We start from the raw sequence: 57,671 nt of genomic DNA on the forward strand, positions 1-57,671 counted from the left end.
TGCATAACATCGAGACGCCGGTGGGCACGGTGCAGGCCACTCTGCACGAAGATCGTTCGGTCAGCGTGCGCAACGTGCCGGCCTACCGTTATCGCCAGGCGTTGCGCCTGGAAGTGCCCGGCATCGGTCCGGTGGTGGGCGACGTGGCCTGGGGCGGCAATTGGTTTTTCCTGATCGCCGACCACGGCCAGCGGGTGGCTGGCGACAATCTCGATGCCTTGACCGCCTACACGTTCGCGGTCCAGCAGGCTCTTGAACAGCAGGGCTTTCGGGGCGAGGACGGCGGGCTGATCGATCATATCGAACTGTTCGCCGATGATCCCAATGCCGACAGTCGCAACTTCGTGCTCTGCCCCGGCAAGGCCTATGACCGCTCCCCTTGCGGCACCGGCACTAGCGCCAAACTGGCGTGCCTGGCCGCCGATGGCAAGTTGCAACCGGGACAGATCTGGCGTCAGGCCAGTGTCATCGGCAGTGAATTCGAAGGCTCGTACGAGCGTTCAGGCGAGCGCATCGTGCCGACCATTCGCGGCCGCGCCTACATCAGCGCGGAAACTACGTTGATCATCGATCCGGACGACCCGTTCGCCTGGGGCATTCGCCCGTGAGCGAGGGGCCTGTCGCCGATGTCATCGTCATTGGCGCCGGCATCATCGGCGCGGCCTGTGCCCGGAGCTTGGCCCTGCGTGGCTTGCGGGTGCTGGTGCTCGACGCCGGCTGGCACGGCGCCACGGCGGCCGGCATGGGGCATCTGCTGGTCCTCGACGACAACCCGGCGGAGCTGGCCCTGAGCCAATATTCCCTGCGGCGATGGCGCGAGTTGGCCCCCGCCTTGCCTGAGGGCTGCTCCTGGCGCAATAACGGCACGCTGTGGCTGGCCGCCAACGCCGAAGAGATGGCCGTGGCCCACGACAAGTACCTGAATCTGATGGCCCACGGCGAAGCCTGCGAACTGCTTGGCCAGGCCGCTTTGCAGCAACGCGAACCGGAACTGCGGACGGGACTGGAAGGCGGTCTGCTGATCAAGGGCGACGGCATTCTCTACGCGCCCGCCGCCGCCCGCTGGATGCTCGATCACGACAACATTCGCCAGCAGCGTGCCGAGGTCAGCGAAGTGGACGGCCACCGCGTGCGTCTCACCGGGGGTCACTGGCTGAGCGCCGAAGCGGTGGTGCTCGCCAACGGCATCCAGGCCACCGACTTGTGTCCGGAGCTGCCGATCGAACCCAAGAAAGGCCACCTGTTGATTACCGATCGCTACCCCGCCACTGTCACCCACACCCTGGTCGAACTGGGTTATGTCACCAGCGCCCACAACGCCAGCGGGCCATCGGTGGCCTGTAACATCCAGCCGCGCCCGACCGGACAACTGTTCATTGGCGCCTCTCGGCAATTTGGCAACATCGATCCGCAGGTCGAGGGCTGGATGCTGGCGAAAATGCTCAAGCGCGCCGTCGATTACATGCCTGGCCTGGCGCATCTCAACGGCATCCGCGCCTGGACCGGTTTTCGCGCGGCGAGCCCCGACGGCCTGCCGCTGGTGGGCCAGCATCCGCAACGCAAGGGCTTGTGGCTGGCGGTGGGTCACGAGGGCCTCGGCGTCACCACCGCGCCGGCGACGGCCGACCTGCTGGTCGCGCAACTGTTCAACGAAACCGCGCCGCTGGCCGCACAACCTTATCTGCCGCAACGTTTCCTGGGAGAACCTGCCCATGCCTGAAGCCCTGAACCTCTCTCCCGTGGCGAGGGAGCTTGCTCCCGCTGGACTGCGCAGCGGTCCCAATACGTTGCTAGCAGGTTACCCAGGCACACCGCGTGTACTGGTTTTGCGGCGGCTACGCCACCGAGCGGGAGCAAGCTCCCTCGCCACGGTGGGTTGCTCCAGGCTCTATCTGGCTGAAGGGTAAGAGACCATGCCTGAACTCTTCATTGATGGACGTAAACTCTCGATCGCTGAAGGCACCACCGTCGCCGCGGCTTTGGCCCTGGGCTCCGACGGCTGCAGCCGAACCTCGGTGACCGGCCAGCGACGCGCGCCCTTGTGCGGCATGGGCATCTGCCAGGAATGCCGGGTGCTGATCGACAGCCGTCGGCGCCTGGCCTGCCAGACGCTGTGCCGTGATGGTATGCAAGTGGACACCCGGGCATGAATGAATCCACTGACATTCTGATCATCGGTGCCGGCCCTGCAGGAATGGCGGCGGCGCTGGCGGCGTCCAGCAGCGGCGCGAGCATTGTGCTGCTCGACGACAACCCGGTCCCCGGCGGACAGATCTGGCGCGACGGGCCCCAGGCCAACCTGCCCAAGCAGGCACGGCGCTTGCGGGAACGCGTGCGCGCTTGCACCAATGTGTCCTGGCGCATGGGCGCCCGGGTGATCGCCAGCGCCGCCGATAAAACCCTGCTGGTAGAAGACGCCGAGCAGGGTTGGCTGATCGCTTATGACCGCTTGATCCTGTGCACCGGAGCCCGTGAACTGCTGCTGCCCTTCCCTGGCTGGACGCTGCCCGGTGTCACCGGCGCCGGCGGCCTGCAGGCGTTGATCAAGGGCGGCCTGCCGGTGCGTGGCGAACGTTTGGTGGTCGCCGGCAGCGGGCCGCTGCTACTTGCCAGTGCGGCCACGGCGAAACATCACGGGGCGCAACTGCTGCGAATCGCCGAGCAAGCCAACCGCGCCGCCGTGGCGGGTTTCGCCGCGAGCTTGCCGCGCTGGCCGGGCAAATTGTTGCAGGCGTTCAGCCTGTTCGATTCTCACTACCGCACCGGCACCCATGTGTTGGAGGCATTGGGGAAGGACAGACTCGAAGGCGTGCGGCTGCTGCAACACGGCAAAACCGTTGAACTGGCCTGCGACCGGTTGGCCTGTGGCTTCGGCCTTATTCCCAATACCCAGCTGGGCCAAGCTTTAGGCTGTGGCCTCGATGGACAAGCGCTTGCGGTCGATGCCCGGCAAGCCACCACTCGCGTTGATCATTACGCCGCAGGTGAATGCACCGGTTTCGGCGGCAGCGAACTGGCCCTGGTGGAAGGCGCCATCGCTGGCCACGCCGCTGTCGGCGATACCCCGGCCGCCGAGCGTCTGTGGCCTGGTCGTGCACGCTGGCAAGGTTTTGCCCGGGCCTTGAACACTGCCTTTGCCCTTGATGCCCATTTGAAGAACCTGCCCCAACGCGACACCTTGGTCTGCCGTTGTGAAGACGTGGCCTATGGTGAGCTGAGCGATTTTGAGAACTGGCGTGAGGCAAAACTGGCGAGTCGTTGCGGCATGGGGGCGTGTCAGGGCCGGGTCTGTGGCGCGGCGCTGGAGCATCTGCTTGGCTGGACGCCGCCTGCTCCTCGCCCGCCTTTCAGTCCGGCGCGGATTGAAACGTTGCTGAGGTTGGAGGATCTCCCGTTCAATTGAGAACGGCCCTGTGCTTGAAAAAAAGAATTCCACGCCCGTGCCAAGGTCTGTAGAGCATCAACGGCAAGAGGAAGAAATGCGTGGATTATCTGGGATGGGTCCAATGGCCCGCGATGGCGGTAACGGTATTGGCCGCGTGGCTGATCGGCTCACGCCAACCCCGCCGGCGGGTCGCTGGGTTCAGTTGTTTTATCGTCAGTAACATTCTCTGGGTCGTGTGGGGTCTGCACACCGATGCCTATGCGCTGATCGTCCTGCAGTTCTGCCTGTGTGCGATGAACCTGCGGGGCTTCAAGAAAAATACCCAGTAGCTGCGCAAGTCGCTTTGCTGGCGAGGGAGCTTGCTCGCGCTGGGTTGCGCAGCGACCCCAAGACGGTTTATTTCATCGTCTGCCCAATCACCTGCACCAGATCAATCTGCTTGAACGGCTTGGTCAGCCGTGGCAACTGCGTGGCGAAGCCTTCCAGGCGCTCGGCGTAGCCAGTCGCCAGGATGATCGGCAGCGTCGGCTGACGGTCGCGCAGCAGTTTCGCCAACTGCGCACCGTCCATCTGGGGCATGGCCATGTCGGTGATCACCAGGTCGATATCCGGGTTGCGCTCATACAACTCCAGCGCCTGGGGGCCCGACAAAGCGCAAAGCACCCGGTGGCCCAGGTCTTCGATCAGCAAGCGGGTGCTGGTCATCACCAGGCTGTCATCGTCGACCACCAATACCAGCAGCGCGTGGACAGGTGGCGTAGCTGTCTCTACTGCGGGCGGCTTGTCCGTGGTCGACTCATCAGCCACCGGCAACCACAGCTCGGCGGTGGTACCTACGCCTTTTTCGCTCTTGAGGATCAGTCGTCCGCCCAGTTGCTCGGCCAGACCATGCACCATGGACAATCCCAGGCCGGTGCCCTTGCCCACGCCCTTGGTAGTGAAAAAAGGATCCACGGCCGAGGCCAGCGTCATCTCGTCCATGCCATCGCCTTCGTCGTTGAGCGACAGGCAAATGTATCGCTCGTTGCCCAACGGCCTTCCTGGACCACCGGCCTGGCTACCCAGCCGCTCCTGCGCCTCGATCAAGATCCTGCCGCCCTGGGGCATGGCATCCCGGGCATTGGTCGCCAGGTTGAGGATCGCCAGTTCGAGCTGGTTGACGTCGGCCAGCACCGGCGACAACGCCTCGGCAAATCGGGTCTGGATATGAATCGACGGGCCCATCGAGCTTTGCAGCAGGCCGCTGATGCCTTGCACCAGCGTCGCCAGCTCCACTGGTTCGGAGCTGAGCTTCTGCCGACGGGCGAACGCCAGCATGCGCTGGGTCAGGGAAACACCGCGAAGCGCCCCCTGGACGGCGTTGTCCAGCAGTTGGGTGAGTTTTGGTTCGCTGGGCATGCGCTTGCGCATGATTTCCAGGTTGCCGAGGATCACTGTCAGCAGATTGTTGAAATCGTGGGCGATGCCGCCGGTGAGCTGGCCGATCGCTTGCAGTTTCTGCGCTTGAAACAGTGCCTCGCGAGCCTGTTCCAAGGCCTGTTGCGCCTGCGTGGCATCGGTAATGTCGCGGGTGATCTTGGCAAATCCGAGGAGTGTGCCGGTATCGCTGCGAATCGCATCGATAACCACATGAGCCATGAAGCGCGTGCCATCCCTGCGCACGCGCCAACCCTTCTTTTCAAAACGGCCGACGCTGGCGGCAATGCTCAGGGCCCGCTGCGGCTCACCGGCCTCCCGGTCTTCGGGGGTGTAAAACATCGAGAAGTGCTGGCCGATCGCTTGGGCCGGCAGGTAGCCCTTGATCCGCTGCGCACCCTGGTTCCAGTTGGTCACCTGCCCGTCCGGATCAAGCATGTAGATGGCGTAGTCGGTGACGCTTTGCACCAGCAGGCGGAACTGTTGCTCGCTCTGCTTGAGCGTTTCCTCGGCCATCTTGCGATCGGTCAGGTCCCGGGTGATCTTGGCGAAACCGAGCAGTTCGCCGCTCTGGCTGTCGATGATCGGGTCGATGACCACATGGGACCAGAACAGCGTGCCGTCCTTGCGCACTCGCCAGCCTTCGCCTTCGAAACGCCCCTCGCGCACGGCCGTATCGAGGGCCAGTTGCGGCAGCCCGGCGGCACGGTCCTGATCGGTGTAGAACCGGGAAAAGTGCTGGCCGAGGATCTCGGATTCCTCGTAGCCCTTGAAGCGTCGAGCGCCAGAGTTCCAGCTGGTGATGATGCCGGACGGGTCGGTCATGTAAATGGCGTAGTCGACCACGGCATCGATAAGCAGCCGAAAGCGCTGTTCTTCGTTGATGCGGGTAGTCTTTGGGTTGTTGTCAAGCATGTTGGCCGAGGGATCAGAGGGATTTGTGCGGAGTATGGAACAACTGCAGCCCGAGTAAAAACCTGATTTATGTGGGGCTATGCAGACCCTTGTGGGAGCGAGCCTGCTCGCGAAGCGGTTGAGCCAGCCTGCGAAGGTGCAAGATGGTCCGACGCCTTCGCGAGCAGGCTCGCTCCCACAGCTGGAGTATCCTGTTCCTGCCTGACGGTCCACCACTGCGGCAATAATCGCTGCACCTTGGCCTCGCCAAAGCGGTCGTCGATCAGCATCACCACGCCGCGATCCTGCTGGGTGCGGATGACCCGGCCAGCGGCCTGCACGACTTTTTGCAGGCCGGGATACAGGTAGGTGTAGTCATAGCCGTCGCCAAAGATCGTCGCCATGCGCTGCTTGATCTGTTCATTGACCGGGTTGAACTGCGCCAGCCCGAGGGTGGCGATGAAGGCTCCGATCAGCCGCGAGCCTGGCAGGTCGATGCCCTCGCCGAACGCGCCGCCCAGCACCGCGAAGCCAATGCCCTGGCTGTGCTCCATGAAGCGTTCGAGGAACGCCTGCCGCGGCGCCTCGCCCATGCCGCGCGATTGCGTCCAGGTCGCAATGTGCGGATGTCGCTCGGCCAACAATCCGGCCACCTGTTGCAAGTAATCGAAGCTGCTGAAGAACGCCAGGTAGTTGCCGGGACGCTCGGCGAACTGGCGAGCCATCAGCGCAACGATCGGTTCAAGGGAGCCCTGGCGATGGGCGAAGCGGGTGGAGATCCGGCTGACCACCTGGACATCGAGCTGTTCGGCCTGGAACGGCGACTCGACATCGATCCATACCGTGTCCGCGGGTGTCCCCAGCAAATCGGCGTAATAGCGCCGCGGGCTCAGCGTCGCGGAGAACAGTACGCTGCTGCGCGACGCCGTGAACCTGGGTCGCAGGAAACCGGCCGGCACCACGTTGCGCAGGCACAGCGTCGACAGGCTGCGCTGGCGGCCGGATTCGCGCTTGTGAATATCGAACAGGAAATGCTCATCAAATGCCTCCGCCACGCGACCGAACTGCAACGCATCGAAATAAAACGCTTGCAGCTGACTGTCCAGCCCTTGGGGATGGTCATTGAGGTAATCGCCGATGGCGCTGGTGCACGTTCCCAGTGCCTGAAGCAGTTTCTCCGGTGGTTTTTCATACGCCTGGTAGGCGGCAATTTGCGGCTCGTGCAAGGCGTTCCACTGACGGCTGACCTTGCGCAACGCTTTCTTCAAAGGCTCCGGCGCCGTTTTCAGCACCGTCGCCAGCGCAAGCTGGTCCAGGCTTGCGCTGTACATCTGGCGCCCTCGCTCCACCAGGTTGTGGGCTTCGTCCACCAGGGTCGCAACGGTCCAGCCATTGGCCTGGGCGAGGCCGAAGAGCAAGGCGCTGAAATCGAAGTAGTAGTTGTAGTCCGCCACCACCACGTCGGCCCAACGGGCCATTTCCTGACTCAGGTAGTACGGACAGACTTCATGGCTCAAGGCGATGTCGCGCAACGCCGCCTGGTCGAGCAGCGTGACCTGGCTCGCCGCTGCCCGGGCTGGCGGCAGGCGATCATAAAACCCCCGGGCCAGCGGGCATGATTCGCCGTGGCAGGCTTTGTCCGGATGTTCGCAGGCCTTGTCCCGCGCGATCATTTCCAATACCCGCAGCGGCATCGCCGGGGCGTTGTTGGTGATCAGCCGGGCCGCATCCAGGGCCAGCCTGCGTCCGGGGGTTTTTGCCGTGAGAAAGAACACCTTGTCCAGACGCTGCGGCGCCAAGGCCTTGAGCATGGGGAACAAGGTGCCGACGGTCTTGCCGATGCCGGTGGGCGCTTGGGCCATCAGGCAGCGCCCGGTGCTGACCGCCTTGAACACCGATTCAGCCAGGTGACGTTGCCCCGGCCGAAAGCCGGCGTGGGGAAACGTCAGCGCCTGGGCGCTCAGGTTACGCGCCTGGCGATGGCGCATTTCCTGTTCGGCCCACGCCAGGAACCGTGCGCACTGCTGCTCGAAGAACGCCTGGAGCTGCGAGGCTTCGCAGCTTTGGGTCAGGCAGGTCTCCTTTTCACTGACGATGTCGAAGTAGACCAAGGCAACGTCAATGCGCGGCAACTGCAACTTGTCGCACAGCAGCCAGCCATAGATTTTCGCCTGGGCCCAATGCAACTGGCGGTGGTTGTCCGGTTGCTTGCTCAGGTCGCCCCGATAGGTCTTCACTTCCTCCAGGCGATTGCGGGCCGGGTCGTAGCCGTCGGCCCGCCCCTTGACCTTCAAGGTCTGGTAGACGCCTTCCAGGCTGACTTCGGCCTGATAGCCCTCCTGGCGCCGCGATGCCACGGTACGGTGGCCGACGATACCTTCCAGGGCGGTGGGTGACGGCGTGAAACGCAAGTCGAGATCGCCGACCTTCGCGGTGAACTCGCATAACGCCCGCACGGCAATGCTGTAGCCCGGCATCTCGGTCACGCGCCCTGCTCCGCCCATTGCACATAACAGACGGCGACGGGCATCCGGTGTTCGTGGCAGAACTCCAGCCAGCGCAGTTGGTTATCCTGCAGGCGATCGCCGGGGCCTTTGACTTCGATCATGCGGTAGGTCTTGTGCTGCGGCCAGAACTGGATCAGGTCGGGCATGCCGGCGCGGTTGGCCTTGATGTCCAGCAGCAGACGGCCGAACCAGTGCTTGAGGTGTTCGGCCGGCAGACAGTCAAGCGCCTGGTCCAGCAGGTCTTCGGACAGTGCGCCCCAGAACACGAACGGTGACTGCACGCCCCATTTTTCCGCGTAACGTTGGCGGATGGTCTGCCGATAGCGCCCGTCGTCCAGCTCGGCGAAACAGGCCGCGAACAGTTCGGCGCGACGGTCATGGAAATCTTCGTTCAGCAGGTCCACCGGCCCGCGCTGGAACGGGTGGAAAAAAGCCCCCGGCAGCGGCGCGAAAATCGCCGGCCAGCACAACAGGCCGAACAGCGAATTGACCAGGCTGTTCTCGACGTAATGCACCGGGGCGGCTTCGTCATGCAGATGAGCCTGGACGTAATATTCCACCGACAACGTCGGGTCGACACGCGGCAGATGCAAGTCCAGTCGCTCCACCTCCCTGGCCACGGCGCGGGCCACCGGCGGCCCGCCGAGCTTGCGCCGCAGTCGGGGCACGATCCGGAGCAAGGCCTGGCGCTCGGCAGCGCTTTGTGGCGCCTGGGCCGCGGCTTCACCCAGTTCGAGGGCCAGGGCATGTTCGCCGATGCGCTCCAGCACACGGATCATTCGCAGTCGCGCGCCGGGGTAGGTACAACCGCGATAAAGACTCAGGGCCTGGGCAAAATCACCGATGCGTTCGCAATGCTGGCCGATCTGGAACAACAGCTTGCCCCGGCGCCGCTCAAGCCAGGGATTGTCCAGCTCCAGGGCATTGACCCGGGCGATGATCGGTTCGAGCGGTTCGCCGGCGTCGAAGCGTTGCTGGCATTCATGCAGGAAGACACAGGCATCGATGTCCTCACAGCTGCGCAGCCCCCGGGACTCGGCGCTGAACTCAACGGCTTCATAGACAAAGATACCCAGGTCCGCCAGCACGAACTCCGACCAGTCCTGATAGAGATTGCCGAAGAACATCAACCGCAAACGGTCGCACAGCCCCATCACCGTGAGGCTGTACAGCCGCTCTTCGAGCTGCGGGCACCAGGTGCGAAACGGCTGCGGCTGGCCGTCCTGATCACTCAGGGTCTGCAGCCATTCGGATTTGCGTGCCTTGGGTTGCTCGATCAGATGCCCCAGGCACAGAAGTATCTCCGGCTTGAGCAGCACCTCGAACAGTTCGACAAGGCTCAGGCACGCCTGCTCTTCGACCCAGCCCAGCGCCAACAACGGCGCCACGGCGTCGGCGATGTCGCCAATTTCCGCGTAGCGCAGTTTGGTGTAACGAAAGTGCAGGCCCTTGCGCATCACCATCCGCACCAGCAAGCCTTGGGCCGGACGCGGCAAAGCGATGAAATCATCAATAAACCGCTGCTCTTCGACACTCAATACGTCGGCATAGCGTTGCGTCAACCAGGCGAGGACCCGCTGGAAGTTGTTCAGGTAATAAAAGGGGTCGTCAAGGGGATTGGCTGTCACGAAAAAAAGCGCCACGCATGCTGAAACACTGGTTATGCGTACAGATATCAGCTACTCGCGGCCCAGGCAACTGCAAAAGATGAGCGGTCGCCTATATTTAAAGGAGAAATCCTTCTCGATGCGATGAACTTTCCTACAACAAGCGAGACCAATGGCGGTTGACTCAGTGATGGCCCGGTCGAATCAGCTGGGCTGCGTCCTTTCGAAAGAGGTTATGGATATGAACATCAGGTTTCTGGGCCTGCCCTTGGTCGTCACCGCGCTGCTGGCGCTGGCCGGCTGCGCCTCGCCGACCGTGGTGACCTTGCAGAACGGTACCCAGTATTTGACCGAGGACACGCCGAACACCCGCACCGCCGATGGCTTCTACGAATTCGAAGACATTTCTGGCCGCAAAGTCCGGGTCCGCGCCGATGAAGTGGCGACGATTCGCAAGGAAGACTGACCGTTTCCTCCAGGCTTATTGCCCCCCAGTTTTTTTGCGCGCGTATTGATCCGCGCAAACCTCTCTCATGCAACCTCTTAACCAGCGATGCACCGGATCGGCATCCATACGCGGGTGCCAGAGCATCGCGATAGTGAACCCAGGCAGCGCAAACGGCAGCGTGAAACTGTGCATGCCGGTGCGCAAGCGGGTGGTGTAGCGCTCCGGCACGCTGGCGATGAGGTCGCTGGACCGGGCGAGCCCCAGCGCAGCGGAAAACCCCGGGACGCTGGTGATGATTTCACGGGACAGACCCAATGCCCCCAACGCCTGATCCATCGGTCCATGATCGAGGTCGTGCAGGGACACGCCGATGTGCGCGCCCATCGCATAGTCGGCAGCGCTCACCTCGATCTGGCTCAGCGGATGCCCTGGGCGAACCACGCCGATGAGGCGGTCTCGAAACAACGCCTGCGTGCGCAACTCCGGACGGGTGCGCTCATCCACCACGGCGGTTTCCAGATCCACACTGCCCTCGCGCAGCGCGGCGCTGTCCTTATCGGCCTTGTCGAGGAAACACAGCCGAACCCCTGGCGCCTGTTCGCTGACTCGGGCAATCAGCTCCAGCGCGAAATTCTCCACGAAGCCTTGCCGGGTACGCAGCGTGAAGGTTCGGTTCACTCGACGCAGATCCGGCGCCTGCTCCGGGCGCAGCGCGGCCTGGGCGTCCTGGACCAGTTGACTGACCTGCCCGCGCAACGCCAGCGCGCGCGGAGTTGGCACCAGACCCCGCCCGGCCCGCACCAGCAACGGGTCGCCAGTGGCCTGGCGCAACCGCGCCAATGCCCGGCTCATGGCCGAAGGACTGAGGCGCAGCCGCCGCGCCGCACCAGCCACGCTGCCTTCGGACAGCAGCACATCCAGGGTGAGGAGCAAATTCAAATCGGGTGCGGACATTGACGGGACTCGATCACAGGTGGCGTTGTGTGCAGCTATAACATGCAACTGCTGCGTCTTCCGCCATGTTATGCCTCGGCGTACCGTTCTGACAGCTGCGCCGAAGGAGCCGCAGACAGAGAGGACACGATGAAACCCGTTACTGCAGATCACCTGTCAACAAATGCCGACAATCCACCGCAGCGCAGGGCACATGGGGCCCTGGCCAGCCTTGCACTGGCAACGCTGCTCGCATCCCTGGGCGCCAGCGTCGCCAGCGTCGGCTTGCCGGTGCTGGCCCAGGCATTCGATGCGTCTTTCCAACTGGTCCAGTGGGTGGTCCTCGCCTATCTGCTGGCGATCACCACGCTGATCGTCAGCCTCGGACGCTTGGGCGACCTGATCGGGCGCCGCAAGCTGCTGCTGGCGGGCATCGCGCTGTTCACGCTGGCTTCGGCCCTGTGTGGCCTGGCGCCGTCGTTGTGGCTGCTGATCGCTGCCAGGGCTCTGCAAGGCGTGGGCGCGGCCATCATGATGACGTTGACCCTGGCCCTCGTCGGCGAAACGGTCGACAAAGCCAGGACCGGCAGCGCCATGGGCCTGCTCGCCACGCTGTCAGCGGTCGGCACCGCCCTCGGGCCGTCCCTTGGCGGCGTATTGATCAGCGGATTCGGCTGGCAGGCGTTGTTTCTGGTCAACATTCCTCTCGGGTTACTGACGCTGTTGCTGGCCTGGCGTTTTTTGCCTGCCGGATATCCGGCGCAAAAGACCGGGCGCGTGGGTTTCGATGGGCTGGGCACGCTCCTGCTGGCTTTCACACTGGGCGCTTATGCCCTGGCCATGACACTCGGACGTGGGAGCTTTGGCGCACTGAATTTCGGCCTGTTGCTGGCGGCGGTCCTGAGCGGCGGATGGTTCGTCCGGACGCTGAAACGACTCGCGTCGCCACTGATCCCGCTGCCGATGTTTCGCGACCGCCTGCTCGTCTCGAGCCTGGCTGCAAGCGCGCTGGTCGCCGCGATCATGATGGCGACCCTGCTGGTCGGCCCGTTCTATCTCGCCATCGCCCTCGGGTTGCCTCCGACAACGGTGGGCCTGGTGTTGGCGGCAGGGCCGTGTGTCGCCGCCCTCGCCGGCATGCCCGCCGGGCGGCTGACGGACCGTTTCGGCGTGCGCCTCTTGCGTCTTGTCGGGCTGACGACCCTGATGTTCGGCTGTCTGCTGCTGTCGCTGGTTCCTCCCGCCTTGGGCATAGCCGGTTATGCCGCGGCCATTGTAGTCACGACACTTGGCTATGCGATGTTCCAGACGGCCAACAATACATCGGTCATGGCCGAGCTCCCCGCTCATCAGCGGGGGGCCATTGCCGGCTTGCTCAACTTGTCGCGCAACCTGGGATTCCTTACTGGCGCATCAGTGCTAGGTGCAGTCTTCGCCAGCGCTTTGCCGACGAACGGTATCGGCGCTACAACACCCGAAACTGCGGCCCACGGCTTGCACGTCACCTTCGCCATTGCCCTCGCAATAGCGGGCCTGGCACTGCTGATAGCGCTGAAATACCGCGATCCAGAGCCGTCGTCCCAACGGCAATAAACTTCACGCAACCGATGATGGCATTCTGAACATTCCCGGTTAAGTCATGATCCAGATCAAAAAAACTGAACCAATCGCCAAACGGACTGAAAAAATCCACATCAGCTTCATTTTCCGGTGCTATTTTAATTCTCACTGGTAGGGCCATGATGGCTCTTCCTTCCTGACATGAGCAAACGGAAGCGCTTGATGAAGAAGGCGGGCTACAGATGAATAAAGGATCTTTCAGCAAGGTTACGTTCCCCAACGCCTGCCAATTGATGCGCTGGCATTTCCATCCCATGGGCTTCGAGGCCAGCATGGATGCGCCGGGCAGCATGGTTGCGCGGTTGTTCGACCGTGCCAGCGGCGAAACCATGATCGCGATTGCAGGCATTCCCTGCGCCACCGTGATGAACGCGCCCGATGTGGAGCGGATCATCGAAGCGGTGGAAGCCGAGCTTGAAGCCTTCGTACCGCCGGTTGGCTTGCGACGATTCGCTTCCTGAACAAAAAGCCCACATTCACTGATGCGGTTCATTCAAGGCAATCGACAAACCCGTGGCGAGGGAGCTTGCTCCCGCTGGGCTGCAAAGCGGCCCCAAACCTGCCAATGCGGAGTATCAGGCACACCGCACGCGTAGGTTTACGACTGCTTCGCAGCCGAGCGGGAGCAAGCTCCCTCGCCACGGGCTTTTTTGTGATTATTGACTGTGACACGTATCAGCCGCGCGCACGGCGATGATCGACAAAGAATGGCTTGCCCGCCGCGACACGGTCCGAGGCTCTGGGCGCGTTGGCGGCTTGACTGTCCTGGCCGTCCACATACCAGTAGCAATGCTGCACCGCCCGCGTGATCCCCACGTATGCCAAGCGCAGAATCTCATCTTTTTGCGCCGTGTCGTACGGTTCGGTGTCGCCGTCCTGGCCCAGCCCGGCCATCCGGTAGACCTGGTTCTTGTACGGCGAACTGGTCAGATGCTGGCAGTCACCCAGCAGGAATACCGCATCCGCCTCAAGGCCTTTCGCGCTGTGATAAGTCATTTGCCTGAAGCGCCTCATTGGCACCGGCAAGCTAGAATCAACATTAACTATTGGCTGAATATGCTTTTCCAACAGTGACTTATCGCTACTTTTTCGATACAGCATCAAGATCGAATCACCCTTCCGGTAATGCTCGTCAAGCCGCCGCGCCAACCCTTCGTCATCTCGATCCAGCACATTGACCGGACTTGGCGTTCGTGACACGCCGCTGGCCTTGGCTTTTTTGCCAGGCATGGCCGCCGCCGCGCGCACGACATGCTCGGCGGCGTCGATGATGTATTGATGGCTGCGGTAGTTTTCGGTGAGCATCACCCGCGTGCTGGCCGGGGACGGGAATTGCTTGTTGAAGGCCATGAAGAAACTTGGCGAACTGCCGCGCCAGCCATAGATCGATTGCCAGTCATCACCCACGCACAACAGCGAAGAACGCTGGGCGGCGCGCCCCACATGCAGGGCGGCACCGCGCCTGCGCACTTCGCGCAGGCTCGCTCGGATCCAGGAGACGATCTGCGGCGACACATCCTGGAACTCGTCGATCATCAAGTGGGCCATCGGTCGCAACAGCGCGTCATCGAGCAGCTTGAGGTTTTCCTCTGAATGCTCGCTGAACAGCGCAAACATGCGGTTGTAGGTCATGACCGGCGGCGACTGGTCGAGCAGATGATCCTCGAAAGCGCGCCAGAAGCGGCTCAACGCTTCAAAGAAATACCGATCGGGATCGTCATGGGAGAAACTCATCTGGCCCACGGCATCAGGGACATCCAGGCCGAGATTCTCGATGAACCCTGCCGCTGCGACAAAACAGTCCAGCAAAGGGGCGGAGCCCAGCTCTCCCTTGACCTTGTAATCGAACCCCGGACCGGCACTGGCATCCCCGGCCAACGAGGCCAATACGCGCCTGGATTCCTCATAACTATCTAGCCATATCAAAGGTTTACGGCAGAAAGCTTGAAACAGGGTCCGCTTTACAGCCCATTCCGCGCGCAGGCTCAGCTTGGCGCCGGGCCGGCTGAGCTGAGAATCTTCACGTGGATCGAAACCCAGCATTACCCAAGCGTCCAGCGACGGAACGTAACCGTGGCAATGAAACCTGGAACCATTGACTTCGAAGGCCTGGCGTTTCGGCTCGATCCCCTTGATTGGCCAGGCGCCCGCCTTGAACCAGAGATCCTCGATCGCGTCGCACAGTGCTTCGTCGCGCTGGGCCGCCAGTTCAGTCACGGCTATCCGCTTCTGCACATCCGGGTGATCGCGCTCCAGCGTCTTGAGCTGCAAGGCGTGCCGGGAAAGCGGCTTGATCAGCTCGCGGAAACGCTCGTCACGCTTGTAGAGGCTGTGATAACAGGCGTTGAGGTGCTGGCGCTGGACCTCGTTGATGCGCAAGTCGAATGGGCTGGCCAAGGCGCCATCGTCACTTGGCCCGGCGCGAAGGCTCAGCGCCTCGAAGGCCTGGAGCCGTTCGAATCCAGGCAGGCTGCGCACCATGGGCAGGATTCGTGAGTGGAACGTGCGCACCAGCTCGCGTGCCTGCGCCAGGCTGATCGCATGCCCCCAAAGCGCAAACATGTCGATGAGCTTCTGCATGAAATCCTTGCGCGATTCGCGAGTAAACGTGACCACGGTCATCGAATCCAGCTCGAACCCCAAGTAATGACAGAGCAGCACGATGCGCAGTACCAGCGTTGTGGACTTGCCTGCGCCTGCTCCCGCGACGACCGACGTCGCCGGGGTATCGCTGAAAATCATCTTCCACTGCGCACTGCTGGGTTGCGCATGCGCCGGTAGCAGGCGCGCGACATCGGCCTTGATGCGCTTCTTCAGTTCGGCGGTAAGCGGCAGGCGCCAGTCATCGAACAACAGATCGTCGACTTTAGGCCCCGGATGCTCGGTGCTGCGCGAATCCCTGATCAGCAGGACCTGACGCCCCTCTTCCAGGCCTTCGGCTTTGCCTTCCTTGAAACCATAATCAAAACCCGCGGTGTGCCCGCTACGAAAGCCATCGGCTTGGCCATGCAACCAGGACGCCCGATGCTGGGCGCGCAGGCGCGTCAGGCCATGACCAAAAAATCGCGCAGCCAGGCGCTTGAGCCAGGGCATCTGGGCCAGTGGCAGGAGTTCGGGAGGAAGATCGGGAGTGTGTTGCGACACGCTGAAGGACTCCGGTGTTCAGAACCATGAGGGCTATGGTGTCTGGATTTGCAGCCGGATTCCAGCCAAAAGCTTTGCTGTCAGCTATTTAGACGATGAAATGAAAGTGATATGGCAGGTTGGCATTGCGGCATTTCAGAGGGCTGGCCCCTTCGCGAGCAGGCTCGCTCCCACAGTCAGATTATCTGTGGGAGCGAGCCTGCTCGCGAAAAGGACGCGATCACTGCCCGGAAATTGCGCCATCCACGAGCGCCTGGGCCTCGACCACCAGCTGTTTCAGGTGCTCGTCGCCAATAAAGCTTTCGGCGTAGATCTTGTAGATGTCCTCGGTGCCGGACGGACGCGCGGCAAACCAGCCATTTTCGGTCATGACTTTCAGGCCGCCGATGGCCTGGTCGTTACCCGGGGCGTGGCTGAGGATGCTCTGGATCGTTTCGCCCGCCAGTTCAGTGGACTGGACCTGATCCGGCGACAGCTTGCTCAGCAGCGCTTTCTGCTGCGGGCTGGCCTTGGCATCGACACGTACCGAGAACGGCTCGCCCAGCTCGTCCGTCAGGGCGCGATAGGCCTGGCTTGGGTCGCGACCGGTGCGAGCCGTCATCTCAGCGGCCAACAAGGCCGGGATCAGCCCATCCTTGTCGGTGCTCCATACGCCGCCATCCTTGCGCAGGAACGAGGCACCGGCGCTTTCTTCACCGCCAAAGCCAAGGGAACCATCGAACAGGCCGTCGGCGAACCACTTGAAGCCCACCGGCACCTCATAGAGGCGGCGGCCCAGGCGCTTGGCCACGCGGTCGATCAAGCCGCTGCTGACCACGGTCTTGCCGACCGCCGCATCGGCACGCCATTGCGGCCGATTCTGGAACAGGTAATCGATGGAGACCGCCAGGTAATTGTTCGGCGCCAGCAAGCCGCCACTCGGCGTCACGATGCCGTGGCGGTCATGGTCCGGGTCGCAGGCGAAGGCCACGTCGAAGCGCTCCTTCAAACCGATCAACCCTTGCATGGCGTGGCTGGAGGATGGGTCCATGCGGATCTGCCCATCCCAATCGACCGTCATGAAGCGGAAGGTGGAATCCACCTGGGTGTTGACCACTTCCAGGTCCAGTCGATAGTGCTCGGCGATGGCGGGCCAGTAGCGCACGCCAGCGCCGCCCAGCGGGTCTACGCCCAGGCGCAGCCCTGCACCACGGATCGCATCGAAATCGATGACGTTGCCGAGGTCTGCCACGTAGGTATTGAGGTAATCGTGACGGTGAGTGGTGTCGGCCTTGAGCGCCTGTTCGTAGCTGATGCGCTTGACGCCAACCAACTGGTTGGCCAACAGCTCGTTGGCCTTGGCTTCAATCCATTTGGTGATATGGGTATCGGCCGGACCGCCATTGGTGGGGTTGTATTTGTAGCCGCCACTTTGCGGCGGATTGTGCGACGGCGTAATGACGATGCCGTCAGCCAGCCCAGTGGTACGGCCACGGTTGTAGCACAGGATGGCGTGGGAAATCGCTGGCGTCGGGGTGTACTCGTCACCCTCGGCGATCATCACGGTCACGCCATTGGCGGCCAGCACTTCCAACGCACTGGCTCCCGCCGGAGTCGACAGTGCATGAGTGTCGATACCGACAAACAGCGGTCCGTCGATGCCCTGGGCTTCACGGTACAGGCAGATCGCCTGACTGATGGCCAGTACATGCCATTCGTTGAACTCCAGATCGAACGAACTGCCACGGTGCCCGGAAGTGCCGAACGCGACGCGCTGGGTCGCAATCGAGGCGTCGGGCCGGCCGGTGTAATACGCCGTCACCAGTCGCGGGATATCGATCAACAACTCTGCCGGCGCCGGCTTGCCCGCAAATGGACTGACTGTCATGCAAAACCTCGGAATGGAGTGGCTCGGAAAAATGAAGGCAGTTTACTGACAGTTCGACCATCACGCGACGGGTTCGATCCATCGCCCCGCGATCAGGATTGTTCGAGCCTCAAGGCCTCGGCCAGTGCGCTGAAGGCCGCTTCCCGGCCGCCCACGCCGTCGAGAGCATGAGCCAACCGAAAATGCTGGTCATATCGTCCTTGGGTGCTGAACAGCTCTCCCGGCGCGATGACGATTCGCCGGGCGAGCAGCCGTTGGAAAACCCGCCGCAGATCGACCTGGCGTGAAGAGCGTACCCAGATTGTTGCGCCGCCCTCGGGCTCCTCCCATTGCAGGCAGTCTCCGACTCGCTCGCGCAACAGTTGCGTCGCCGACGCGGCGCTTTCGCGTAGCAGGCGTCGCAATACCAGTAGATGCTGGTCGATCCGGCCATTGTTGTATAAACGCGCAATCGCTTTCTGGCGAATCGGCGAAAGACGAAATGCGCGCAACAGGAAATGACGCTGCAACATCAGCGTCAGCTGGCGCGACAGCACATAACCGTAGGGCGCCTCGGGCCCTATGGTTGTCTCGAAGGTGGAATACACGATCAGCCGGTCCGGGTCGAGCCACTCTCGAAAAGGCAACGCGCCGGGCTCGAATACCAACTCCGTATGGCTGTCGTTCTCCAGTACCCACGTGCCGCACTGTTCCAGCAGACGCGCCAGTGCTCGCCGGTCGGCTGCACTTTTCAATCTGCTCCTGGGCATGCTCAACACCGAAGACACCACCATCAGGCATACCGTTTCATTCGCCAGCAACCGCTCCAACTGTTCAATATCGATTTCCCCCTCGGCCAGCAAGGGCAGCTCGATGACGCGGATATCGGCCGCTTGCAACAAGCGCAGGACGGTCCATTCGCAGGGCGACTCCACGAGCACCGTGTTGCCCTTGAGTGCCAGCACCGCTATCAGGATTTCCAGAACGCCGCGCAAGTCAGCGCCGATATAGACGTCATCGGCACTCCAGCATCGCGACGGTGAAGAGGTGTAGCGTGCCGCCAGTGCGGTACGCAACTCCTGCTCTCCCCAGGGCTGCAGGGGATGTTGTGAAGCGCGCGGGTACTGGCGCAGGAGCTCGCGTTCAAGCAACAGAAGCGGACTGTCGAGCGGCTGCAACGAAGCCGGTTCATCACCGCTGAGCACCAGCATGCCTGGGCGACGCGCGTTGACGTACAGGGTCTCCAGCAAATCATCGCCATCGCCAAGAGTGGACACGCTGACCATCGGCAATGCGTAGTATCCGGACTTGGCAATCGAATAGACCCGCCCTTCCTTTTCCAGCAGGGAATAAGCGTACTGGATGGTGGATATGGAGACATTGAGGCGCTCGGCCAACTGCCGCAATGATGGCAGACGCACCCGAGCATCAGCGCCCAGCTCATTGATCAGGTTCGTCAGGTACCGATAAACCGCCTGGTAGGTGAAGTCTGTTTCACGGTGGCCCTTCATGAGACCGGCCCACCGGACCGAACCTTCACCAACCAGGCCTGGGTGATCACGACAGAATACGTCAAACCCCGTCCCTCAGCGCCGCGCTGCACGTTCGCCGGAATCATCGGCGCCCTGCCCGCCCTGGTCCGTATCAGCGCGCTCCATGGCCGTTTGCGGGTCCGCCCGGATGATCTCCGGCTCCGGCGTGGTGATTCGGGCCCGGTACAACTTGCACAGCATCGCAACGGGCAGGCCACTGACATCGACCATCCAATGCGCCACCTGATCGGTGACCGGGCCGCCCCGCAACGCCCTGTGCAGATCGGGCATGCCCACCAGCATGCCGGGATGACAGCACCGCAGGAAATGCTCCAGGCCGGCGCCCTTTTCAACGAAGGGCGCAAACAGCATGCAGACCAGTTGCGTTTCGTTCAGATTCAGATTTTTTTCCGTTTCCAAGGCGATCACGGTTCGACGCTCGGGAATCTCCGCCGGTGAACCCAACAGCCCCTGGACCTGCTGGCAGACGGGCTCCGGCATACGCTTGCGGTGCATGACCATGATCATGCGTTGCACGTAATCGGTGTAGCCAGCCGCATAGCCGCGTTCCTGCTGATGACAGGCCTGCAAGCCACATAGGTGGGCCGAGAGGTACGGACTCAGGTATTCATGCTCAAGCGATGGCGCAACCAGCTCATCGGAGCTGACGCCGAGGAATTCGCTGAACAACGCCCAGTTGCTTTCTTCCAGCCGCTCGGTGATCAGATCATCAATACGGATGTGCCCGACTTGCCGGCAGGCCTCCAGCCGCCCTTCGGGTTGCCAGACACCCAGGTGCTCCTGGCCATAAAAACGCCGGAACAGGTCACTGCCCAGGAAATCGAGTTGGGCAAACAGGCCGTCGAATCCACCCACGGGCTCAAACACCAGACCGATCTTGCGGGTCGCCCGGCGCAACCCGGACAGGAACTGCTTTTGCTGGCGTGGCGTGTCGCAACTGACCCATGAATCCACGCCCGCATCCCAGCGAGCCATGTTCTTGTAGAACTCCGCCATCGCCAGGTAGCCTTCGTCGCCCACGCCCAGGAGGCTGTCGGAGGAACGCAGGTGCCCAAGCATCAGCATGTCAGTGCGATTGGCCTCGCGCCCTTGCGCCGATAACGGCTTGGAGCGATCAAACGGCACCACCTCTCGATTGTCCGCCATCAGCAGCTCTACCCGTGGATCGTCGTAGAGAAACAGAGCGCTGTAGCAACAGTGGATATTCTCCAGGGTGGCCTGGGTCATCTCGCCCAGGCGTGGCGTGGCGACGCGCAGGTCGAAAGTCGTCGGATGCCGGCCAGCAATGCTCAACTGCGCGGCGCGCAGGGCCGTCAGCGCATAGAAGCCCTCCCGACTGCCATTCTGGGCCACCAGCACCCGATAGGTGCCGATTCGTTCAATACCGCCAGCGGCGACGATCAATCGCTGGACCAGAAGCTGCAGTGCGGTCCGTTCCGCACGGGAATAAAATTCCAACAAGCGTTGCAATACCTGTTGATATACGTAAGTCATTGCCTGCTGATGAATTGCACTCATAACTTTTACCTAAAATCCGTTTATCGACGTCGCACCCACAGCACGTTGATTGCTCGACGCGCCAGTCGGGTGAATGCCTTTGCCATTTATTAAGAGTATTGACGATACACTTTGCTTTCGCGCGATGTAATTAATCTACACATGTATGGATCGTGCCCCCCGCTTTTCTCTTTTCGCCAAAAACACCCGTATTCATTGGTCTTCGCCCACCTATCAAACCGTCCTAGGAGATTTCTTACAGCGTCCCACAGACAATGGAGACAGAAAACAAGGAATATGCCGAGCGACGCTTTACCTCTTGCCAAGATAATCTTCTTCAAGGCAGCAGGCGACCCAGAGCAAACAACACCCCGGACACTTTAAATAGGAACAAGAAACAGCAGACGGCCGCGCAAACGAGTGCTGCGCAGCAATTCCTCCTTGAGTTCGAAAGTCAGTATTCAATTATCAAGACTTGAGTAATGATTAAAAGATACAGATTGGCGGCAAAAACCAGTTCAGTTGCTTTTTGCAAGATGCCGCCTTTCGACAGCCGGGAGTAAACGGCGTCGTTGATTCGTGCGCAGCCATGCGCAGGCCTGCTGAAGGACAGACACACAGAACGGTCAAGAAGGCTGGCCAGGGCGGCCGAAAACAGCGCAAGAGTCGAAACGATGACTCTTGCGCAAGGGGGGAAATCAGGCGGGGTCGACTACCTGGAGGGCAACGCGTTCACGGCAAGGACATTCGCCCATGTACCGATGGGCCTCGACGAACTCGGAGAACGGGAACACCCGAGTCTTGAGGGGCAACAGGACACGGTCGGCGGTCAATTGGTTGATATCACGCAACGCCCGTTGCAACGCGACCTGGTCCTGGAGAATGCCCAGCTCCGGCTTGCCGGTGAAATTGCCGATGCAGTGGACAAAGAACTGGATGTTCTTCTGGAACGCCGCGCAGGCTGGAAACGGTGTCTGGTTGCCGCCCTGCAAGCCATACAGCACCAGGCTGCCACGGGGCGCCAGGACATCGCCAAGCAGCGACATCTGTGGCCCGCCCAAGCCGTCGAACACCACATCGACGCCACGGCTGTCGGTGAGCTTGTTGATTTGCATCAACAAGTCCTGCTCTTCGGTGACGATGACTTTTTCGGCGCCCAGCGACAGCAGGTATTCACGCTCTTCAGCCGTCTTGGTGGCGGCGATCACCCGCACGCCCAACGCCTTGCCAAGTTGCACGAAGGAAGGACCGGCGCAATGGCTGGCATCGGTCACCAGCGCAAACTGCCCGGGCTTGACCCTTGCCAGGTCCATGTAGGCGAAATAGGCGATCAGCAGCGGCGTGTAATGGACCGCGGCCTCGATCGGGCTGAGCACGTCGGGATAGCGGGTCAAAGCGGTGCGCGGCAGGACGATGACCTCACCGTACACCGGATAATCGTTCGGGCTCTCGGCGGGGAAGCTGGCGACTTTGTCGCCCACGGCCAAGTCATCGACCCCGTCGCCGACGGCTGTCACCACGCCGGCCATTTCATGGCCCAGGCCTGAAGGCAGGCGCGCCTGGGACGATGCCAGGTTCTGGCGCCACAGGGTGTCGTACCAACTGATGCCGATCGCTTCGACGCGGACCTGCACTTCTCCTGGCGCAGGAAGAGCCGCCGCATGCTCTTCGCATTTGAGCACCTCGGCACCACCAAACTTGTGAAAACGGATCGTGCGGGACATCGCAAACCTCGTCAAAGTAACCTCTAATGCCATGAACTCTATCCGGGCTTTGTAGCCAAGACCATCAGTGGCTATTAATAGTCGACATGCCTGTCATTGATTCCGCAGCAAGAAAACTGAACCGGCCCTGTAGGACCCAGCCCTGAAAAATGCAATTAGCCGGTGCAGAGTACCAGCCTTTCCCCGTAAGATTCATGCCGGCCATTGTTCCCATATGGCCGCCCACGTCAAGCTTGCCGAATCTGCCAGGACCCCAGATGAATCGTAATGACCTGCGTCGTGTCGACCTGAACCTGTTGATCGTGTTCGAAACATTGATGCATGAGCGCAGTGTGACCCGCGCCGCCGAGAAATTGTTCCTCGGCCAACCGGCCATCAGCGCCGCGCTGTCGCGCCTGCGCAGCCTGTTCGACGATCCGCTGTTCGTGCGCACCGGGCGCAGCATGGAGCCCACCGCGCGGGCGGTGGAAATCTTCGCCCTGCTCTCTCCGGCCCTGGATTCGATTTCCACGGCGGTCAGCCGGGCGGCGGAATTCGATCCTGCCACCAGCACCTCGGTCTTTCGCATCGGCCTGTCGGACGACGCCGAGTTCGCCCTGCTGCCGATGCTGCTCAAGCGCCTGCGGGCCGAAGCGCCAGGCATCGTGCTGGTGGTGCGCCGGGTCAATTACATCCTGATGCCGGGCTTGCTGGCCTCTGGCGAAATCTCCATCGGCGTCAGCTACACCGACGACCTGCCGGCCAACGCCAAGCGCAAGGTCTTGCGGCGCAGCTCGCCGAAAGTGCTGCGCGCCGACACCGCACCGGGACGTCTGACGCTGGACGAATTCTGCGCCCGCCCCCATGCATTGGTGTCCTTTGCCGGCGACTTGAGCGGGTTCATTGATGAAGAGCTGGAAAAACTCGACCGCAAGCGCCACGTGGTATTGGCCGTACCGCAGTTCAACGGCCTGAGCACGCTGCTGTCGGGCACCGACATCATCGCCACCGTGCCCGACTACACCGCCGAAGCACTGACCGCCGCCGGCGGCGTGCGCGCTGAAGACCCACCGATCCCGGTGCGCAGCTTCGAACTGCACATGGCCTGGCGCGGCTCCCAGGACAACGACCCGGGCGAACGCTGGTTGAGATCGCGGATTCAGATGTTCTTCGGTGACCCCGATAGCCTTTAATGGAGTTCCAGTGAATTCCATAAAACTGTTTTATAACAATAGGTTATTGGTAATTGCAGTCCATTGCCGCCTGTCTAAATCCAATGGCTTCCACGACTCATGGGGGCATAATTGGGGGCAAATTTCGGTTCCTTGAAAAGGATGCCCCCACCGATGCCCCCAGATAATGCGATCGTTTTCAAACGAAAACTCAGCGATGCCTTGATCCGCTCCCTGACCGAATCTGGCAAACACGCCGATGGCGAAGTCCCTGGCCTCTACTTGGAGGTCAGGGCGTCGAGCAAGGTCGGCAAATCCCCTTCCAAGGTGTGGCGATTGAAATATCGGCTGCATGGCAAGGAAAACCGCTTCTCCATCGGCGCTTACCCCGACATTGGTCTCAAGGAGGCGCGCGACATCGCCCGCGGCGCACGCCGCGACGTGGCTAACCAAACCGCACCGCTAAAGGCCAAGACCGCCAAGATCGAAGCGCACCTGCTCAACGAGGTGCGCACCTTCGAATACGTAGCCAAGCAATGGATGACGTTCAAGTCTGCCGAGCTGGTAACCAAATCCATCGCGGGGTTTAACGGAGCGCTGAACAACCACATTTTGCCCGTGATTGGTAAAAAACCGGTCGGCGAGATCAAGCTGGAGCACATCACCACAATCATTACGGAGTTGCGACGTCAGCGCACCATGGCCATGGCCCGGCGCGTGCGTACCATCATCCGTGCCGTTCTGGGTTTTGCCGAGGGGCGCGGATGGGTGGAACGCAATGTGGCGCTCAGCAACATTGAGGAGTTGAAGATCCGCCATGTCGTGACCAGCAACCCAGCGATCGAAAGGCCAGGCGACCTAGGCAGGTTTCTCCTGCGTCTGGATGACTGCAACGACGGCAGCGTTGCCGCCGCAATGCGTCTGCTAGTCATGTTGCCGGTCCGCCCAGGCGAACTGGTGCGGATGCGCTGGGAAGATGTCGACTTGGTGGGCGCCGATTGGCGTTATGTGGTGAGCAAGACCAAGCATCTGGATAAGAGCAAGCACATCGTGCCGTTGCCTGAGCAAGCCTTGGTTCAGTTACGCGAGCTACATAAAACCCGCGTGGTGGATGAAGAAGGCAAAGGCTGGGTGTTCGTCTCGCCGGTCTATCCGGGACGTCCCATAAACCCGACCTCCATGCTCAAGTCCTTTCAGCGTATCTGGCCGGAGTACAACATCACTGCCCACGGCTTTCGCGCCACCTACCGGACCATTGCCCATGAGCACTTAGGTATCGATCCAATCGTGCTCGAACTGTCCTTATCCCACCGGATGCCAGGTGCGTTGGGGGCTGTGTATGCCCGCGCGCAATTACTAGTGCAACGCCGGGAGGCGGCTCAACAATGGGCGAACTACTTAGACCAGTTGCGGCAAAACGCTGCGCACGTGACCTCAGATTGAGGAGGCAGCGCAAGGAATTAGGAGATGGAGTGGGAAACGAGACTCGTATCTGGCGTCCGACTCATTGAAATTTAAGAGGTTTATTTCCTTACCGAAGCAGGAAAAGACTTAATTCTGGACTTGTTTTTGGAGTGTATCAAGGGCCAAGACGGAGGTGATTCCGCGGACGACCACCAAGTCCCAGCGCCGAACCACCTGCCTGACATTAGTGGCGACTAAATAGTTCTAGCGTGGACCTTTCTCAAAACACAGCGCCAGACTGCTTATGTCCACATCCGACAGCCTGCCGGCCAGGAAACGCACTTTCAGCCACGATGTCAGGTAGGCATAGCGCGCCTGGGCCAGATTGCGTAGCGCATCGTAGTATCGCTGCTCGGCATCCAGAATATCGGAATTGACGCGCTCCCCGCCCGCCACGCTTTTTTTCATCGCCACGGTCAATTCCTGAGCCGAGTTTACGGCAAGCTGAAACGCTCGCATTTTGGCGAAGCTGCTGTTGTACAGGTTGAGCTGCTTGCGCAAATCATTCATCACCTCATTGAGCTTGGCATCATTCTCATAGCGTAGGCGGCCACTATTGCCGATGGCTTGTCCCACGGCCGCCGATACACCACCGCCGGCAAAAATCGGCACACTGACCTGAATGCCCGCACTATTAGTGGCGTAGCGCTGATCATAAGTGGACTCCGTGCTCGATTTCTGGCGCCCCGCTGTCGCATAAAGACTGATCTTTGGCAGGTGGCCGGCACGCGCTTGCTCGATCTGCTCGTCTGCGGCATCCAATGCGTAGCGTAACGAGGCTAGCTCTGGATTGTTGAGCAATGCAATGTCACGCCAGGCCTCAAAACTATTGGGCTCCAACGGCAGCACTTCGAACGTCTCGGCCAGTGGCGCGAGGTCCTGGGCACTTAGGGGTTGCCCGATCATCGCGATCAGACTTCTTATCGCGGCATCGGCATTATCTTGTGCCTCGATTTCTTGGGCCTGCGCCAGATCGTAACGGGCCTGGGTCTCCAGCATATCGGTACGAGTGCCTTCACCCACCTGCAAACGCCGTCCATTGAGCTTCATCTGCTCAGCAAAGGCACGCTTCTGGGCCTGAGCCAGTTCGATCTGATCATTGGCATACAGTGCCTCGGTGTAGGCCTGGGTAACGCGTACTGCGAGTTCCTGGCTGCGACTGCGAAAGCGGGCGTCGGCATGGTGCGCCTGAGCCACCCCTCGGTAGTAACGCGAGATCGCTTCATAATCGATAATCGGTTGTTCGAGCGTCAACGAGGACGAGTAACTGCGATAGCTGCGGTCGGTCGTGGTTGAGCCAAAAAAACCAGGCTGGGTGACTTCGGATTCATTACGGCCGCTCTGGTATTGGAGCGACAGCTTCGGCAGCAACGCAGCGCGGCCGATCGCTCGCTCACCAAGACCCGCATCGCGCTCCTTCATCGCGGCGTGGTAAGTGGGATCGTACTCAAGGGCCAGCCCATAGACCTCCATCAGGCCTGTGGCATGGTTACTTGCCTGACTTTCGAGGCAAAACATTGCAAGCACCAGAACCGTCCAACACCATCCGCCGCTAACGCTTATCCTGTCAGTCATCAACGCTCCCGAATACTTTCACTGCCGTACTGCATCAGGGGATCGAGGAAATACTCGATCACCCGACGCCGGCCCGTCTTGATCTCGGCAGTTACGGCCATACCCGGCGTTAAACGAATGTCGGCGCCTTTGACGGTAATGCTGGAGCGCGCCATGGCGATTCGCATGGAGTAGATAAGGCCGCGTTTTTCGTCATTTATCGCGTCGCTGGAGACCGAGGTCACGGTGCCCGGAACAATGCCGTACTTGGTGTAGGGAAACGTCTCGATCTTGACCTCGGCTTCCTGCCCAGGCAGCACGAAGCCGACGTCTTTGTTCTCTAGAAAAGCCTCGATTTCCAGGACCTTTTCTTCAGGCACCACCAGCATCAGCGGCTGGGCCTCTGTTACCACACCTCCTAACGTTCGCACGGCCAACTGCTGGACAGTGCCGGACACTGGCGCGGTCAGCCGAGTCAGGTGCTCGGACTGCCGAGCCTTGACCAAGTCCTGCTCCAACAAGGAAATATGCTGACTGCCTTCGTTCAAACGTTCGAGGCTGGCGTGCCGGGCATCAGCCCAAAGGGTCTCTCGCTGTTGCCTGACTTCCGCAATAGAGGCTTCGATTTCCTTCAAGCGACTGCGCTGTACCGCCAGGTCCGATTCCTGCTCAATACTTTCGCGCTCTCGTTCCAGATAGGTATTGCGCGCCACGTATTGCTCGCCAGCCAAATCTTTCATGGCCTCGGCACGCTGGCGAACGATAGGTGAGGTTTTCTCCAGCTTACTCACCAAGGCCAGAGTCGAGCGATGCTCGGCCTGACGGCGCGCCAATTCAGCATCGATGCCGAACTGCTTGGCTTGCATTGCCGAGAACTCCGCTTCTACCAGGCGCTGCATATCCGCCGATGCCCGAGGGTCGACATTGGTCTGCGCCAACACGGGTTTGCGTTTTGCGTTGATCGCCGCGAGCATGGCTTCGGCGCGTGCGACCTGCAGAGTCCAGGTTTGCAACTCGTTGACGAGGCGTTGCTGTTCGGCCCCGGTGATGGTGCTGTCGAGTTCAATCAGCAAATCCCCTGCCCGCACGAACTGCCCTTCGCGAACATGGATGGCTTTAACGGTCGCCGTACCGATGGGCTGAACCACCTGCGTACCTTCGCTGGGAATGATCTTGCCTTGGGCGGTCGCCACAATATCCACACGACCGAAGACCGACCACAACACCGCCAACACCGCAAAAGTTATCAGCAACCACATTGCCACCCTGGGCGCTGGTGATACCGCCTTCTGCTGCAACGACAAAGCCGCTGGCAGAAACTCTGCCTCGTCAGCAGAATGCCGCTTGCGCTCCCAGGATTTGCGCTCGCGCCAAGCGGCCGCCCACACGCTGGCATAGCGCTTGTACAAATCGCCCCAAGCGCTGAAAGTCTGTCCCCAAGCCATGCACTACCCCTGTTGCATGCGATGCAGGGCCGCGTAATGCCCCTGTTCTCTCTGGATAAGTTCGGCATGCGTGCCTTGCTCGACAATATCGCCGCGTTCCATGACAACGATGCGATGAGCATCCTTCACCGCGGACAATCGATGGGCAATCACCAGCACAGTCCGGCCTTGGCTGATCTGGCGCATGTTCTGCTGGATGATGCGCTCGGACTCATAGTCCAGCGCACTGGTGGCTTCGTCGAAGATCAATATGCGGGGGTTGGAAAGCAGCGCCCGCGCAATAGCAATGCGTTGACGCTGACCGCCCGATAGCGTTGAACCCTGTTCGCCGACCATCGTGTCGTAACCCTCGGGCAACTCGGCGATAAATTCGTGGGCTCCGGCCAACTGGGCCGCTGCGATGACCTGCTGCAATGGCGTGCCGGGATCGTTGAGGGCGATATTCTCGCGAATGCTGCGGCTGAACAGAACGTTCTCCTGGAGCACTACGCCGATCTGGCGGCGCAACGAACTAGCGTCAATGGTGGAGATATCCACGCCATCAACCAGAACGCGACCTTGTTCTGGCTGATACAAGCGCTGCACCAGCTTGGTCAGGGTGCTCTTGCCCGAACCGGAGCGACCAACGATCCCTACCGTTTCCCCGGCCTTGATAGCCAGGCTCACACCTCGTAACGCAGGCTGTGCACCTGGCCGGTAACGAAACTCGACCTTGTCGAACTCGATCGTGCCACGCACAGGCGGTAATGCCGGCCTGGGGGTATGCACTTCGGTACGGGTATTCAAAATATCTCCCAGCCGTTGCATCGAAATACCCACCTGCTGGAAGTCCGCCCATAGTTGCGCCAGTCGCATCACCGGGCCAGCTACGTTTCCGGAAAGCATGTTGAAGGCAATCAGTTGGCCGACAGTCAACTGCCCATCGATCACCAGCCGCGCCCCTAGCCACATGGTACCTACGGTAACCAGCTTGCTGATTAGCGTCACACCGCCGTTGGCGACGGTACTGATGGTGGTGGTACGAAACCCGGCTTTGACGTAAGCGGCCAACTGGTTGTCCCACTTGCGTATCCACTGCGGTTCAACGGCGCTGGCCTTGAGTGTCTCCACACCGCTGATGGTCTCCACCAGAAATGACTGGTTCTGTGCACCTCGGTTAAATTTCTCGTTCAACCGCGCTCGCAGGGCCGGGGTAAAACCCACGGACAAGAGGAAATAACAGGGCAGCGAGACCACCACGATCAGCGTCAGCCAGACGCTGTAGTAGGTCATGACGGCCAGGAACACAATGGAGAAAAACAAATCCAGTACCACCGTGATGGCGTTGCCGGTCAGGAACGATCGGATGTTCTCCAGCTCACGCACCCGCGCCACGGAGTCGCCCACCTGACGGGCGCGAAAGTAAGCCAGCGGCAGATTCAACAGGTGGCGGAACAACCTGGCACCCAGTTCCACATCGATGCGGCTGGAGGTGTGGGCAAACACATAACTGCGAAGCGCGTTGAGCACCACTTCAAAGGTCACGACTGCCAGCAATCCGACCGCGATCACATCCAATGTCGTGAAACTGCGGTGCACCAACACCTTGTCCATTACCACCTGAAAGAACAATGGCGTGACCAGCGCAAAGAGCTGAAGAACGAAGGACACGACAAACACTTCCAGCAGCAACCGACGATACTTGACGACGGCGGGAATGAACCAACTGAAGTCGAACTTCGCCAGGTCGCCGGCGATGGAGGCGCGCGAAGCAATCAGGATCAATTCGCCTGCCCAGCGTTGTTGCAACTCATCCAGGCTCAATTCACTGGGGCCTGGTTGCCGAGGATCCTGGATCAGCACTTTGTCGGTGTCATGCCGTGCCAGGATGAAAAAATTGCCCTCTCGGTCACAGCCCATCGCTGGTAACGGTGTGGTCGCCAAACGCTCGACCCGGGTCCTTGTCCTTCTGGCGCGCAGGTCGAGCTTCTTCGCTGCCAGGAGTATCTCTGTCATGCCGAACAGTTGGTTCTCAGTCCGAAATTCATGTGCCAACTGGTCGACATCGACCGCCACTTGATGGTAACGGGCGAGCATCGCCAAACAGAGCAATCCAGTGTCCACCACAGGACGCTCCTGCGCAGGTGCCGCACCCGCGCCGCCTGGCTGTTCGTCGATGTACTTCATGGGATGCGGCTGTTCGATCTCTCCCCTCATTGCCAGTTCGCCGCGATCACGGGCACCAGCGCCGTCGCATAATTGGAGGGCAAGCTGGTTTGACCGCTGGCGGGAGGCGTGAAGGCGGCCATGGCGCTGACCAGGTTTTCGACTTTGGTGTCGAGCAAGACCTTTGTCCCTGACTGTATTTTTTCAACATGGTGCGCTGCGCCCAAGTACCAGTCATCCACCACAACCTTCTTTGCAGTGCCGATTACACTGATCTCCAAGTCGTCAGCGACATGACGAAACCACAACTGATCCACGGTGAAGCTCCCCATGATCAACGCAATGTCGGAATTACCAGCCGTAGCATCGTTGTCGACGATATGATCCAGTCCGAAGTCGCCTACCATGAGATATCGATCATCGCCGGTACCACCAATCAGGGTGTCATTGCCCAGGAGACCGTTGAGAATGTCGTTGCCCCCGCCGCCGACCAGGGTGTTGGCCGCGCCGTTGCCGAGCAAGGTGTTGGCGCCGTCGTTGCCCCGGGCATCGATGGCCGCGTCGCCCATCAGCGTGATCCGCTCGACATTGTCCGGCAGCGCATAGGACACATAGGCGCGGACCGCGTCGGCGCCCTCGTTTGGCTGCTCGACGATAATGTCCTGGGAGCTGCTGACATCGTAGGTGTCGTCGCCCAGCCCGCCGATCAAGGTGTTGTTACCCGGGCCGCCCACCAAGGTGTCGTTGCCGGCGTTACCGATCAGCGTGTCGTTGCCTGCGCCCCCCGACAGCGTATCGGCCGTCGGCCCGCCCACCAGGGTGTCGTCGCCATCGGTGCCGACCGGCGGGCGCCATTCGCCCTGCCAGTTCGCGTTGAGCACCGGCGTCAGCGCCGCGACATGGGTGGCCGGCAATAGCGGCGTCGTCGGAAGGCTCAGCTTGGCCATGGCCTGGACCAGGTTTTCCACCTGGCTGGCCAGCAGCACGCCGCCTTTCGCAGTCGTGAACCTCTCCACCTGGTATTGCGCGCCCAGGTACCAGTTGCTCACGGTCACCGAATAGCTGGTGCCGATGATACGGATCCTCAGGTCGCTCTGTTCGCGGCCGAACCACAGTTGGCTGCTGAGGATGCCCACACCGAAGACCAGGGTGTCGGTGTTGCCGGCGGTGGCGTCGTTTTCGACGATTCGATCATCGTCGCTGTCGCGCCCGAACATATAGGTGTCATTACCCGTGCCGCCGACCAGGGTGTCGTAGCCTTTGCCGCCCGACAAGGTGTCATCGTTCTCGCGCCCTTCGAGCCAATCCGAGCCGGCGCCGCCGAGCAAGGTGTTGGCCTGGGCATTGCCCCTGAGCTTGTCGTCGAACCGGCTGCCCACCAGACTCTCGACATTGAGCAAGATGTCGTTGCCGGAACCGCCCGTGGCCTGGCTGCCGGTCAGGGCCAGGTCGATGGCGATGCCCGCCGTGGCATTGAGGTAAGACACGGTATCCGTGCCGCCGGCACCGTTGATGAGGTTGTCCCCGGCCGACACGTCAATCCAGTTGTCCTGAGCGTTGCCCGTCAGGGAGGACGCTCCGCTGGCGAGCATCTGCGCATTCTCGACGTTTTGCCCAAGGGTGTATTGGCCGACAGACACCAGCACGGTATCGACCCCGCCGTCGGCCAGTTCGATTACCTTGTCGCCGAGGTTATCCACCAGGTAGACGTCATTGCCGAGCCCACCGCTCAAGGTGTCCGCGCCCAATCCGCCGTCGAGTCGGTTGCTCTGCTCATTCCCCGTCAACACATCGTCATAACGCGTGCCGACCAGGTTTTCGATGCCAGTCAGGGTGTCGCTGCCGGAGCCCCCGGTCTGCTGCGCGTTGCCGACGCCTAGGTTGACCGTCACCGCCGAGGCCATGCCTTCGTAGTTGACGGTGTCGCTGCCCCCAGCGCCGTCGATTACGTTGTTGTCCTGGCTGGCATAAATGACGTTGGCCAGCGCGTTGCCGGTCAACCAGGTGTTGCCCATTTGCAGGATGCGGGCGTTTTCGACGTTGTCGGTCAGGGTGTAGCCGACCAGGTAGCTGTTCACCGTGTCTATGCCGGCATTGGCCAGTTCGAACACAATGTCGCCAGGGTTGTCGGCCACATACACGTCGTTGCCGTTACCGCCGCCCATCCAGTCGGCGCCGCTTGCGCCATCGAGGATGTTGTCCAGCTCGTTGCCATTAATCGTATCGTTGAAGCCGCTGCCGATGATGTTGTCGATGTACAGCAGCTCGTCATTGCCCGAGCCCCCGGTCACCTCGGGGCCCGTGCCCATCAGGTGCCAATTGACCTGGATCGCCGCCTTCGCGTACTGGTAACTCACCGTATCGGGGCTGGCCAGCCCGGCGTAGGGGTTCATGGAGCCGATGATGGTGTCGTTGCCATCCCCCGCGTACAGGATGTTGGTCAACGCGTTGCCCCGCAGCGAGGTGCCGGAGGAGCCCATGATGCGTGCGTTCTCGACGTTCTCCGCCAGTTGGTAGTGCGGCAGCGACCAGACGTAGACCGTGTCGAGACCAGCGCCGATGCCCTCGACGACCTTGTCGTCGCGATGATCCACATGGTGGATATCGTCCCCTGCGGTGCCTGTCAGGGTGTTGGACACCGGCGCCCCGGAAGGCTGTCCGCCCGGTGTCGCACGCGGCACGCTGGCGTCGCTCAGCGCCGAACGCAGGCTGGCGTCGTCGGGAATCTCGAACCCGGTCTGCGGGTTGAACCCCGGATGGGCCGCCCGGTACGCGGCCATGGCCTGCACCAGGCCATCGACCTGGTAAAGGGCCACCCCGTCCCCCGCCAGGATCTGCTCGAGCCGGTAGGACTGCCGGGCGTACCAGTCTTTGAGGGTGACCCGGTCCTCGGTGCCGATGACCTCGACGACCAGGCTGTCGCCCGCACGGCTGAGCCACAGCTGGCGGGAGTTGACGTCGTTGCCGAGCAGCAGCTTGCCGGTCTGCGGCGTCATGCCGGCCAGCCCGTTGATGATGGTGTCCTCGCCATCGCCGCGGTTGAACAGGTAAGTGTCGTCGCCCCCGCCGCCGTACAGCAGATCGCTGCCGCGCCCGCCGCTCAGGCTGTCGTCGCCCATCCCGGCATTGAGCAGGTCGTCGCCGGCCAGGCCGTACATCACGTTATTGCCGGCATCTCCGTGCAGTTCGTTGTCCAGCCCGTTGCCGGTCAGTTGCAAGCCCGAGCCCATCGACACCAGGGCTTCGACGTTCGCCGCCAGTTGCAACACGCTCAAGCGGGTCTGGAGCGTATCGTAGCCGCCGTCCGCCGCCTCGATCACCGCGTCCGGGCCGTTGATCACATAGCTGTCGTTGCCGCCAAGCCCCACCAGGCGGCTGCCCTGGCCGTTGCCGGTCAAGCGGTTGCCGTCTTCGGTGCCGGTCAGGGTCAGCGTCGCGCTGCCGGTCAGTTGGCCATTCTCGATATTGGCGAACTTGCGCAGATCGAGGTCCACGGGCGCCTGGATCGTATCGCTGCCTTCGCCAGCGTTCTCCACCACCTCCGTGCTCAGATCGACATCGTCCCAGATGTAGGTGTCGTCGCCGAGGCCGCCGGCGAGCCGGTCGCGCCCGGCACCGCCCGCCAGCGTGTCGTTGCCCTCGTCGCCGTAGAGCATGTCGTCGCCGTCGCCGCCATACAGCTCATCGTTACGAGCATGACCGTGCAGCACATCGTTGCCACTGCCGCCGAACAGCCGATCGTTCGTGTTATAGCCACCGGAGATCGTGTCATTGCCGCCTCGGCCATAGACCGTCCCGCCGTTGAACGGCGCCATGAGCTGATCGGAGCCCATGGTACCGATCACCGGTTTGTCTTTGTCCAGCCAGCCATTGAACCAGTTGGGCAAATCGAAGAAGCGGTCGAAGTAGGTGCCGTTGGCGCCCATGACATCCGCCAGCACCAGGTAACTGGTGTAGACCGAACCGTCCGCACGGGTGGTTTCAAAGGTCAGCAGCATGTCGCTGGCCAACTCGTTGTCGCCCGACACCGGTACCCAGGCGTCGAGGGAGTATTGACCGTCCTTGACCCGGCTCGGGTCCAGCCGCCCCAACTGCCAGCCATGGCGGTTGCTGGTGTCGTTGGTGGCGAGCGACAGCGTTTGGTTGCTGTTGTTCGGCCCGGCGAACATCGTCACCCGGTCCCCGCGGTCCATCTGCACCACGGCGAAACCCAGGGTGTTGCGATCGATCACATAGGTGTCCGCCCCTTCGCGGCCACGCACGTACTGGTTGCCGCTCACCGTGAAGGTTTCCGAGTTGGCCGTGCCCATGACCACATTCGCCTCGGCCAGCGGCCCCGCGAGATTGCGCAGGCTGTCGGCCAGCAGGTCCACGCCGATCGGTCGGGTGACCGGTGGCGTGCTGCCAGCGTTACTGATCAGGGTGCGGACCGACAGCGTGACGTCGTCGAAGATGATTGAGTCGACTTGCAGCTCGCCGTTCGCGCCTTTCTCGACAATGATGTCGGCGGCGGACGAGCTGGTACCGCCTCCCGAGATGACCAGTGCGCCATCGCTCCCGACCTGTACCGTGACCTCCTTGCTCAGGTACCCCTCCATCCTCAGGCGGTCGGTGCCCTTGGCCCCGGCGCCGGCCGTGCCGACCAGCGCCATGACGGTCATGCCACCGTCGCCCTTGCGATACAGGTAGGTATCGTTGCCGTCGCCGCCGTTCAGGTAGTCGCGCAAGACTACGCCATCGCCGGGTGACGGGACGCGGTAGGTGGGGTTGAACGAACTGTTGGCGTTGTACACCGTTGACGACCAGCGATCCGTATAGACGGTGGTCGAGGTATCACGCTGACGCTTGCCGCTGGTCAGCCAGGTGCGCTCCAGGTAGGCGCCGCCGCCCCACAAGGTGTCGTCGCCGCCATTGCCCAGCAGCACGTCCGACTGGGCAATCACATCCCGGTAGGACGTGGCATCGAGCAATTCGGAGGAAGGCGACTCGCCAAAGAAGATCTGGCTGGCCGACAGATCGCGGCCCGCCGAGGTGTAGTTGTACAACCATGAAGGGCTGTTGGGCGGCGGCGTCTTGATATTGCCCAGGCGGAAACTGACCCGTCCCTCGAGAGCCTCGGCGGCTTCCGCGCCCATGACCATCGACGATTTGCGGCTGTTGCCCAGGCCGAATGCCTGGTCCAGGTAGTAATTCTGCGTCGGGGCTCCGACGAAGATGCTCTGTCTGTCGGGGTCGATCCGCACCATGCGGCCCTGGCTCGCCAGCAACCCATAGAGGTCCATGACCTGAGCTTTGCCTTGATCGTCCAGGATCGAGGTGAACGAGATGTTCCTGACGTTGTTGTGCTCGACGCCATCGGCGAAGAAACCCACGATATCCACCGTCATCTTGCCGTCCCGCGACTGTACGCGCAGGGTGTCGAACGACAGCAGGCTCTGCTCGTTCAGCGGCTTGAAGCCGAAACGCAACGGATCCTTGGTCTTTTCCAGGTAGCGCTGCAACTCGGTCGCCGCCTCGCGCGACAGGTCGGCGTTGAGGCCGGCCACGTAACTCTGCAACGGATTGGCGACCCGATAGAACAGCAGGTTCTCGGCGGTATTGCCCGAGACCACCAGGGTGTCTTCGCCATCGTCCTGGTAGGAGCCGCGAATCACCATGGCGCCATTGCTGGCCAGGTATTTGTCGTTGCCCAGCCCGCCGTCGAGCACCGCGCCCGAGCCGCCAGCAGCCAGGTCGTCGTTGCCTTCGCGCCCGACCACATACCAGTAGGCGGCCTCCGTGGGCAGAATCGGCCCGCCATACAGATGGTCGTCAGCCATGGTTCCGGCGTAGGCGCTGAGCTTGCTCTTGTCGCCCGCCAGGCCGCTGTCGTACACCGCGACCCAGCCGAAATCCACTGGCACATAGCCGTCGTTGGTGGGTTCGTAGTCCCGCAGTTTCTTGCGCACCCCGTTGGCAAACACAACCGTGGTGTCGTCGGAGAAGTCCTTGAGGGTCACGGAGTTGTTGCCCCAGGAAATCTTCCCGCGGATTTCATGGAACAGCTCGAACTTGACGGCCTCCGGGTTCAGGTCGGTGAACACGATCGTGTCCATTGCCGACAGCGCCCACAGAGTATCGTTGCCCGAACCGCTGCCGAACCTGAGGGTATCGGTCCCGGAGCGGGCGATGATCACATCGTCGCCCGCTCCGCCTTCGTAGATATTCACGCCGTCGCCGCCGATCAGGGTGTCGTTGCCCGCCCCGCCGTAGAGTTCGTCGTTGAAGTCGCCGCCGTAGAGCAAATCGTCGCCGTCGTCGCCGGACAGCAGGTTATTGCTGGTGCCGCCGGTCAAGGTGTCGTTGCCCGCCCCGCCGTAGAGCTTGTCCGCCCCCGCGCCGCCGGCCAGCACGTCGTCGCCGGCATCGCCGTACATCGCGTCATCGCCGCTGCCGCCCAGCAGGGTATCGACGCCCGCGCCGCCACTCAGCCGATCATCATCGGCGCCGCCATCGAGCAGGTCATCGCCCACGCCGCCGTCCAGGACATCCTTGCCGCCGTTACCTTGCAGCGTATCGGCGCCGCCACCGCCGTAGAGCATGTCGCCCCCGGCGGCGCCGATCAGGGTGTCGTTACCCGCCTGGGTGCCCGCCAGGTCGTCGCCGTAGACAATGGCGGCGGTGCCGTCGAGGGTAATGACGTCGTTGCCGGCGCCGCCGATCAAGGTATCGACGCTGGTCGAGGCGCTGGCGAGCATCTGGATCCGGTCGTCTCCCGCCCCGCTGTCGATCCGGTTGCCGCCGGCCAGGACAAACAGGTTGTCGGCGCCGTCGCCGGTGTCGATGCTCAGGCCGTTCGCCTTGCGGGCGAAGACGATATCGTCGCCGCCCAGTGTATTGAAGGCGTTGGCGCCGACGCGCTCTTGCACGACGATGTCGGCGCCCTGGGTCAGGGTCTTGCCATTGAGCAGCAAGGTCGGGCGTGCGCCACCCTGGAACAGGAAGTTGCCAGGGACCAGGTCGATATCGCCGGCAGCCAGGCGGTCGACGCTGAATGTGAACGGCAAGGCCAGCACCACCTTGGTGCCGTCGCCGTTGACCAGGCTGACCCGCGCGGAAAAGGCATTGACATCGTTGGCCGCAAACGCTGCGGTCACTGCCAATTGCAAGCTCGCGGCGTTGAGGAACTCCACGCTGTCCTGGTTCTCCAGGTCGGCGATCACCGAGGTCTTGAACCCCGCGGCGAACACGAACCGGTCCACCCCCGTGCCGCCGTAGAGCAGGCCGCCGCGGGTGATCAGGGTGTCGTTGCCCGCGCCGCCCCACAAGGAGCCGGAACCCGTGAGCGTATCGTCACCGTCACCACCTTCAAGGGTCCCACTGCCTGTCAAGGTGTCCTTGCCCGCGCCACCGCGCAGAATGGAGCCTGGGCCGGCAATCCGCACGCCACCCACCGCATTGTTGGCCAACAAGACCGCTTCGGCGCCAACATCGGGAGCACCTTGCAGAATGTCATCGCCGTCATCGCCCGACAGCGTGTCGCCGCCGGACAAGTCGATCAGGGTATCGTCGCCCTTGCCGCCCTCAAGGATATCGCCACCTACGCCCCCTTCAAGCCGATCATCGCCATCACCGCCGACCAGTTTGTCCTGACCCGCCCCGCCGTACAAAAAGTCGTTGCCGCTACCGCCGTCAAGTTCGTCATTTCCTCCATTGCCGGTGAGCACGTCATCGCCGCTGCCGCCCAACATCCAATCGGCCGTGTCGTCGCCGACTAGTTCATCATTGCCACCCCCGGCGTTGAACAATCGACGACTGTCCGAGAGCGCTTTCAGCCATTTATCCGACAGCCCAACCGGGGCGCTGACTAGGGAGCGCCCCACCAGCATCAAATCATCGCCCTCGGTACCTTGCGGCCCCCATGTCACGCCCTGGACCTCGAACCAATAGGCCAATTGCTCCAGCGTGTAGGCCTCGCCGTCGACGACATACAGATTCAACAGGCTGCCATTGGGCTGGCGTTCCTGGACCAGTGTCGGGTTGTAACTCACCCGATCACCGTTGTGGTAAGACACAACGCCACCGCTCACCACGCCGTTGAAATAAACGCCACTCTCAGTGACCGTCAGGCCATCGCGCGAGTAGGGTTTCTTACGGCCCACGACCGGAATGGGCGACACGTAGATGACGTTTTTGCTGGTGACGCCACCCGAGACCGGATTGATTTTCACCTCCCCGTTGGCCGACATCCAATTCAATTGGGCATCCGTGAGTGCTTGCTTGACGCCCGACAGGACGATGGTTCGCGTGCCGCCCTGGCCCTGGTAATTCAAATGCAGACCATCAGCCTGAACGTCTTGAAGCACGTTGCTGGTGCTCAGGCGATTTTTGCCCCGGAGCACCAGCAAGTCGCCACCGGCAAGATTGAAATCGACAATCGTGAGGGTACCGGGGCCATCATCTTCAATCAGGAAAATGTCTGCTTCGGAGCCTCCGATCAAGCGGTCCCCTATACCGCCCATGAGTAAGTCCTTGCCCGCGCCACCATCGAGGACGTCGCCGCCCTGTCCGCCTTCCAGTCGGTCCTTGCCGTCGCCCCCCGACAAAGTGTCGATTCCACGACCGCCCACCAGGGTTTCATCCTTGTCCGACCCCAGCAGCGTGTCATTGCCATCGGAGCCCACCACTCGATCCACACCGGGCATGACCGTCAGGGCACGTCCATTCACCAAACTCGCCGTTGCCCCGGAGAGATCGATGCGCACCGCATTGCTGAGCGCAGCAGCATTCAACTCCGATGGTCTGGAGACCGGGTCAATCCGCCAGTTGCCAGCGTACTCATCGGTCAGCACATAGTGCTTGACGCTGTCCTGGGCCGTGCCGGCCACCTGCAAACTGGCGCGAATCCCGTCCAACCCAGTCCCGCCCGCTGCCTTGTCCTCCACCACCAGTTGCCAGTTTCCGTAAGTATCTTCACCACGAAACTGCACGCTCATCAGGTCCACGTCCAGCACGGTCGTCCCTGACGGATTGGCAATGTGGCCAGCCAAGCCAGCCCGATCGAGCAGCACACTGCGGGTGCCGGACGGGGAAATCAGGGTCACCACCAGATCGCTCCAGCGCGTGTGGCCCAGACTCAGGCGCAGCAGCGCCTGTTCGGCCCCCACATGCTTGTCGACAAAGAAGGTCAATGTTCTTTGCCCCATGTCCGGCAATAAGTCCGCTTGCGCTGCTACCGCAGTGGTGTACTCAGCAGTGGCAGAACCCGTCGCCCATGTTTCCGCCATGCGCACGGCGGCGGCCGCGTCCACCATGCCGAAACCGAAATCGTCGCTGAAATGCATACCGATGCCGTTCCAGCCAAGGTCGCGATTGTTCGACCAGAGGGTGTTGGAGACGGTACCGGTGCCCATGTCTTTGCGGGCCGTCAAGGCCAGGATCGTCTGCACGTCTCGGTAGGTCAGCCTGGCGTTCGCCTGCAACATCAGCGCGGCGATACCCGAGACGATGGGCGCGGCAAACGACGTTCCTTGTGTCTCAGCGCTGGTGTTGCCTATCTTGTTGCCGTCTGCTGTCTCGACCTGCACCGCGGAGGTCATGATGTTCGATGCTGGAGCCGACACCAGGATATTGGCGCCGCGATTGCTGAAGGGCCGGGATGGCTGGGAGCTGCCCCCCACATTGCCAACCAGGTTCACTCCCCCGACAGTAATGGTGTACTCGTTGCTCGTGAGGGTACTGAGCCCAGCGTCATAGCCTTTAGCACGATCATTCCCGGCGCTGTACACCATGACAGTGCCGAGGCCTTGGCGGCCCTGAGTGGCAGCGATTCGCTGGGCTGCAAATTCGGCCTGGGTCTGCAACAACAAGGCGGGGTCACCCGCACTCAGACCGGCATACCAGCCAAACTGATCAGGGTTGCTTTGCCCCCAACTATTATTTACGACGTCGTAATAGCGCATCGACATCAAATCTTCGCGAAAACGCGCCACCGTCGCCGTCGGGTTGGAGAACGGAATAAAGCCTTTGGCATCCAGCGTCACATCGTAGGCAACGCCCACGCCGCCAATGCCATTACGAGCCGCGCCGATCACACCGGCAACCATGGTCGCGTGCGTCGCATGTACCCGAGTATCGTTGAAGGTGCCTGACTTGTTGGCAACCAGGTCGAAATGATTGAGATCGGCCACCTGGCGATCCGTTGCAAACTCACCGCTGGGCTCCAGTACCAACACCTTGACGCCCTTTCCTGTGTAGCCGCGCTCCCAGGCGGCTCCGACACTCACAGCCCCCAGGTACCACTGCTTGACGTAATCCGGATCACTGGGAGCGCCCACAGGCACCAACAGCACTCTGGCTTTCATCTCGCCTTGCAACGTACTGTCGCCTGTGTTTGCGATGATCGGCGCTGCATTGCCCTGTGCATCGTTGACGCGGTAGCTGAACTCAATCGGTCCGTTGTAACCAGCCGTCGGGGTGAACGTCACGCTCAGACGATCCGAGCTGAGCCGGACCGTTCCGCCGATAGCGTCGCCAACCCAATTGATATTCAACTGAGCCGCATCCAGATGCTGGAAATCCAGATCATTGGCCAACAGGCTCGCCACGGCGATTGTCACCGGGCCGCCCGCCGCTACGGAAATTCGGTCGTCCACCGGCAGCGGAGCATCCAGCCCGAGCGCCAGGGCGGTCATTGCTGTTCCCGATTTGAACGCAAAGCTTTCGACGTTGTTCAACAGCATCGTGCCGTCACGGTCAGCGACCAGGTCGGTGATCTGATAGGCACCGCTGGCGGTGCGAACAAAACGGTATTGCGACAGACTGCCCGACAATTGGATCAGGTCGATGCCGGCCCCACCGTCGATGACATCGTTACCGCCTGAGCCAATGAAGATGTCATTACCGGCACCGCCATCGATGAGGTCATCCCCAGCGCCACCGTCAAGCACATCGCCACCGGCGTCACCGAACAGTTGGTCATTGCCACGGCCTCCACGGATCAGATCATCGCCGGAACCGCCATAGACAACATCATTGCCATCCTGACCGGACAGCGCATCGTCAGCGCCGCCACCGCGGATGTAGTCATCACCGGCAGCACCTTCGATAAAGTAGTTATCCGCACCGCCACCGATCAGCACATCCGCGCCGTAGCCGCCGTAGACCACCTCGATATTGGCCTGGGACAGGTTCAGGGCTACGCCTCTGTCATCAGCGATCAACACCGTATCAATGCCGGCACCGCCATCGATATCCACTTGGCGATCCCAATGGTCAACGACCAACAGATCGCTGCCCGCACCGCCCTGAAACTTGTCGGCCCCTTGCCCGCCGATCAGCCAGTCCTTCCCTGTGGTGCCGACTAGCGTGTCATCGCCCACATGGCCAATCGCCTGGGTCGCACCGCTACCATTGAGATCCAGGCGCACGCCCAGCGCACTCTTGGCCACCAATGCGGTTTGCTCGCCGAGTACAGATTTGTCGACACCCGCTGCATACGAAGTCGTCAACGGTTTGCCTGAAGGTGCTTGCGGCGAGAGGTCAACATCCCAAAGGGTACGGGTCGTCCCATTGGTGTAGGTGGCGACTACGCCTTTGACATTCGTTTGTCCGGCCACCGAGCCTGAGATTGGCGCCAGATTGATGGACTGGATTCCGAGATCAGCCAGGCTGGACAGCTCTCCAGCGCTGGCGTAAGCGTCCTGATTGCGATCTGCCCACAGCCGCAACGCGGACCATTGTTTGTCCGTAGCATCCAGCTTGCCGTCGCCGTTGGAGTCAAGCGTTGCCAGGACTGGACGAGCTCCGGCGCTTTGTGCGGTCAGGGTAAAAAGTTCGGCGCCATTGGCGATACGGCCATCGCCATTGCGGTCCAGGACTAGAACAGGATCTGTGGAAGCGGTCCAAGGCAAGCGCTCTGCGACCCCGTCGGCATCAAGGTCGAAGTCTATCTGCCCCACGCCGATGCGCACGCTATCACCACCGCCATCAAGCACAATCGGGTCGGTGTCCGCCACCGTATCGGCAGCCTGCTTGGCGTCCAATAACGCGGCGACGTATTCACTCTCGACAATCCACCAGCCATTGGCACTTACCCCGCCATTGGCATTGGTGGCATTTTCACCAACCAATATCGTTTGGGAGCTGTTCAACTCGACTTCACGCCCATCCGCAAACTTGACCGTGCCTACCTGGCCCGCATCCGGGGTAAAACCAATCCAGTTACCTTGAGCATCGAAGTACAGCGTGGCGTTGTAGCTCTTCCCGTTCTGAGTCACTACCCCATGATTGCCACTGGCCGGGGTCGGCATCTCCCAGCCCTGCCCTTCCTCACCCATCGAGCCCGCGCTTTGGGTCTGGGCCCGCAGCGCGGCCATCTGTGCAGCCAGATCGTTGACACTGCCGTTACCGGGACGGGTGCCACCGGTCACTACGTTGCTGGGCGAGACGAATTCGATACCGTCACGGTTCACGTAGCGCTCAAGCATGGTCGCCGCGTAACCCGCGCCAGATTGCAACAATCCATGCCCTCCCCCGGTGCCGCCAAGGTTGAGGTTCGAAGGGTTGAGCGTCGACGGATCGGTGGCGACATCCAGAATACTGCCGTTGCGATTACTGGAACCATTGAACTGGCTGGAGAGCCAGGCTTTCAACTGCTCCTTGTTTTCTTTGTAGGCGTCATAGGCCGGCGCAGCTTCGATGCTGTCCGCCACGCTATTCAATTGCTGGATCGAACTGTTGTCGGGGTACAACTGCCCGTATAACCGGATCACACCTATAATGTCCTCGCCGGACAGTAGCAACTCCCAGGCATGCTTGGCCCAACCAAACGGCAACGCCAGACTGACGCCTACATCGAACGCAGTATCACCAGCCACATCACGTAGCGCTTTCTCATCGAGTTCAAGTCCCAATGCCTTGCGTGCTTCATCGAAGGAAACCGGACGCTTGAGCTCGGCGGCCATCGCCTCTTGCTGATGGAAAACCATGGCAACCAGTCCGGCAGCTGTGAGTGCAACAACGGCAGTACTGTGACCTTTTTTAACAATCCCGACTGATTGGTGTATGTGATATTTATCGAATATTGACGGGGTCAATGCCTTGATGCCCAGTTGACTATCCATCGCCTTGGCCACGTCGGAACTGGTCGCGAACGTTGAAACGTCCAAAGCGCTTTTGGAGCCTGGGGTAGCATCCAGTGCACCGGCCCCCGCATGTATACCCGGGGCAAACTGGCTGCCTGCGAGATAAGATGGGTGACTAGTAATAGCGGAGTCGAACGTCAAGGTATCAATATCGAAGAATGTCTTCGAAAACTTGCTCCACAACTCAGTCGAAGTTGCGTCCAGACGACTGGCATCACTGGAGTGAAGTTTTAATGCGGAGTTCGGATTAACGAGTTCGGTTTTCAGGAATGCGGTGTAACCATGAATAGTCTTCGCTTGTGCGGCCAGCCAAGCCGATTCTGAACCGTATGCACTCCAATTCCCCGAGATTTGTAATGCCAGATACTTTTGTTCAAAGGCTTCGAAAATGCGTGTCTGGTCGGCATTATAACCGCTGTGGTAACCCGTATGCGCAGCACCAGCGACTACATCACGGTAGGCAGAGAGTGTTGCTGCTTCACCATCAATGGTCTGCACCAGCGCAACACCATTGGTCTTGAAGCTGGTCTGGTCCCAAAGGTGCTCTTTTTGCAAAGCTTTAAGGAATTCAAACCGTTCGAACGTCTCGTTTGCAATCACATGATGGCGTGCGTACGAAACAGTGCGATCGCCCTCCGGCGTATGAACCACTACTTTCGGCAGCGCTTTAACATCCATGAAATCGAGATCGTTGTCGGCCATCGTGATATCCCTATCATCTGTAAATAAAACTCTAACAAGCAGGACCGACCCAACGTTGCAGATCAGTATCAGCTATTGGCAAGCACACATTTTTTCTGAATTTCCAAGCCCCGCATACCTTCGGCTTCGATTCGTTTCCACAACTCGTTCGAGCAGAAAAAACCCGTTATGAAACGATCAGGATGCGTCTGGGTTTGCCCATAATCAGCAGGCAACTGCCAAAAATGGTGTCCCGCGATAACTCGCGCATCCAGTACACATGGCCCCGTGTCCTCAGGGTCAAATCTGGCGCTAAGCTCATAACCCTCCTGACCAAATCCTTTAGTGAACGCTGTCTGCTCGATTACAACGGCGTTCAAACTCACAAGGCCGACTATCAGGTAATACGTCCCATAACTTTTCTCTTGCGCTCCCCGCGCCTCGCTGCGGACCTCTACCGGCAAGAAGTCATGCCGTCCTGGCTCCAGTTCTTCCAAAATATCCCGCAGACGCTCACAGACAATGAACGGACCGATGCCCCAGGCGATAATTTCTGGTACCCCACCGTCCTTGAGCTCAGAGACGCGCACTACTCGAGGAATGCTGGCCCTCATCTCGGAAGTGATGTCCCCTCCCATGATGATCATGCCCCTCAGCCGCCCCTCGATTTGCGGATCGAAAGTTCTGCTGAAAGCGGTCCCCGGGCGGGAATCTGCTCCAATCAAATACGGCATACTCACTCCTTAATTTCGGTCGTCAGCGGCTCTCTACAAGGCTGCGCCGCCTGTGCGATGCCCAACAGCAGTGCTCAACTGACAGTGTGACTGACCCCATATCCCCCATCAATGGAGGCTTGTCCTGCCAACACGACCTTCTCTGGCAACCGCTCGATCGCCAGCGACGATTACAGCCGTTTCAATCGCAAATCGACCCGCATGGGGCTTAGACGGATTCGCAGCTCGCACACCGAACTCATTCACAAAAAGTTCATCTATCACTGACGGTTGTTAGTCGCTCACACATCCTGTCGCATCGCTGTTACAAAAATAATCTCGCCCGCCGCAAAGAGGCTCGCGTAGTTATCCGTGTGCTTTCTTCAGACCTTTCAAGCGCACATTCACCCTTTGCACAGCAGCCATTTTTCAGGTCGTTTCTTACTCTTCCACCTCCCAATATCCTCCTTCCTTCGCTCGCAACTCACACACAGATCGCCGCTCAGCTGGCAAATCGAGGTGCAGGGGTTTTCGATTTCTTTAGCTATTGTCAGTCACCTTTGGCAGCGGGTGATTGTGCGTGGCGATTTTTCCAGTCGCCCTCTGGCGGCCGAAGCTCGACCGTCAGAGCGCTGCCATCGTGAACCGGCTTGAGACGTTCACGAATGCTGTCGGCGTTCGCGCTGCCCTTACCTAGAGCACTTATGATGGCCGCATGGGCTTGAGGTCCAACTCGCCAGACGTGTAAGTCCACCTCTACCTGTCAACATTTGTAGCAGAGGAGACTTGGCATGGAGACGCGCCCAATCCTAGCTTGCCAAGAGGAAAGTACAGCAACAACAGGATTGGCAAACCTGTGCACCGATGTTGTATCGGATGGTGGACGTGCGGGTGGCTAGGGAGATTAGCCAAGAATCTGAAGGCTATGACGTACGGCGTCCAAAAGGGATGCTCAACAGTCCGTTTTCGGATTCGCATCATCTCCGCGGGCTTTGCGTTTCCCCCGGCACGGCTTCCTGTTCCCAGCGCCGGACACGTCGCTCCGTACTCGGTGTGCACTGCGGTTTCATGGCGCAGCGCTGGCATTTCGAACTCCAGGAACAATGCAGCATCAGGCTTTTTCTAGCCCTCTACACTGGCTCAATGGGTGAGTGCAACTGACGTGCAGTTGTAGCCTCTGGTCGACATGCTTTGCGACTTAGTGCTTGGGAAGCAGGTCATCCACGCCGGTGAAGCACCGGTGTAAATGCTCATGCCCGGGAAAACCCGCCCACTACACTACGGGGGCTCTACACGATGCTTCAGCCGGTCACTGGACCCGTGAGGGTCATCAAGCCCCCCTTCCAGTGTAGCGGCATAGTGGCGTCCCGAATGCTTCGCTCACATACCGTCTCGGGCGCAGTGCAGGACTAATCTCGTATGACAAACCTGTTTCCCGTTTTGAGTCATGCAGGCGGCATGCGACACATGAAACAGGAGCGCAGACGAGGACAAAATTCCCAGGCGATTTACCAAATGTGTTGTTACCAACGCTCGAGCCAGTTATGTTATTACATATCAATCGGAGAATTTATCTTGAAATATCGCGTGCCGCTGCTGGCAGGATGCACACTCGAGCAATTCCGACAACTAATATCGGCGGCACAGCCTCTTACATTAGACGAACTGTCCATCGCCGGATCAGCCTTGGCAGAACGGGTTGATGGGCCTGTGCGAGGTTATCGAGCGACGCACTCGAGCACAGCCACTCGCACCGACTCCGACAAACGCGATGTCCCGCGAAGGATCTATGTCGAGTGCCTTAACACCATGCGTATCGACCGCGCCTTGAATCTCGCCGGCAGTGTCTCGCGACAGAATAATTTTGGCGGACTGACCTTCCTCAATTACAGCGTTCGAGGTATTACCACCGGAGCTGTACAAGAACGGCCTGCCATCAACCGTGGCAGCTACAGCGCCCCGGACACCTCCAATATCGAGCGTATTGAAACGCTCAAAGGCCCAGCTGCAAGTCTTTACGGTCGCGGTGATCCCGGCGGCCTGGTCAATATCGTGACCAAGCGTCACAAGGCTGAGACGTTCAGTAGCCTGAACATCAACGCCGACACCTGGGACCGCTACCGCAGCAGTGTTGACGTCAACTCGCCCCTCGACATCGAGGGCAACCTGCTGGCACGGATAAACATCGCCATCGACGATAATAGCAGTTTTCGCGATCACGATGAGAGTCGACGATGGATCATCGGTCCGTCGTTGAGCTGGCAGGTTTCACCGGACACCAAACTGATGCTCGACACCGAGTCCTCCCGTGCCGAATCGGTGCTCGACCGCGGCATTCCGGCAGTCAACGGTGAACTGGGCTCGGCCAAGGGTTCGACCTTCGTCGGTGAGCCCAACGATGACCAGATACATAACGACAACCAGACCATTGATCTGACATTGGAGCAATACTTGAACGACGATTGGAAGGTTCGCCTAGCCAATCACTATATGTCGGGAACGCTCAGTGCGTGAGCTCGGAACCACCAGCGTAGTCACTTGAAGCTCTCGCCATGCTTGAAAAACAACCTTGCATATCCACAATCGGGAAGGAGGATACAATGCCAAAAATATGCAGTCATTGGTTATTTTCACTTGAAGAAAAAAACAAGATTGGCAACGAATTAGTTAGCCAAATTAGAGCATTGCATTTTTCTATACAGATGATCACCAGCTTGGTGGTTATTCGTAACGATTCATTTTCACTTGAAAAGACGGAGCCTAGTCCTGGCCTAGTCATATATAATAATAGCGCCCCAGATGCAAATACTCTTTACGAAGATTTGCAGAACTCTTTAGATAAAACAAGTGCCACAATCGAGGCTTTCATTATGGATTCTTCAAAGCTTGTTCGCTTTGTTGAGTCATATGTACTGACAGCACCGCCTAGCAATGATTTAAAATCATTAGTCGACATGTGCTTTGCTGTAAACGACTTAATCTATGCGCTTAGAGGGTGGCAAAACAGTTATCCGGATCGGATGGGCATTACGCTTAAAAATAACCTTCCAGGTTAACTCTCGTCATCAAGAATATTAAGCACCAGGATAAACTCATGAAACTGGGAAATAAATTAATCCAAGTCGCTCAGGAGCTAAAAATCAGCCAAGAGATTGTTGTCCAATCAATCGCCGAGCTTATTCTGACCATACGATGCATGGAGCAAAGGATGCAATCCATTCAGATAATGGATAACTCTGATAAATTAGGGTTAAAAGATCGCCTTTATATCTGCGCCTTGGGGATTCAAAATATTAAAGATGCAGCGCTTAGTCAGCTGGGATTGCTATCGGCAAAAATCGACTTAGAGTTAAATGCTTTATCAAGCCTTATGAGCTCAAATAGCAACAATGAGATAATACCCCGCAAAGAGATTTTCTTCCAATGTTCATCCCAGCTTAAACAATTTAAGACGGAAGTCGAAGCCTTAAAAAAGGATATTAATTATAAAGTAGGATAATAGCAAAATTGAGAAACACGCTTTACCGGGAGCGCAAAATTCACAGAAACCTGGATCGTCTGCTCCGCCTACGATGCGATTGAACTTGGGATTAAAAGCTACGAAGGTGCGCCTATTTCTTCCCGATGGATGACCATGGGGCTCGCTATGCGCTTGGATTCGAGACCGGTCTTATTCGAAGATCAAAATATGGCAGACACGTAGGGCTTATTTGCGAGGATAACAGGATGCATATTTTACACAAAATCAGCAATTAGCTCTCGCAATTGACGTCCGAGGTTTTGGCTCTGGCTCGTACTAAAAGCGTTTGGAAATGGGTAACGGCGAACAAGCGGAAAAGTATCGCCGGCAATAAAATATCCGATTGCTCGATCCCGAGTTATATCTGTGGAAGTAACTCATATACGGCTGCACTTTGAGTAGCAGGGTCTGGGTCTTCTCGTAGTCAGCCTTGTTTTTGCTATGGTGCGCAAGCCCGACTAGTTCAACGCGACCGGAAAGATCAGGGCCGATGTCGAGCATCGCTACGCAGAATCGTGCGTTTTTTCGTATTCTCCGGCTTTAAGACAATCCCGGAAGGAACAACGAATAAGGAATCGCAGGCGTACGCCTCCACGTACCCCGCCCACTGCGGAGGGTCCCAAACGATACTTGAACCGGTCACAGGGGATTCACAAGTTGTGGTACTACCGGAGTCCTGTAAATGTCGTGTTATCACATAGTTAGCGGAGGACTCATTTTGGAACATCGCGTACCGCTGCTGGCAGGACTCACACTCGGGCTATTTGGACACCCTATTTCAGCTGCACAACCGCTGACGCTGGATCCATTGACAATCACCGGATCCGCCGTGGAGGAACGTGCAGATGGCCCCGTACAAGGTTATCGAGTGACGCGTAACCTTTAACAAAAATTCGCGTTACTTCTGTGCACCGATGGAGCATGCGCAGATGGATCGCGCATGCTGCTCTCATGGCATATGATTTTTGATCACCCATCTAAAAGAGGTGGTCAACATGGTTATCTGCACGCAGCATCCCGATCATAACCACCCAAATACGAGGCTGCTGTGGTCATACGGCGATTGAGCACGATGGCCACATTGATTATCTACATGCGGTGTCATTGGCAATATGTAAGACGCTCATGTCAACGAGCACAGCCTGTCGGTAAAATGACACCGATCCCTGACAGGTCTCTGCATCGATCCCACGGCTACCACTGCGACGACTGCAACTGATGATCGGGTCATTGGCCAGCAGCTTGCGGACTACCGGAGGTTGTCCTCCAAGCAGAAGAATACTCATGAAAACGGCTTGATTCTGGACGACACCCGCAATGCTACCCTGCGTTAGAAAAGCGTGCGCATTGCTAAGCAATCTCCGTCGTGACCATTCCAAAAGTCACGACATGGTCGAAGGTATCGATAAGTCCCCACCGTGCTCATAATTTTAAATCTGTGCGCTGGATCTTTCCAGCACTTCAAATTTTAAATTTTTGTACCAGAGTATTCAAATTAATCGCGAGTCGACTGAGTTCGTTGCTTGCTGTTATTGTTTGGTTCGCACCCTCGCTGCTCTGGATGGCCAAAGACCGAATGCTCATCAGACTTCTATCGACATCTCTCGCTACGTGCGCCTGCTGTTCCGACGCCACGGCGATCTGAAGATTACGTTCGTTAATTTGAAGTACAGAGTCGGTTATTTGCAGCAGAGAACGGCCCGCATCCTCAGCCGTTCGTTTAGTATTGTGAACTTCCTCGGTACTTCTACGAATTGACTCTACAGTAGTGGCAGATCCACTTTGTATAGCTGTTATCATTTTTTCGATTTCCAAGGTAGAAATTTGCGTCCGATGCGCCAGCGCTCTTACTTCATCAGCAACAACAGCAAATCCCCTTCCCTGTTCGCCTGCACGTGCGGCCTCGATAGCTGCATTCAAAGCTAGGAGATTAGTTTGTTCTGCAATACTCCTGATGACGCCAACTACGTGACTTATATCTTCAGCTTGGGCCGCCAACAAGAGCACCTGTGAAGATGAGCTTTCTACAAGCTCTGTCAACGACTCAACGGCGGTCAAGGTTTCAGAAACCCGCAAATTACCAAGCTTAGCCGACTCACTTGAATCTTGGGCTGCTAGTGACGTAGACGTCGCGTTACGTGCAACTTCTTCTACTGCAGAAGTCATCTCTGTAACGGCAGTAGCAGCCTGCTCGATTTCGCTATTCTGTTGCTGAATTAATTGCTCAGCAGCCTCGGTTATCGACGTCATTTCAACAGCGGCAGAACTGAGCTGCATAGACGCTTCTGAGATTTCGAGAACTGTACCTTGCAGATTCTTAGACATTAGATTGAGTGCAACCATCAGCCGGGATACTTCATCTGATCCAGAAACCTCAAGGCGCCGCGTAAGATCTCCCGAAGCAATTTCTTCTGCTAGTTTTAGCGATTCTCCAACTGGTTTAACAATGCTACGCGTTAGAGTTATGGCTAATATGATCGTAAGTAATAGAGAGACAGCGACAACGGTAGTAAGCACCTTAGTACTCTCTTCGTAGACGACACCAGCCTCGACACTCAAGGCTTTAGCTTGCTCAGCATTGAACTGTCTTATGAAGTTGAGCCTATCTTGAAATAAATTGGCGTTATCAGCTTGAATAGAATTGGCAAATGCTAACGCGCGATCATGGTCAGCCGAGTCTAGCTTGGCTAACTCTGCAAGTCCCGCAATGTATACTTTCATCGCTTGGTCTGCAGCCTCAAACTGTAACCGGTCTTGATCTCCGGCAATCAAATTTTTTCTATAATACTCGCTGTGGGCCTCCAACGACTGCACCGCTTTCTGAACTTTCGCTTCTGCTGTCTGCTTACCCGCTACATTCGTTGAATTGGCAAGCATCCGGATACTTTCCAAACGAGCATCTAGCAAGGAAATTTGGATATCATCAATTGTCTGTGTGCTAGGTAGCGCATTTTCCGCTAGCTGCTGCCCAGCAGCCCTCAGTTGAGATAATTGGACATAGGAAAAAATACCTAAACAAATAAGGACAGCGGTAATAGCTCCAAAGCACAAAGTGGCTTTCTTGGAAATGCTTAAATTTTTGAAACACATAGCGACTCCGATAGTCATTTAACGTAACAAACCAAGCGGGCACGACGATAGAAGCTTGGCCTAAAGATAGGGGAGATTCTCGACACCAGCAAAGCACGACTTATTTGGCAAGTGAAGGGTGCCGAAATGCGAAAAAGTCGAAAGCAGACGAGTTATTCTTTAGTTCCTACATCTCCGCGCCAAACAACTCATCATCGAGTTTTTTAATGTTCGAATGCTTTTAATGAGAACTTTTTTGTATTCACAAAACGCATCTGAAAGCAGATTGCAAGGGTTTTCTGGCGTATCCATCTCGAGACTAGAAGTAACAGAATCGAGATGACTTAGACTCTCGGTGATATTACGTCTGATACTCGCTTTCAACGCTTCCAAAGAAAGATTTAGCTTTTTTAACTCTCTAACAAGCATGTAAGACGGCAAAGATGTAGCTTTATCGGAGCCACTGACATTGCAACAAGCGGCTTTTTCCACCTGAATATTTACCAGCAGAAAGTCATGTTCTAATGCACGCACGGAGAATACAATACCCCCCACATCCTCAATCATCTGCTTCGTGAGTTCTTCGCACTTCTTCGTCGCATCCGCGTAGCTATATAATTTTTGCATAATAGTAATCAACCACAACCGGATTTAATAATGGAATTAGTTATTTTCCTTTACGAGGATTCAATAAACTCTTAATCAAACCACCCCAGACTGGAAAAACCTCTAAGATACGTTCATATCCAAAATCAGCCTGATTTTTTTCAACTAAAAAAGCATATTCAGCAAAAATACATTTGTGTAGTCGACATTTTTTACCATGCGATGACATTATGCTATCATTCCGGCTAAATTAAATGACAATAGGTTGACGAATCGCGCCAAAACGACGTATATCTACACCAAGCTAAATGCGCGGACGGGCTTCGTATGGTGGCTAAAACGATTCAGTTCATTACCTTTTCGCAGGCGAACCTCATCGATTTCGCGGGTCCTTTGGAAGTATTCTTAACAGCTAATCATTTCTCTGACCCGAAAGCCCCGCCGTATAAGTTATCGATAACTTCGCTTGACAATACCGCGACGCTTCTCGACAACGCGGATCTTCACACAACCTCGTTAGATTGGAGTACGCCTGTTCCTCATACTCTAATAGTACCAGGCGGGCCTGGCATCTATAGCTTTTGCAGAAACCCTCGCTTCAACTCCATATTTAAAGCACATGCTGAAAAAGCTATAAGGTTAGTTTCGGTTTGTACGGGAGCATTTGCCTTAGCCGCGACGGGGCAACTAAAAGGCCGAGAGGTAACTACCCACTGGTCCGCTTATGATGAATTCGAGCAATCTTTTCCAGATGTATTATTGAAAAGAGGCCCCATCTTTGTTAACGATGGCCATATATGGACGTCCGCAGGAGTCACCTCGGGCATTGATCTTGCATTAGCGTTGGTCGAAACCGACCTAGGGCATGCCATTGCGTTTAAAGTAGCGAAACACTTGGTTGTTTTTCTAAAACGACCAGGCGATCAAAACCAGTTCAGTTCTAGCTTGGATATGCAAACCAAAAGCGGCAATTTTTCGGATCTTCATGCTTGGGTTAATGCAAATTTGGCAAATGATCTGTCCATTACGGTATTGGCGACGCGAATGAACATGACTGAACGCACGTTTATAAGAAGATATAAGACGAGCACAGGGTTAACGCCAAGCAAGATGGTTGAACGGTTCAGGATCGATACAGTTCGTAACTTGCTCATAAGCACAGACTGCCCCCTAAAAGAGATCGCATACCTCACAGGACTCGGACATGAAGCCATTTTAATAAGGAAATTTTCAAGTTTCTTTGGCGTAACGCCCAACGAGTATCGCAAAAGGTTCAAATCCAGCTTTTGATCAGGATGGGCACGCGAGCCGAATTCGGCGGAACACGATCAACCGGTACAGCGTGGCTCCGACAACGCGTTCAGCTCCTGCGATAGAACACAAGTTGGGTTCACGTCACGCCAGTGAGGTGGCTGGGCACTCAATACGTCAAGAAAAAACTACGCGATTTGCAATTGACTCTGTCGGGCGTACGTTCCCCATCAGCGCTCTCAGGTGTCCGAGCAAGCTCAAGACCTGCAGTGGGGTGGACCGAAAGAGTTGGCATAAATCCGGTTCAGCATTGCTGGGACTTCCAGCGCACCACGAAGTCCAATCTTCGGGCGGTGCCCCCTCCCCCCTCTTGCTGAAGATCTGCATCCCATTGACTTAAGAAGCTGTTTTTTCGGGTCAACAGTTTGGCATTATGCTGAAGGCGTCGCTGGCCGCGAGGATCGATACCCTTGGCGACCAGCGCCCTGGATATCACGCAGAGCGCGAGCATGGCGTAGGCCTATTTCAGGATAAATACCGAGCGAAATACGAGGCTGTTTGCCCGCCCAAGAAAAACGGAATTGCCAGCTCTTGGTGCCTTTCGTATCCACGAAAAACGCAAAGCCATCAAACTCAGGAAGTGTTTAGTTATCGCAGGTTTCACAGTCGAAAATATCGTGGCTTTGATTCCTAAAGGAGTCATGGCATGCTGGCCGTATGATTCGGAAATCCGACTATTAGTAAGCGGACGGCATATACTTCGTTACACGCGGAACTGATCCATTAACTTCAATTGAAGATTGGCGAGTGAATTGAGCTGACTGCTGATATGTGCCGACTCAGTGGCTTGCTTTGTAAGTGTCTCGGTGACGCTAAGGATTGCTGAAACGTTGCGGTTGACTCCTCGGCTACAGCGCTCTGTTCTTCAGCCGCACTGGCTATCTGCAGGTTCATGTCGCTTATCACCGTCACCGCATCGCGAATCTTTCCAAGCGCTTCGACGGCTTGCTGGATCTGCCCGGCATTATTATGGGCTTGAGTCTGGTTTGGATACATGATAGCCACTACGCTTCGGGTATTCGTCTAGATGCACTCAATGATGTTTACTCCTTCCTGAGCCGCCTGATCAGCGCCCCTCGCAGCCTGTGCTGCGTTTGAGGCACTGCTGGCAACCTCATGCGCAGTGGCGCTCATTTCATTGGAGGCGGTTGCCACTTAATCTATTTCACGAAATTGTACTCGCATCCCTTCACTGGTTAACCGAGCGACTTCTGAAGACTGAGCGGCGGTACCTCGTGCATTTGTGATGCTTTGTTTGATCTGGGCACTGGTCGGCTGCAACTTTTCCAGAAAGCTGTTAAACCAGCGCACGAACTCCCCAGTTCGTCTTTCTTGCTGTAGTGCAGCCGTTGCGTCAGTTCTTCATCACCGCTGGCAATTTCTTTGAGCATATGGACAACAATGTTGATGGGCCGGCTTACGCCGGAGGCTGTAAGCCAGATCAGCAGCAGGCCAAGAATGCCGGCACCGATGGCAACGAGCCCTGACTTGAGTTTGCCACTGGTTTGCGCATCGTCAAGCAAAGCCTAAAGCTTTAACGAGTCGGCGAGCAGAACATGTCTGGCAAATCAATCGCCACTCCCCATGTGGACGATTGCACGTAGACTGCAGAGTTACGGCTTTTGGCCTTCCCTGCTCCGCCCGAAGCTTGAGCATCGGCATTGCCGAGCCCCCCAGTTCTGTGCGGAGGACTTCCTGAAGTGCACTGGGTCTCCAACCGCGCGGATCAGAGCATAGAAGTGATTATCTACGGGGCACTGGTGACGGGCCGCCTCTGGCCGTCACATTGAGCGTGAGACCAGCACTATCACCGAGGGTGTAGTCATTACCGGTGATTCGGGCGTGCCGAACTGTCATTTCTGAGAGTGCCATCGCGAGCTCCTGAACAGAGTCAGGGCCAGATGCTCATCTCGCTACACAATCTGCTCCAGCATTAAACCGATTCAGCGCTCGTCAGAATCCTGGACTCAAATCTGGACTTAAACGTACCGGATAGTGCTGGATTTCAGTGGTTCCCGCTGGAACGAAAAAAGGGCCTAAAGACCCTGATTTCAATCACTTACAGAATTCAGTGGAACTCTGTAGCGCAATATTTGGAGCGGGATGACAGATCTATACTGCTTCAGCGATTGGGAAAACCTATCAATGCGTCGTTGAGCTCGTCGCGTGCGCTGGCTGATTCGTCAGGGTTGCTTGTCGATAGTATATTCATCACTGAATAGCGGGTGTAGGCGAAAGCCAAATTTATGTCATTTCCTAGCGCAATACCGGGCAGGAACTGATTCTCGATTTCCAAACCTGCGCCACGAATTTCGTACATCTGTTTCAAACTGAAAAAACCAAGCCCTAAGATGAGAAAAACCACAACCGTAAAACAGGCCAAGGTGCGTCTAGCAATTTTTAAACGCCTAAGAAATATAAGAACCTCTGCGCGAAGTTAAGGTAAGCGCAAGGGCGCTTAGAATTTGATAGCAAGCAATCGAGATGGCGCGAGTTTTCTCCATCCTCAAACCAAAACGAAGCTGATAGCACACAGGGTTGAACCTTGGAGAAGCATAGCTGATTTCAAAGAAGCCCTCCGTAGTGGCGATATCGCATCATCTAGTAGGTGTATGTTTAAAAAAACGCAGAATTTAAGAAATGCGCAAGAAATTTCGCTTTAGGGCCACGACGCCGCGACAAAGGACAAATATAGTGCGATGCCACCCTTAACATTGAGAGCTACACATGTTTAAGCTTAAAACTTACTATCTCGCGGCGATGACCAGTTGCGAAAGACTCACGGATGGAGTCATACAAAATTCCAACGCTATAATGGCCTCTGTACAAGTAATAGAGGAAAACTTTCTGCGCGCAAGCAAGTCTGTTGCCAACGCCACTGGCGCAAGTGACGCTAAAACCTCCAATCAGCCCATATCAATACCAGCCGTCATCCTCGAAAAAGAAATGTTAAATCTGGTATTTTCGCTATCTGAGCTTAAGAGCGCAGTGCAAACTCGGTTGAGTTCAACGCTCCAGGATCTCAACGTAAGCTTGACTGACGCCGCCGGAGCGAATCCTATCATTTCCGACCCGGAAGTGTTCAAGGCCTATCAGGAGTATCGGGAAGTGCTAGTGAAATGCATCCACACTCTAGAGCATTTTCGTGACGAGCTTTTTGAGCCGCAAAACATCTAAAAAAACAGTCACTGATAACGTGGATGTTAAACTTGTCAGAATTCAAACATCATGAGTTCTCTTATTTATTCCACGGTACGTTCAAAATCTTTTATATTTGCACTGTGGCGATGGATGATTCCAAGGCACTATACTGGGCAGCGGCAGATGCCGGATTTAGATCTACACCCAAAGTTCAGTTGAAAAAATCGATTGGCATCACTAGCGCAGAGATACTAAGCTTAGGCATAACCAATATGGCATGGAATATGGGGTGACGCTTAAGAAGCGGAAAACCCAGACTAGTTTCTTTACGCTTTGGCATAGAAGGACGAGGGTTAGCAAAAGCAGATCCCATGATCATGGATTCAAATTCTGAGGTCCTTTCAGAATACTCTTGGTGAGATGCACTTCACATTTCACAATGCCCTAATAACCGCGTAAGGCCGCGTGGCCCCGGCGTGCCGTATAGGAGGCTAGTGAGGCGTGCGGGCGATAGCAGGATGCGGCAGTGCGGCAGGGCGAGAAGGACGCTGGTCAGATAACATATCAAACTGATTAATGATATGATATAACATCAGCTACCGTTTTGCTGAGATTTAGCGATGGATATGTACCGATTCTCTGATCTGTTAATACAAAGTACGGAAATTGCAGCTTGCCATTTCCAAGCTCATGATAACGACATGGAGATCTTTCCAGGTCACGGCGGGCAGTTACATTACCAAAAAAAAGCTTGTATTCTCGGGAAGTCGTTCGTCAGTTTGACGATTAGCCACACTGGCTGGGGCTACGAGATGAGAAACGAAACGAATGGCTTTCTAATCACCATTCCTCACGCAGGTGAATTCACTTGGAGAACTAGCGTTGGTAACTATAGAGCTACTGCTGGCACTCTTGCAGTTGCTGATGTGCGCGAAATATCTGCTTCACATTATGCTCCGGGCATCACATACACCTCTGTATATATAGACAACTCGGACATGTTTAGATACCTCTCGGCTCTACTAGGAGCACCACCTAAGACGAGAGTGTATTTCGATAAGCCCAACCCAGAGGTATGGAAAATTCGGTTTATACTAGGACTTGTAAACACGATCTTTGATCTAGCCGAAAACTCTCGTGCCCCGTTAGAGAAAGTGGCGAGTAGCTTAAAAG

35 protein-coding genes and 6 pseudogenes (2 of these 41 only partly in view) are annotated in these 57,671 nt (G+C 58.3%); 18 read left to right on the plus strand and 23 right to left on the minus strand.

Translation table 11 applies throughout. The features are described 5' to 3' along the window. The 5 genes from M1E16_RS14580 to M1E16_RS14600 all read left to right on the plus strand — a co-directional run. Window positions 1-608, plus strand: the 3' portion of a protein-coding gene (locus tag M1E16_RS14580) for a 4-hydroxyproline epimerase (RefSeq protein WP_458127659.1). Its footprint begins 325 nt before the window's first position; 608 of the gene's 933 nt are visible here — the last part of the coding sequence; the start codon falls outside the window, past its left edge; it ends in the stop codon at window positions 606-608. Beyond that, complete coding sequence (locus tag M1E16_RS14585; RefSeq protein WP_458127660.1) at window positions 605-1,720, plus strand: NAD(P)/FAD-dependent oxidoreductase; 1,116 nt, start codon at window positions 605-607, stop codon at window positions 1,718-1,720. The genes M1E16_RS14580 and M1E16_RS14585 overlap by 4 nt, the downstream gene beginning before the upstream one ends. Window positions 1,721-1,913: 193 nt before the next feature. Further along, window positions 1,914-2,150 (plus strand): 2Fe-2S iron-sulfur cluster-binding protein, encoded by a 237-nt coding sequence (locus M1E16_RS14590; protein WP_458127661.1) that lies wholly within the window; start codon window positions 1,914-1,916, stop codon window positions 2,148-2,150. After that, window positions 2,147-3,403 carry an FAD-dependent oxidoreductase gene (locus M1E16_RS14595; protein WP_458127662.1) on the plus strand — a complete coding sequence of 419 codons (1,257 nt, stop codon included), beginning with the start codon at window positions 2,147-2,149 and terminating at the stop codon, window positions 3,401-3,403. Before M1E16_RS14590 ends, M1E16_RS14595 begins: the two co-directional genes overlap by 4 nt. An 80-nt stretch (window positions 3,404-3,483) precedes the next feature. Then, window positions 3,484-3,714, plus strand: coding sequence for a hypothetical protein (locus M1E16_RS14600; RefSeq protein WP_305500811.1), 231 nt, complete (start codon window positions 3,484-3,486; stop codon window positions 3,712-3,714). Window positions 3,715-3,781: 67 nt separating this feature from the next. On the opposite strand, the gene M1E16_RS14605 is transcribed toward M1E16_RS14600, so the two are convergent. From M1E16_RS14605 to M1E16_RS14615, 3 genes are all read right to left on the minus strand, one after another. Continuing rightward, window positions 3,782-5,716, minus strand: a complete 1,935-nt coding sequence (locus tag M1E16_RS14605) for a PAS domain S-box protein (protein ID WP_458127663.1) — start codon at window positions 5,714-5,716, stop codon at window positions 3,782-3,784. A gap of 77 nt (window positions 5,717-5,793) precedes the next feature. Beyond that, entirely contained in the window at window positions 5,794-8,172 is a 2,379-nt protein-coding gene (locus M1E16_RS14610; protein WP_458130330.1) for an ATP-dependent DNA helicase, read from the minus strand. Window positions 8,173-8,177: 5 nt separating this feature from the next. After that, window positions 8,178-9,830, minus strand: a complete 1,653-nt coding sequence (locus M1E16_RS14615; RefSeq protein ID WP_458127664.1) for a VRR-NUC domain-containing protein — start codon at window positions 9,828-9,830, stop codon at window positions 8,178-8,180. 220 nt (window positions 9,831-10,050) lie between these two features. Between M1E16_RS14615 and M1E16_RS14620 the strand changes: the two genes are divergently transcribed. Further along, window positions 10,051-10,275: a YgdI/YgdR family lipoprotein gene (locus M1E16_RS14620; RefSeq protein WP_434573973.1), complete on the plus strand. Its 225-nt coding sequence runs from the start codon at window positions 10,051-10,053 to the stop codon at window positions 10,273-10,275. A gap of 15 nt (window positions 10,276-10,290) precedes the next feature. Here the strand turns inward: M1E16_RS14620 and M1E16_RS14625 are convergent, their stop codons facing one another. Beyond that, complete coding sequence (locus M1E16_RS14625; RefSeq protein ID WP_458127665.1) at window positions 10,291-11,211, minus strand: LysR family transcriptional regulator; 921 nt, start codon at window positions 11,209-11,211, stop codon at window positions 10,291-10,293. A gap of 129 nt (window positions 11,212-11,340) precedes the next feature. Here M1E16_RS14625 and M1E16_RS14630 point away from each other — a divergent pair, with 129 nt between their 5' ends. Continuing rightward, the gene (locus M1E16_RS14630; RefSeq protein ID WP_458127666.1) at window positions 11,341-12,783 is read left to right on the plus strand and encodes an MFS transporter; all 1,443 of its coding nucleotides are present in this window, start codon (window positions 11,341-11,343) and stop codon (window positions 12,781-12,783) included. A 209-nt stretch (window positions 12,784-12,992) separates the two neighbouring features. Then, window positions 12,993-13,271 carry a DUF1652 domain-containing protein gene (locus M1E16_RS14635; protein WP_003201764.1) on the plus strand — a complete coding sequence of 93 codons (279 nt, stop codon included), beginning with the start codon at window positions 12,993-12,995 and terminating at the stop codon, window positions 13,269-13,271. Between the two features lie 214 nt (window positions 13,272-13,485). Here the strand turns inward: M1E16_RS14635 and M1E16_RS14640 are convergent, their stop codons facing one another. From M1E16_RS14640 to M1E16_RS14660, 5 genes are all read right to left on the minus strand, one after another. Then, window positions 13,486-15,954, minus strand: coding sequence for a UvrD-helicase domain-containing protein (locus M1E16_RS14640; RefSeq protein ID WP_458127667.1), 2,469 nt, complete (start codon window positions 15,952-15,954; stop codon window positions 13,486-13,488). 220 nt (window positions 15,955-16,174) lie between these two features. Then, complete coding sequence (gene pgm / locus M1E16_RS14645; protein WP_458127668.1) at window positions 16,175-17,821, minus strand: phosphoglucomutase (alpha-D-glucose-1,6-bisphosphate-dependent); 1,647 nt, start codon at window positions 17,819-17,821, stop codon at window positions 16,175-16,177. Window positions 17,822-17,913: 92 nt separating this feature from the next. Next, window positions 17,914-19,311, minus strand: coding sequence for a GntR family transcriptional regulator (locus tag M1E16_RS14650; protein ID WP_458127669.1), 1,398 nt, complete (start codon window positions 19,309-19,311; stop codon window positions 17,914-17,916). Window positions 19,312-19,386: 75 nt separating this feature from the next. Beyond that, a complete protein-coding gene (locus tag M1E16_RS14655; protein ID WP_458127670.1) occupies window positions 19,387-20,871 on the minus strand; it encodes a hypothetical protein in 1,485 nt (494 codons plus the stop codon). A 677-nt stretch (window positions 20,872-21,548) separates the two neighbouring features. Continuing rightward, the gene (locus M1E16_RS14660; protein ID WP_305500796.1) at window positions 21,549-22,574 is read right to left on the minus strand and encodes a zinc-dependent alcohol dehydrogenase family protein; all 1,026 of its coding nucleotides are present in this window, start codon (window positions 22,572-22,574) and stop codon (window positions 21,549-21,551) included. 257 nt (window positions 22,575-22,831) lie between these two features. Here M1E16_RS14660 and M1E16_RS14665 point away from each other — a divergent pair, with 257 nt between their 5' ends. Together M1E16_RS14665 and M1E16_RS14670 are read left to right on the plus strand one after the other, a co-directional pair. After that, a complete protein-coding gene (locus M1E16_RS14665) occupies window positions 22,832-23,746 on the plus strand; it encodes a LysR family transcriptional regulator (protein WP_305500794.1) in 915 nt (304 codons plus the stop codon). A 153-nt stretch (window positions 23,747-23,899) separates the two neighbouring features. Continuing rightward, window positions 23,900-25,168: a tyrosine-type recombinase/integrase gene (locus M1E16_RS14670; protein ID WP_458127671.1), complete on the plus strand. Its 1,269-nt coding sequence runs from the start codon at window positions 23,900-23,902 to the stop codon at window positions 25,166-25,168. Between the two features lie 225 nt (window positions 25,169-25,393). On the opposite strand, the gene M1E16_RS14675 is transcribed toward M1E16_RS14670, so the two are convergent. The 4 genes from M1E16_RS14675 to M1E16_RS14690 form a co-directional block, all read right to left on the minus strand. After that, window positions 25,394-26,764, minus strand: a complete 1,371-nt coding sequence (locus tag M1E16_RS14675; RefSeq protein WP_458127672.1) for a TolC family outer membrane protein — start codon at window positions 26,762-26,764, stop codon at window positions 25,394-25,396. Beyond that, the gene (locus M1E16_RS14680; protein WP_458127673.1) at window positions 26,764-28,002 is read right to left on the minus strand and encodes an HlyD family type I secretion periplasmic adaptor subunit; all 1,239 of its coding nucleotides are present in this window, start codon (window positions 28,000-28,002) and stop codon (window positions 26,764-26,766) included. Before M1E16_RS14680 ends, M1E16_RS14675 begins: the two co-directional genes overlap by 1 nt. Window positions 28,003-28,191: 189 nt before the next feature. Continuing rightward, window positions 28,192-30,354 carry a type I secretion system permease/ATPase gene (locus M1E16_RS14685; RefSeq protein ID WP_458127674.1) on the minus strand — a complete coding sequence of 721 codons (2,163 nt, stop codon included), beginning with the start codon at window positions 30,352-30,354 and terminating at the stop codon, window positions 28,192-28,194. A gap of 26 nt (window positions 30,355-30,380) precedes the next feature. Then, a complete protein-coding gene (locus M1E16_RS14690) occupies window positions 30,381-43,301 on the minus strand; it encodes a S8 family serine peptidase (protein ID WP_458127675.1) in 12,921 nt (4,306 codons plus the stop codon). Between the two features lie 585 nt (window positions 43,302-43,886). Here M1E16_RS14690 and M1E16_RS14695 point away from each other — a divergent pair. After that, complete coding sequence (locus tag M1E16_RS14695) at window positions 43,887-44,186, plus strand: hypothetical protein (protein ID WP_458127676.1); 300 nt, start codon at window positions 43,887-43,889, stop codon at window positions 44,184-44,186. Window positions 44,187-44,227: 41 nt separating this feature from the next. Here M1E16_RS14695 and M1E16_RS14700 read toward each other — a convergent pair whose 3' ends face one another. The 4 genes and pseudogenes from M1E16_RS14700 to M1E16_RS14715 all read right to left on the minus strand — a co-directional run. Continuing rightward, a complete protein-coding gene (locus tag M1E16_RS14700) occupies window positions 44,228-44,872 on the minus strand; it encodes an imm11 family protein (RefSeq protein ID WP_458127677.1) in 645 nt (214 codons plus the stop codon). Window positions 44,873-45,217: 345 nt separating this feature from the next. Next, window positions 45,218-45,399, minus strand: a pseudogene (locus M1E16_RS14705) (DUF1289 domain-containing protein). A gap of 2 nt (window positions 45,400-45,401) precedes the next feature. After that, window positions 45,402-45,602 (minus strand): annotated as a pseudogene (locus M1E16_RS14710) (hypothetical protein); the annotation flags it as partial. Between the two features lie 185 nt (window positions 45,603-45,787). Beyond that, a pseudogene (locus M1E16_RS14715) lies at window positions 45,788-45,972 on the minus strand (IS5/IS1182 family transposase); the annotation flags it as partial. A 454-nt stretch (window positions 45,973-46,426) separates the two neighbouring features. Here M1E16_RS14715 and M1E16_RS14720 point away from each other — a divergent pair. From M1E16_RS14720 to M1E16_RS14730, 3 genes and pseudogenes are all read left to right on the plus strand, one after another. Further along, a pseudogene (locus tag M1E16_RS14720) lies at window positions 46,427-47,356 on the plus strand (TonB-dependent siderophore receptor); the annotation flags it as partial. Between the two features lie 95 nt (window positions 47,357-47,451). Continuing rightward, window positions 47,452-47,907: a hypothetical protein gene (locus tag M1E16_RS14725; protein WP_458127678.1), complete on the plus strand. Its 456-nt coding sequence runs from the start codon at window positions 47,452-47,454 to the stop codon at window positions 47,905-47,907. A 38-nt stretch (window positions 47,908-47,945) separates the two neighbouring features. After that, window positions 47,946-48,350 carry a hypothetical protein gene (locus M1E16_RS14730; protein WP_458127679.1) on the plus strand — a complete coding sequence of 135 codons (405 nt, stop codon included), beginning with the start codon at window positions 47,946-47,948 and terminating at the stop codon, window positions 48,348-48,350. Window positions 48,351-49,832: 1,482 nt separating this feature from the next. Here the strand turns inward: M1E16_RS14730 and M1E16_RS14735 are convergent. The 3 genes and pseudogenes from M1E16_RS14735 to M1E16_RS14745 form a co-directional block, all read right to left on the minus strand. Continuing rightward, window positions 49,833-50,714, minus strand: coding sequence for a methyl-accepting chemotaxis protein (locus tag M1E16_RS14735; RefSeq protein WP_458130331.1), 882 nt, complete (start codon window positions 50,712-50,714; stop codon window positions 49,833-49,835). Window positions 50,715-50,738: 24 nt separating this feature from the next. Then, window positions 50,739-51,479 (minus strand): annotated as a pseudogene (locus M1E16_RS14740) (MCP four helix bundle domain-containing protein); the annotation flags it as partial. Window positions 51,480-51,620: 141 nt separating this feature from the next. Beyond that, window positions 51,621-52,067, minus strand: a complete 447-nt coding sequence (locus tag M1E16_RS14745) for a hypothetical protein (RefSeq protein WP_458127680.1) — start codon at window positions 52,065-52,067, stop codon at window positions 51,621-51,623. A 306-nt stretch (window positions 52,068-52,373) separates the two neighbouring features. Here M1E16_RS14745 and M1E16_RS14750 point away from each other — a divergent pair, with 306 nt between their 5' ends. Further along, window positions 52,374-53,336 (plus strand): GlxA family transcriptional regulator, encoded by a 963-nt coding sequence (locus M1E16_RS14750; protein WP_458127681.1) that lies wholly within the window; start codon window positions 52,374-52,376, stop codon window positions 53,334-53,336. A gap of 392 nt (window positions 53,337-53,728) precedes the next feature. Here the strand turns inward: M1E16_RS14750 and M1E16_RS14755 are convergent, their stop codons facing one another. The 3 genes and pseudogenes from M1E16_RS14755 to M1E16_RS14765 form a co-directional block, all read right to left on the minus strand. Continuing rightward, window positions 53,729-53,908, minus strand: a complete 180-nt coding sequence (locus tag M1E16_RS14755; RefSeq protein WP_458127682.1) for an Arm DNA-binding domain-containing protein — start codon at window positions 53,906-53,908, stop codon at window positions 53,729-53,731. A gap of 152 nt (window positions 53,909-54,060) precedes the next feature. Further along, window positions 54,061-54,942: pseudogene (locus tag M1E16_RS14760) on the minus strand (methyl-accepting chemotaxis protein); the annotation flags it as partial. Between the two features lie 537 nt (window positions 54,943-55,479). Further along, window positions 55,480-55,740 (minus strand): hypothetical protein, encoded by a 261-nt coding sequence (locus tag M1E16_RS14765; protein ID WP_458127683.1) that lies wholly within the window; start codon window positions 55,738-55,740, stop codon window positions 55,480-55,482. Window positions 55,741-56,084: 344 nt separating this feature from the next. Here M1E16_RS14765 and M1E16_RS14770 point away from each other — a divergent pair, with 344 nt between their 5' ends. From M1E16_RS14770 to M1E16_RS14780, 3 genes are all read left to right on the plus strand, one after another. Continuing rightward, window positions 56,085-56,534 (plus strand): hypothetical protein, encoded by a 450-nt coding sequence (locus tag M1E16_RS14770; protein WP_458127684.1) that lies wholly within the window; start codon window positions 56,085-56,087, stop codon window positions 56,532-56,534. A gap of 23 nt (window positions 56,535-56,557) precedes the next feature. Next, entirely contained in the window at window positions 56,558-56,791 is a 234-nt protein-coding gene (locus tag M1E16_RS14775) for a DUF6555 family protein (protein ID WP_458127685.1), read from the plus strand. Window positions 56,792-57,118: 327 nt separating this feature from the next. Further along, window positions 57,119-57,671, plus strand: partial view of a helix-turn-helix domain-containing protein gene (locus M1E16_RS14780; RefSeq protein ID WP_458127686.1) — the 5' portion only. It continues 422 nt past the right edge of the window; only the first 553 of its 975 coding nucleotides appear in the window; it begins with the start codon at window positions 57,119-57,121; its stop codon lies off the right edge, out of view.

It is taken from the genome of Pseudomonas sp. Z2-11, assembly GCF_054161305.1.

What these genes read in the sequence shown, in the direction of transcription:
- M1E16_RS14590 (WP_458127661.1), top strand. Translation starts at nt 1,914, where the DNA reads ATGCCTGAACTCTTCATTGATGGACGTAAACTCTCGATCGCTGAAGGC.
- M1E16_RS14595 (WP_458127662.1), top strand. Translation starts at nt 2,147, where the DNA reads ATGAATGAATCCACTGACATTCTGATCATCGGTGCCGGCCCTGCAGGA.
- M1E16_RS14605 (WP_458127663.1), bottom strand. Translation starts at nt 5,716, where the DNA reads ATGCTTGACAACAACCCAAAGACTACCCGCATCAACGAAGAACAGCGC.
- M1E16_RS14610 (WP_458130330.1), bottom strand. Translation starts at nt 8,172, where the DNA reads ATGCCGGGCTACAGCATTGCCGTGCGGGCGTTATGCGAGTTCACCGCG.
- M1E16_RS14620 (WP_434573973.1), top strand. Translation starts at nt 10,051, where the DNA reads ATGAACATCAGGTTTCTGGGCCTGCCCTTGGTCGTCACCGCGCTGCTG.
- M1E16_RS14625 (WP_458127665.1), bottom strand. Translation starts at nt 11,211, where the DNA reads ATGTCCGCACCCGATTTGAATTTGCTCCTCACCCTGGATGTGCTGCTG.
- M1E16_RS14630 (WP_458127666.1), top strand. Translation starts at nt 11,341, where the DNA reads ATGAAACCCGTTACTGCAGATCACCTGTCAACAAATGCCGACAATCCA.
- M1E16_RS14635 (WP_003201764.1), top strand. Translation starts at nt 12,993, where the DNA reads ATGAATAAAGGATCTTTCAGCAAGGTTACGTTCCCCAACGCCTGCCAA.
- pgm (WP_458127668.1), bottom strand. Translation starts at nt 17,821, where the DNA reads ATGACAGTCAGTCCATTTGCGGGCAAGCCGGCGCCGGCAGAGTTGTTG.
- M1E16_RS14650 (WP_458127669.1), bottom strand. Translation starts at nt 19,311, where the DNA reads ATGAAGGGCCACCGTGAAACAGACTTCACCTACCAGGCGGTTTATCGG.
- M1E16_RS14655 (WP_458127670.1), bottom strand. Translation starts at nt 20,871, where the DNA reads ATGAGTGCAATTCATCAGCAGGCAATGACTTACGTATATCAACAGGTA.
- M1E16_RS14660 (WP_305500796.1), bottom strand. Translation starts at nt 22,574, where the DNA reads ATGTCCCGCACGATCCGTTTTCACAAGTTTGGTGGTGCCGAGGTGCTC.
- M1E16_RS14665 (WP_305500794.1), top strand. Translation starts at nt 22,832, where the DNA reads ATGAATCGTAATGACCTGCGTCGTGTCGACCTGAACCTGTTGATCGTG.
- M1E16_RS14670 (WP_458127671.1), top strand. Translation starts at nt 23,900, where the DNA reads ATGCCCCCAGATAATGCGATCGTTTTCAAACGAAAACTCAGCGATGCC.
- M1E16_RS14675 (WP_458127672.1), bottom strand. Translation starts at nt 26,764, where the DNA reads ATGACTGACAGGATAAGCGTTAGCGGCGGATGGTGTTGGACGGTTCTG.
- M1E16_RS14680 (WP_458127673.1), bottom strand. Translation starts at nt 28,002, where the DNA reads ATGTGGTTGCTGATAACTTTTGCGGTGTTGGCGGTGTTGTGGTCGGTC.
- M1E16_RS14685 (WP_458127674.1), bottom strand. Translation starts at nt 30,354, where the DNA reads ATGAAGTACATCGACGAACAGCCAGGCGGCGCGGGTGCGGCACCTGCG.
- M1E16_RS14690 (WP_458127675.1), bottom strand. Translation starts at nt 43,301, where the DNA reads ATGGTTTTCCATCAGCAAGAGGCGATGGCCGCCGAGCTCAAGCGTCCG.
- M1E16_RS14695 (WP_458127676.1), top strand. Translation starts at nt 43,887, where the DNA reads ATGCGCAGCACCAGCGACTACATCACGGTAGGCAGAGAGTGTTGCTGC.
- M1E16_RS14700 (WP_458127677.1), bottom strand. Translation starts at nt 44,872, where the DNA reads ATGCCGTATTTGATTGGAGCAGATTCCCGCCCGGGGACCGCTTTCAGC.
- M1E16_RS14725 (WP_458127678.1), top strand. Translation starts at nt 47,452, where the DNA reads ATGCCAAAAATATGCAGTCATTGGTTATTTTCACTTGAAGAAAAAAAC.
- M1E16_RS14730 (WP_458127679.1), top strand. Translation starts at nt 47,946, where the DNA reads ATGAAACTGGGAAATAAATTAATCCAAGTCGCTCAGGAGCTAAAAATC.
- M1E16_RS14735 (WP_458130331.1), bottom strand. Translation starts at nt 50,714, where the DNA reads ATGGTTGCACTCAATCTAATGTCTAAGAATCTGCAAGGTACAGTTCTC.
- M1E16_RS14745 (WP_458127680.1), bottom strand. Translation starts at nt 52,067, where the DNA reads ATGCAAAAATTATATAGCTACGCGGATGCGACGAAGAAGTGCGAAGAA.
- M1E16_RS14750 (WP_458127681.1), top strand. Translation starts at nt 52,374, where the DNA reads ATGGTGGCTAAAACGATTCAGTTCATTACCTTTTCGCAGGCGAACCTC.
- M1E16_RS14770 (WP_458127684.1), top strand. Translation starts at nt 56,085, where the DNA reads ATGTTTAAGCTTAAAACTTACTATCTCGCGGCGATGACCAGTTGCGAA.
- M1E16_RS14775 (WP_458127685.1), top strand. Translation starts at nt 56,558, where the DNA reads ATGTTAAACTTGTCAGAATTCAAACATCATGAGTTCTCTTATTTATTC.